This window comes from Neoasaia chiangmaiensis, from assembly GCF_002005465.1.
Taxonomy (GTDB): domain Bacteria; phylum Pseudomonadota; class Alphaproteobacteria; order Acetobacterales; family Acetobacteraceae; genus Neoasaia; species Neoasaia chiangmaiensis.
The window spans coordinates 2440172-2497842 of record NZ_CP014691.1; the positions used below are offsets into that span (position 1 = coordinate 2440172).

Consider the following 57671-nt stretch of genomic DNA (forward strand, 5'->3'; position numbering starts at 1 on the left):
CGAGGGCAAGACTGACTCGATCTATCTCCAGGCAGCGATAGAAAAGCTCATCGCCTATCATCCGCAGCTCGGCCGCATGGACAAAGGTAAGTTCAAGTCTGCACTCAAATTCATGAATTTTTCGAGTACAGTGCATGCCGTGCTTCAGCTCGGCAGCGGATCTGGAGATCTATTTCACTTCATAAGGAAGTATCATGAACTACTAAAGCATTACCATCATAGGCCTTTGCCCAACCCGGTGATCGTACTGATTGACAATGACGACGGTGCCAAGGAGATTTTCGGGGCTGCTAAGGGACTTGGCGCTATAGGGATTTCACTCACGTCCACAGATGCCTTCTATCGGCTCGGCCCCAATTTGTATCTCATCAAAACCCCGGAGACTGGCCCAAAGGGTAAGAGTTGTATCGAAGATCTATTCGATCCAACGCTCCTGAAAGCAGAAATCGACGGTAAGAAATTTGACGTCAATAAAAAGCATGGTGAACCTGGAAAATATGGGAAGCAGATATTTGCTGAGAAAGTTGTGCGACCGAAGAAGGATATTATAGACTTTTCAAAATTTTCCGGGTTGCTTGATCGCATTGTATCGGCTCTCGATGACTACACAGCAAGCCCACCGCCACCTTGAGCGGCCAGGCCGGTTTCCCCCCTGTACTGCCTATCCGCTCAAGGAATATGAAGCAGACAGGCGGGATACGCCGTCATGTCAGTCATTCAGGCGGTTGGGAGAGCTTCCCGAAAGCTGACATGAATCATCCGATGCTCTACCGGAAAAGGCGGATAGCGGACTTGTGCGCGCATTCTATCCAGTCGAGGTTCGAATCTCGGCGGACGGGCCGAGAACGGTGAAGATGGGCGGTATTCCTACGCCATAGCCACCTGAGGCACGCCAAGCCTCTCCTATGCTGTGGCCCTAATCGAACAGATACAATTGGTACGTTCTCGGTTCGGTTTTCCAAGATGAGGTTAAGCTCGGGCGTCGATCCAGCTTTGCGGCACCAGCCCTTGTCCTCTCCAACGAGCGACGACGGCATCGGCGAACCATTTGTCCCGCAGATCAGCATGATCGGTCACAATCACCTGGAAATTCGGCGCCAGTTCGACCGCCACCTCAAACATCAGCTTGAAAAGTTTGAACACGGCCTCGCGATCCGCGTCCGGAAGATCCGACAAGTCTCCGGCGCGATCCTGCTCCGCCGGATAATGAGCCTGCGAAGGCTGGTCGAAGAAGATGAAGCCGGGGACGGGACGATTCTTCTGCCGGAACCAGCGATGCAGCGCGAGATGTGCGAGCACGTGATAGCCTACCCAGTTCTCGCCGCTCCCCATGCGGAATAGCGGGACTGGGCCATCGAGCGTATCGGCGACGACCGCGAGCTGCCGGATATCCAGCCGCAGGCGGCTACCACTATGCTCCAAGTCTAGCTTTTCTGAATCCCGCGTCATGTAGTCGCCGATCAGATTGAGAGTCGAGGTCAATCGCTCAGCGGTATTCTCTGGGTCGACAAGCTTCTCGAGCGCTTCAACGCGTTTGCGCGCCGCGTCCAATTCGTCGACCGACGTCGTCGCGGCTGGCGGAGGCGGCAAGGTTTCTAGGAAATAGGCAATGCGGCCCATCGTCCGAGCGAGGCGAAGCTGGCTGTCCCGCTCCGTTCGAAAGGCGTCGTCCTGTTTGGCCAGCGCGTCGATCTGGCCTTGGTTATGCTTGAGTGCATCCTCGACGTCGTTCTGCTTCGCGACCAGTTCGCCCTGGGCTTCCTGCAGACGGGGTACCTCTCGCCGGACCTGGCTCAGTTGTTCGTCGATCCCGCTCAAGGTTTTATGCATCTCGGCTACCAATGGGACATGCAGATCGGTCGATCCGCACAAGGCGCAGGTCTCCACGTCACCCTTGGCGACCAACCCGAGGGTCGCCAGCCTGGCGCGCTGCTCATCAGCTTCGTGCGCAAAGCCTCCGGCCACATCTTCGACATGCCTGATCTGGCGAAGCCGTTCTTTCAGGACTCCAAGCTCACGCCGCAACGACGTTCGCTCGCGCCGAAGGATCGCGATCGGTTCGGTCGAGTCCGGTGGGACTGGGACTTCCTGGATCACCGGGTTGATGGCACGAAGGCCGCTGAGAGCTATGTCCTGCGCCGGTGGTTGTCCTGGAGGGATCAGACCAACGGATTGCGCCTCGCGGAACATTTCTTCCGTACGTGCGCCAGAGAGATTGGCGAGTTGCTCGCGCTCCCCAGCGAGCTTCTGCAGCTTCCTCAGCTCTTTCCGCTCAAGATCGAGCTGTACCTTCCGCCGTAGCAGATCCTCGTCGATCGCGCCGAGAAAGTAAGGGAGCACGTCCTTGATCGTTTGCGGCAGGAAGGGCTCGCTCTGACGGTGAAACAGTATCTTCCGACTATCGATCTCGTCTTGATCCTGGATACAGAACATCAAGGCGTGGCGGATGTTGGCTGCAATCGGCCATGCCATATCGGCATTCTGTATCTGGACGGATTTCATCTCGATATCCTTCGTTCTGCTTTGCAGGCTCGTTACGCCAGCTTGGCCTGAAAGAACGGCGCGAGCACGGAAACGGCTTCGGTCACGAAGGCTTTTCCATCGTAGAGATCCATGTGATTGGCGCCTTTCACGATATGGACCGACTTGTCCGCACTGGCAGCGCGGTCATACAGATCGTCACTCATCCATTTGCTGCCCGCGTCGCTGCCGACGACGATCTGGATCGGTTGCGTCAGATAGGTTTCGGCCATGTGATAGGCATCATAGGTGACAATCTGGTTCAGGCTCCGCAACGTAGCAAAGCCCGGCGCGGTCGCGCATTCGGCGCGGGGCGTGTGATAATACTCCCAGGCCTGACGCAGCTCCTCGTTCGGCGCATCTTTCTCCGTCAGCGGCGCGAGTGGCATGGTGGCGTAACCGTTGCCTGCGGCATCTGCGGTGCGGGCATTGGACCCGGCTTCGATCAGCGGAAGCGCGTCGATCGAACGCACCGAATTGTCCCAGCCATTGCGGAACATGGAGCCGATATTGACTGCGCTGACGGTGCCGATTGCCTTGATGCGACGGTCCTGAATGGCGGCATTGGCCGTATAGCCCGCGCCCGCACAGATGCCCATCGCGCCGATGCGGTTCTGGTCGATGTAGGGCAGCGTCGTCAGATGGTCGATAACGGCGCTGACGTCTTCCGTACTGACGTAGGGGTTTTCAAGCTGGCGTGGCTCACCGCCGCTTTCACCCTGACAGGACCGGTCGAACGCAATGGTGACAAAGCCCTGTTCCGCGAGTTTCTGCGCGTAGGTGCCAGCCGTCTGCTCCTTCACGCCGCCGCCAGGGTGGGAGACGACAATGGCAGGCCATTTTTTCGCCTCGTCGAAGCCATTGGGGAAATTGATTACGGCAGACATGGTGATTGTGGGGTTGTTCGAATTGGTAAAGCTGATCTTGCCCATGGCTTTGTCTCCTGTTGATGACATCAGGATAAGACAGGTGCATTGTGTGGATTAGAGAGATAATTTGTCATGGCCCTATCACTGGAGTGATCAATGAGGCGGGATGAAATCGCCGATCTGGCAGCTTTCGTCGTGGTGGCCGAGGAAGGCAGCTTCACCAAGGCGGCCCGTCGTCTTGGCATTGCACAGTCCGGTCTGAGCCAGATCGTGCGGCGGACGGAAGAACGGCTGGGCATGCGCCTGCTGTCACGCACCACCCGCAGCGTGGCACCGACGGAAGCGGGCGAGCGGCTGCTCGCGACACTTGGCCCCATGCTGCATGATCTGGACGCGGCGGTGGCCTCTCTGGGTGATTTGCGGGACCGTCCATCGGGCACCATCCGGGTGACGACCGTGGAACATGCGGCGAAAACCATTCTCCTTCCCGGCGTGAAGCAGCTTCTGCGAGACAATCCCGATATCCGCGTGGACGTGACCATCGATTACGGACTGGCGGATGTGGTGGCAGATCGCTTCGACGCTGGCATCCGGTTGGGCGGCGAGATTGCGAAAGACATGATCGCTGTACGGATCGGTCCGGATATGCCATGCTGGCCGTCAATGCGATTATTGGAGATACACCAGCCGAGGCGCAGCATGCAGCGACTTCACTGGAGCAACATTTTGTTGCGCTGCGTCGAGGGCGTCCGACGCAATTTCCAGCATCTCGCGCTGTTTCGTGGAGCGAACCGGAACAGGCTCTGATCGACAGAACCCTGCGTTATACGTTTACAGGAACGGCAGATGTCGTGGCTGCAGGCATTTCCGCTTTCATAAAACAGCATCAGCCTGACGAACTCATGATTGGTGCGCCTCTCTTCTCACAGGTCGCGAGGCGGGCAACTCTTGCCGGCATTGCGCAGAAGCTGATAAATCATCAGTCAGTGGAAGTTTCGTGACTTTACCACCAGATGTTCGGATCTGGAGTCCTGTAGTTCTAAACCAATGTCTTGCAAGGAGCGGTTCCCGACATCCGCCAGCAATCCCGATAGGTCCCTGATCTCCTTCGCCACCAGATGCACGACCTCGCCCTCCCTCTGCAGCATGCCTTTTACGGCCAGCATCTGTCCGCCCAATATCATCCGTCGGTTCGCATCGAATAGATCCGGCCAGATGATGACGTTCATGTTGGCCGTCTCATCCTCCAGCGTCATGAACACCACGCCTTCGGCTGAGCCGGGGCGTTGCCGAACCAGCACTAGCCCAGCGACAGTCAGGCGCTTTCCATCCTTTGCCGCCAGCGCCTGCCGACAGGTGACGATGCCCTGTGCCAGCAGATCACCCCGCAGAAAAGTCAGCGGATGATCCCGCAGGCTCAGGCCAAGCCGGTTGTAATCGCGCACCACTTCCGCCCCGTCGTGCATGGGCTGCAGCAGCACATCCGGCTCCTCCGCTTCCCGCGTTACCTGGGCTGCCGCGAACAGCGGCAGCGGTTCGTCCCGTAGCGCCTTGATTGCCCACTGCGCCTCGCGCCGTGGCAACCCGAGCGAAGGCCGGAACGCATCCGCTTCTGCCAGATGGGTCAGTGCTGTCGCCTTCACGCCAACCCGACGCCACAGATCATCGATCGAGGTAAACGTGCGCGAGGTCCGTGCGGCAACAATTCGGGCCGCATCGTCATTGGCCAGCCCCTTGACCAGACTCATACCCAGTCGCACGGCGAACATCCCGTCTGGTCTTTCCGGCCCTTCCAGTGTGCTGTCCCAGCGCGAGGCATTCACACAAACTGGCCGGATTTCCACGCCATGTTCCCGCGCATCGCGAACCAGTTGTGCTGGTGCATAAAATCCCATTGGTTGACTGTTCAGAAGCGAGGCCAGAAACACATCCGGATGGGTGCATTTCATCCAGGACGACGAATAGGCCAGAATGGCGAAACTGGCGGCATGGCTCTCGGGAAATCCGTAAGACCCGAACCCTTCGAGCTGCTGATAGATCCGTTCTGCAAATTCTTCCGGGTAACCGTTGGCCCGCATGCCTTCGATCAGACGTCTCTGGAACTGTGAGACAGTGCCGGTATTTTTGAACGTCGCCATGGCCCGACGCAACTGATCGGCCTCAGCGGCAGTAAACCCCGCACAGATCATGGCGACCTGCATCGCCTGCTCCTGAAATAAGGGAATACCCAGTGTTTTCCTCAGAACCTTTTCCAATTCCCGGGTGGGATAGTTTTCCGGTTCGATCCCTTCGCGCCTTCGGAGATACGGATGCACCATATCGCCCTGAATTGGTCCGGGCCTTACGATCGCCACTTCAATGACGAGATCGTAGAACACACGCGGTTTGAGCCGTGGTAGCATGGACATCTGGGCGCGGGATTCAATCTGGAAGACGCCAATGGTGTCAGCCTTCCTGATCATGGCGTAAGTGCGTGGATCCTCCGCCGGGATGGTCTGAAGGGTGAAGTGCTGATTCTTATGGTCCGCCAGCAGATCCAGCCCCTTTTTCATGCAAGTCAGCATGCCCATAGCGAGGATATCGACCTTCATGAATTTCAGGACGTCGATATCGTCCTTGTCCCACTCGATGATCTGGCGCTGCTCCATCGATGCAGGCTCAATGGGCACAAGCTCATCCAGCCGGTCATGCGTCAGCACAAATCCTCCGGGGTGCTGTGACAGGTGACGAGGTACACCAATCAGGCAGCGGGCCAGATCAAGGGTCAGACGGATGCGCCGGTCGGACAAATCAATGCTGCTGTCAGTCAGGGCGTCATCGTCCAGCTTGCGCCCCCAGCCCTGAATCTGGCCCGACAGTGTGCGGATCAGGTCTTCCGGCAAGCCCATGACCTTGCCGACATCGCGTAAGGCCCCCTTGGCGCGATAGCGGATCACCACGGCTGTCAGGGCTGCCCGGTCACGCCCGTAATGCTCATAGACCCACTGGATGACCTGCTCACGGCGTGCGTGTTCAAAATCCACATCGATATCCGGCGGTTCGCCGCGCTCTTCAGAGACGAAGCGTTCGAACAGCAGGGAGTTTCGGGCCGGATCAATGGCGGTAATGCCCAGCACATAACAGACGGCACTATTGGCAGCCGATCCACGTCCCTGACAGAGAATGTCCTGGCTGCGAGCATAGCGGACGATGCTGTTCACCGTCAGAAAATAGGGCGCGTATTCCATGCGCCCGATCAGACCCAGTTCATGGTGCAGACTTTTGCGAACCTCGCCCGGAGTCCCTTCGGGGTAGGTGCGGGCTGCGGCCTCCCATGTCAGGGTTTCCAGAGCCTGCTGGGGCGTCTGACCGGGCGCGGACACTTCATCGGGATACTGGTAGGCCAGATCATCGAGCGAGAAACGGCAGCGCTCCACGATATCCATGGTGCGGGCGACCGCTTCAGGGTAACGGCTGAACAGCCGGGCCATCTCCTGCGGTGGCTTGAGATAACGGTCGGCATGACGTTCGCGGACGAACCCGGCCTCGTCGATGGTCGTGTTGTGCCGGATGCAGGTGACGACATCCTGCAGGATACGCCGGTCATGGGTGTGGAACAGCACGTCATTGGTCACGACGGTTGGCACATGTGCCTGATGCGCCAGGTTGGCAAGATCATACAATCGCATCTGGTCATTGGGACGGCGTAGCAGGGTGAGCGCCATGTAGGCCCTGTCGGCAAAGATGTCCTTCAGCTTGCGCAGATGCAGCGCGCAGGCCTCGTCCGCCGTGTCCGGGATCATGACGACGATCAGGTCTTCACCCCAGGCGACCAGATCCTCCCAGAGCAGATGGCATTTTCCTTTCCCGGCACGGGCCTTGCCGAGGCTCAGCAGGCGGCAAAGACGGCCATAGGCGGCCCGGCCCGTAGGGTAGACCAGCACGGGAGGGAAATCCGCCAGATCGAGACGGCATCCCACAACAAGGCGGAGCCCGATCTCTTTTGCCGCGACATGGGCCTGCACCATCCCGGCCAGAGAGTTGCGGTCACAGATGCCCAGTGCCTCGATGCTAAGGGCCTTTGCCTGCGCAAACAGTTCGATCGGGGAAGACGCCCCGCGCAAAAACGAGAAATACGTCGTCACCTGCAGTTCGGCGTAATGCGGTGCCGAGGTGCTCATCCGAAAATCCCGTGCAGAAACCAGCCCTGCGAGCCGGTCTCGCCGTGCTCACCATCACCGGCACGGTAAAGCCAGAACCGCTCGCCGCTCGTGTCCTCCACCCGGAAGTAATCGCGGGCGATGGTCAGCTCGGCGTCATTTTTCCACCACTCGCCAAAGACCCGCTCAGGCCCGTCAGCGCATTTCACTTTCCGCCGCACGCCCCGCCAGATGAAGAACAAGGGCGGCTGGTCCGGCAGTTCCGCCATGGCCTGCACCGGCTCAGGTCGTGCCAGCAGGCGGGTGGGACGTGGCCAATGCTCCGGCCAGTCCTTTGTCTCTTCAGGTGCAAGGGCAGGCACACGGCAGAAAGAGCGTTCGGGCAGGTCGCTTTCCACTGGGGCAAAGCGATAGAGCGCCTGTGTACCGACACGGTTGGCCAGTGTGTCGATCAGGTCGGACACATCGGCTTCTTCTTCGGCGATGAGCGAGGAGACGGTCTGGCGCCGATCCATGGGCTCCGCCAGAGAGGCGATTAGCACCATGCGCTCGATGCCGAAGCCCGGATTGATCGTTTCGATTTTCTCGCACAGCAGCCGCGTCAGGCGCTTCACATCGCGTACCGGCATGGCGGTCGCCACGCGGATCGCCTCGGTGCGGTTGTCCACCCGATGCAGCAGCAGATCAAGACGGCGCACGCCCTGTCCGCGCTCGTCCAGTCCCTGGCAGAGCAGCGGCACCAGCTTGCCGATATATTTGGCGATGGTTTCGGCGGCCCCGATCGGCTCGGCAAAATTACGGCTGACCTCGACCGGATCCACCGGGCGGACTGGCATGATAGCTTCCCCCATACGCCCGAACGCCTGATCCAGCCTACGGGCGACATCCGGTCCGAAACGCAGCGCCAGCGGTGCACGTGGCATGGCGGCCAGTGGTCCGATGCGGGATACGCCCAGCGTGGGCAGACCCTCAATGATAGGTGAGGGCAGGCGGAGTGCTTCAACGGGCAGATCTGCCAGAGCAGAGGTCGTTTTATCTGAAGGGACAACCGCAATCGCTAACCGGCCATAGCGAGCCAGTGCATGGGCCGCCCCCCAGGTGTCCGCCACCACAGCTTTTGCCCGAAAACCTGCGCCCGCCATGCGATGAACCATGTCCTTGAGCATGGGAAGTTCACCGCCGTGCAGGTGATCCGCCCCCGTCGTGTCCAGAACCAGCCCGTCCGGTGCATCGACGGCCACGATGGGCGCGATCCGGTGCTGGAACCACAGCGCCAGCTTTTCCAGCCCCAGACGGTCTCCCTCGGGATCGGCGTCCATCAGCACCAGATCGGGATACAGCGCCTGGGCCTTGGCGATTGGTGTGCCGGGACGCAGTCCCAGCTTGCGGGCGGCCAGATCGACCGACAGGACAACTCGTCGTCGTCCTTCACGCCCGGCCAGTGCGAGCGGCGTTTCAGGCGCGGGCGCGTCTGGTCCAAGTCGTTTCCTGATCCGGTCGGTCGGCCAGAGCGGCAGGTAAAGAGAGACGACCCTTGCCATCACAAGCCTCCACTTCAAAATCGGCACATTCGCCTGCGCGGGCACGGATCAGTTCCAGCAGCCAGCGAGAACGGCCTACACCGGGCACCGGCAACGGTAGGGAAGGCAGGACGGAGACCCGCCAGCGTGTCACACTGGCAGTCGGCTGGCCAAAATCCGCCGCATCCGTCTGTCGTCGCCAGCGGCGGATCGCGATGCCAAGCGAACCAGACGTTTCAGCCGCCAGTTGCAGGCGACGCGAGGCCGTCATGGACAGGCGGGATACTTCCGCGACAACAGCTCCGAGGCCGCCATGCCGCAGCCCTTCCTCGAAGCAGGCCAGCACATCGACTTCCGAACTGGCCTCGACATAGATCGTCCGCCGCGCAGAAAGCCCCACCTGTTTCAGGGAAGGGGCGAACACGTCCTGACGGGTGACGATCCAGAGCACCTTACCGCGCGTACGGGCGGCAATCCCGGCGCAGAACTGACCGGCGGCGGCACTGTGCAGAGCATCATTCCCGCCTCCTGCCACTTCATGCAACGCACCTAGCGCCAGACCGCCACCGGGCAGGCGACTGTCGATCTCGCGCACGCCAAAAGGCAGCACCGTGCGGCGTCGGTCGCAGTGCCCTTCGAGACGGCTGATCGCAGCCCGCAGCGTCTCCAGACCGGGTTTTTTCGCGGTTTCAGCAGTCATGTCACGGTTCTATGTCCCTTGTGCAGGTGCATTTCATGATTATATGTTCCTGATTTGTTCTAATTATGCTACGCAAGTCAATGCAAATTCGCTCCGTATCCGGCATGCTGGTGTTCGATGTCGGTTCGGTATCGTTGATGAAAGTGCGCTAAGGAATTGAATCCAGAACCTTCTCCCGCTTCGGGCAGCGACGATTATCTGTCCCGTCTGAATGATGCGCAGCGGCAGGCCGTCACGCACGGGACCGGGGTCTCGCCGGGCAGGGCGGATTCATCCCCGCTGCTGGTCATCGCCGGCGCCGGTTCGGGCAAGACCAACACACTGGCGCACCGGGTCGCGCATCTGATCGCCTCGGGTGCCGATCCGCGCCGCATCCTGCTGCTGACCTTCTCGCGGCGGGCCAGTGTCGAGATGACGCGACGGGTAGAGCGGATCTGCAAAACGGCGCTCGGCGACAAGGCCGGTCCTCTGGCCGATGCGCTGGCCTGGGCCGGGACGTTTCATGCCATCGGCGCCCGGCTGCTGCGGGAGTATGCGCAGCAGATTGGCATGGACCCGGCCTTCTCGATCCATGATCGGGAGGATTCCGCCGATCTGATGAATCTGATCAGGCATGATCTGGGGTTTTCCAAAACCGAGAAGCGTTTTCCCGGCAAGGGCACGTGCCTTGCCATCTACTCCCGTGTGGTCAATTCCGGCGCACCGCTCGCCGACGTGTTGTTGAAGCATTATCCGTGGTGCGCGGGCTGGGACGCGCAGCTCAAACAGCTCTTTGCAGGTTATGTTACGGCCAAGCAGGAACAGGGTGTGCTGGATTACGACGATCTGCTGCTGTGCTGGGCGCAGATGGTGAGCGATCCGGTGCTGGCCGCCGATATCGGCGGCAAATGGGATCATATGCTGGTCGACGAGTATCAGGACACCAACCGGCTGCAGGCGGAGATCCTGCTGGGCATGAAGCCCGACGGACGCGGACTGACGGTGGTGGGCGACGACGCGCAGAGCATATACGCTTTTCGGGCGGCGACCGTGCGCAACATCCTTGATTTCCCGGCGTCCTTCGATCCCCCGGCATGCGTCGTGACGCTGGACCGGAATTATCGCTCGACAAAGCCCATTCTGGATGCGGCCAACGCCGTCATTGGCGAAGCTGCCGAGCGGTTCACCAAGGATCTGTGGACCGAGCGACAGTCCGACGAACTTCCCAGGCTCGTGACAATCTGGGACGACACCGCCCAGGCGAACTATATCGCGGATCGTGTGCTGGAAGAGCGGGAGGCCGGCACGCCGATGAAGCAGCAGGCGGTGTTGTTCCGGGCCTCGCACCATAGCAGCACGCTGGAGGTGGAACTGACAAGGCGCAACATCCCGTTCGTGAAGTTCGGCGGCCTGAAGTTTCTCGACAGCGCCCATGTGAAGGACGTGCTGGCTCTGCTGCGCTTTGCCCAGAACCCGCGCGACCGCATCGCGGGCTTCCGGGTCCTGCAGCTTCTGCCGGGCGTGGGGCCGACCTCAGCTCGGCGCGTGCTGGACACGATGGGTGAGAGTGCCCATCCCTTCGAGGCATTGAAGGATCTGAAAGCCCCACCGCGCAGTGGCGAGGCCTGGACGGGTTTCGTGAACCTGCTGACAGCCCTTGGCAGTCATCAGGTCGGCTGGCCGGGCGAGATCGCGGTTGTGCGGTACTGGTATGAGCCGCATCTGGAGCGGCTGCATGAGGACGCCTCCACCCGTCTGGCGGACCTGGTGCAACTGGAGCAGATCGCCGGCGGTTATCCCTCACGTGAGAAATTCCTCACCGAACTGACACTCGACCCGCCGGATGCAACGTCCGATCAGGCTGGCGTGCCGTTGCTGGATGAGGATTATCTGATCCTCTCGACGATCCATTCCGCCAAGGGGCAGGAATGGAAGAACGTGTTCGTGATGAACGCCGTCGACGGCTGCATTCCGTCCGATCTGGCTACCGGCGAGCAGGATGACATCGAGGAGGAACGCCGGCTGCTCTATGTGGCTATGACACGGGCGAAGGACAGTCTCGATATCATGGTGCCGCAGCGTTTTTACGTGCATGGCCAGCACAGCCGGGGCGACCGGCATGTCTATGCTTCACGGAGCCGCTTCATCGACCGCGATATGCTGCCCCTGTTTCAGTCTGTATCCTGGCCCGTTGTGAAGCCAGAGGAGCAGGCCCGGCAGGAGGCGGTGCAGTCCGTGCGGATCGACATGGCCGCCCGTCTGCGCGGCATGTGGTCGTAAGGGAGCAGACAGATGTGCAATCTCTATTCCATGACTTCCAACCCACAGGCGATCAAGGACGTTGCAAAAGTCCTCGAGGATCGCACGGGGAATCTCCAGCCATTGCCCGAGATTTACCCGAACACGATGGCGCCGATTGTGCGGAATGGCACGAACGGTCGTGAACTGGTCATGGGCCGCTGGGGCATGCCGACACCGCCGGGATACCTGAAAGGCCATAAGGTGGATCGTGGTGTCACCAACATCCGCAATCCGACCTCGACATGGTGGAAGCGATGGGAAGGTGTGGCACATCGCTGTCTGGTGCCGCTGACGGCGTTCTCGGAGCCGGAGCGTCTGCCTGACGGGAAATTGCAGCCTGTGTGGTTTGCCCGCAGCGACGGTGAGCAGGTGGCTTTCTTTGCCGGTATCTGGTGCCGATGGACATCCGTGCGGAAACTGGCTGATGGAGAGACAACGGATGACCTGTTTGGATTTCTGACCACCGAGGCGAACCGGGAAGTTGGAGCCATCTATCCGAAAGCCATGCCGGTTATTCTGACGCAGCCAGATGAACTGGATATATGGATGAATGCGCCTGTCACCGAGGCTCTATGTCTTCAGAAGCCTTTGTCGGATGCCATGCTTGCTTGTGTCGATTCTCCGCAGCCTTTGAAATGACAGTTATGGGGAGCGGGGGGACAGAATGTCGGCTCTGGGACGGCGTAGCTCAGAAGCGGTCATACATTGGAGGACTTCCTTCCCTTTCCTCGCAGCTTGGTCCGGAAAGTTCGTCTACAAGAGCGAGACCGTCAGCTTCGACTGGGGTAGAACGAAGGCGGCAACTACGGCTTCGCCGCCATTGATCACCGTTATCAGGTGCTGGCGGCACGCCGGTGCTGGTCGATGACGCCAAGAAATTCGACCTGTCCCGCATCCTCATCGATATTTACGGGGTCGCCTATATCGGCCACTCACGGCTCGAAAAGCTGATCGAGAAAAATGAGATACAGTCGCGCGATATGATGACAGGAGGCGAGGAAGACATAAGAACTGTTCGTGTTACTGCTTACCATCGTTTTTCTAGCAGAGTTTAGGCGATGTATCGTCTCGATTTCCGATTGAGATGAACATTTGTTATTGGGTATGAGTGCTGACTGGCAGTGAGCTAAATCTATCTTTGTTGGGGGCGATTTTGAAGAATCCGGCCGTGAGGCTATCTCAGTTGCACGCTTGGCGTCATGAAACTGAATTGCGCGGTTTACAACCTCGGCTCGATGCTTATTGGGCAGTCGATAGTAATAGGCCGGAGGGTACCGACGGAGAGCGGGAAAACTATTACCGACAGGTGGTGGCGCCTCACGAAGACGCCATTCTCGCCGATTTCCCTCAAGGTGTGCCGGAGAGAACCGCCTGGGAGGTTATCCTGCGTGAAGAGAATTGGCGCTCGGTGCTCCGAAATTGGCGCCACGATGGTCAACAAATATTCGAGTTTGCGCCAGACCTGTTGGCAATGCTGGCCGATACGGACGTGGATGAATTGCCCATCCAGAACCTGCGGATGCCATACGACACATTCTATGTTGCTCTTGCGCCGGGACATTTTTTGCCTAACTACAAGCGCGACTGGGTAGTCGATGGGTTCTATGTCACGGCTGAAATTTGCCTGGTTGACTCTCTCCGGATGAGGCCCCGTCCTCCGAACGAACTGATCGCTGAGCAGAGGGAGCAATGGGCGGATCTTGAGCGAATACCAGGTGCTCTGGAGAATCTATGTAAGGACGGATCCGAAAGTTTTGCAAGCTTTGACAGTTATATTGCGAAGCTATTGGCCGAAAATACGGCTGCCCAACAGCTTTACGATCGATACCTACTAGATCCCGATGCGGTGATGGATGAAATCACAGAAAAGATGGATATCCGCGGTTTGGGCGAGTGGCGCTCATACATGATGTTCACGGTGGATTTCACGTTCCGTCGGCGTGATCATGCTACGGCGTCACTTTCATTGACCGATCTTTTGGACCAGCCAACGCTCCGTGCGCACTACAATTTTGTCTCGCACCGCAATACGGTTGGAGATGGCATCGAACGCGGTCGCCGATCGGCAATTCCAATGGATACCTTTCGAGAAGAAGACGGGCATCCTGACGATCTTCGCAACGTGATTTCCGACCCGACGGTTCTGGAGGAGGTTACGCGATTGGTGTTCAACCTCGTCTGCTACTTGAATTATCCCAAGCGCGATCAGGAAAAACGACTAAACGATCCACGTGTCCATGAAAAAGTCGGGCGGGCCAAGGGCAAAGCCAGAAAAATGGCAGAAGCGCGAGCACGTCAGGATGGTTGCCGCTGGATCAATTTCTGCGGCTATCGAACGTCATTCCAGCCGCGAAAGACGCTCGGCGGGACGGCCGTTGGTCACTGGCGCCGAGGACACTGGCGGAATCAACGGTTTGGGAAGGCGCTTGCAGAAAGCAGGTTGCTGTGGATTCGGCCAACGATGGTTGGAGCCGACAAAGATATCATTGACAGCCGTCCGACGCTTTACGGAACGTCCTAGATGATGCTTGGGAGGCCATGATAATGGCCGGGATAGCAAGGCATCCGGCATGAAAGAAGGATTTCTTTTTCAATATTATGAATGGCTGCTTGACTTTCTCTGCGTGATTTTGGTGCTCTTGGCTATAATCCGTAAAGAGTTCGCCAACAGAGTAAACCGTACCTGGATTGTTAGATAGGTCTTCAACTGGTTACAGTGCCCCTAAAGTAGACCGCCCCCTATACCTCATAGATGTTCACAGATGGCCATTTAGCATGAACATTTACAGTGTGCTTCGCTACATGAAATGCCTTTTCAAGATCGAGAGACTTTTGATGAATGCCCGTACGTGAGAATATTTCCTAGAATTGTCCCCTTAGGGAAAGGGGACAATTCTTTTTCGTCATACAAAAATGTATCTTTTGTAGAGATTTTGTAGAGATTTTCGAATGTTTTTGGCGTCTTCTTCTCTATTCTCTTGCACGGCATCCAGCATTTCTTTTTCTTTCCTGGTAATACGCGTGCAGAGCTCGGTTAGATCAGCGCAAAATGCCTCGTCATGAACACTTGGCTCCCGGTTTTCGTTTTCAGATGGTGCTCCCTTTTCGTTGGTAGAGGAGGGCGTAATGCCGTTTTTCTCATTGAACTGAATCTGTAACGTTCGACGTGCCTCTGTTTCGCTTATCGCCCCGCGCATTGCCGGTGTTATTGTATCGGCATACAAAATGGCTGTTCCGTTAGGATTACGCGCAACCCTTCCAATCATCTGTATTAACGCGTCTGTTGACCGGAGAAAGCCCGCCCGATCTGCATCCAGAATTGCGATGAGCGAGGCTTCCGGAATATCGAGTCCTTCTCTAAGAAGGCTGATTCCAATGAGAACGTCGAATTCACCAGCCCGCAAACCGTCGATGATTTCAGTACGCTCTTCTGTTTTGATATCTGAATGAAGATAGCTGGCTCGAACCCCCTTGCTTTCCAAAAGAGCGTGTAGATCCTCAGCGGCCGCCTTCGTCAGGGTTGTAACCAGTACGCGCTCTTTCCGATGCTTACGCACTTCAATTTCATCGCAGAGGTTATCAATTGCTCCAGCAGACGGCCGCAATTCAATTACGGGGTCAAGCAGTCCCGTCGGCCGCACAACCTGAAGCGCAACATGTTCTTTGGAAACTTTCAGCTCATAAGCACCAGGGGTCGCAGAGACGAAAATGGTCTGTGGTTTTACCTCTTCAAACTGCTTGAAATTTAATGGGTGATTGTCTTTTGAAGACGGTAGGCGAAAGCCATAATCGATCAGCGTGTCTTTACGGCTTTGATCTCCACGATACATCGCTGAGATTTGCGGGATCATGACGTGAGACTCATCCACGAACAGCAGCCCGTCCTTAGGAAGATAATCAAGTAGCGTAATGGGAGGAAGAGCTGGGTCACGTCCGTTCAGGTAAGAACTGTAGTTTTCCATTCCCGAGCAATATCCGGACTGTCTGATCAGGATCTGTCGCTCGGTTAAGCGTATCGTCCGAAGGCTACGTCCCTTTCTTCATTCATACTCAACGGCACCCGATGCCGTTTTTTCTCATCGCATGGGGTGGGGCGGACGCCCTGCGTCATGGGTGCATTCAGGATACTCTCATGTCATCAACGTCTTCCTTGTTACACTCTTCGCGTGCCTCTCAAACGCCGGGAAGGAACGCTTTTTTTCCAGATAACAAAGATCTGGAAATCTATCATGACTTCGCCGTGGAACTGGGGGCACCCCCTAACCATCAGATGTGTCGCTACCGGGGTATTCGTGCCCAGCATCTCGTGTTTCTGGGCGAAAGCGGTACGTATGCCTGGGCGCGGATGGATGCCATGGCGCGGCAGCGCTGGCCGGAGCTGCCGGTTGCAGGCAAGGTCGCTGCGGACGAAACCGTTCTGGCATCGCTGCCAGAGCGGATCATCTATCAGTTTTTGGCAGGTGGTCGGTCTCCAGGTGTGGCAGTCGATCTACACCAGCCCATTGACGACACATCGGATGATTTTCGTGCCGACATCGCCCTTCGATGCCGTGATGCAGCACATTTCATTGAGGTGGTAGGGTGTTGTGCCCGTGACCGGGTCGTGCGGAATGCGGTTGAAAAGCGCGGTCTGATCAGAACGGAGCAGCGTGAGCGGTTTTATGAAGGTCATGGCATTCAGCCGACAATGATTTTTGTCGACGATTTTGCGCGGCCACAAGAGTTGAAGGCCCAGTGTAAGGCGTTGATCGAGCGTGTCCTCCGTGACGCTGAAGGCCGAAAAAAGCCCTAGGCATCGCAAGAGGGCCGAACTGAAAAGCCTGGGGTGGACGACAGCAGGCTGCGTTGGGCGCCCCACCCGGCTTGTCGAATCGTTTGGATGTCAGTGCGGCCTGTGTGTGAGCACATCAGACCGATTCTGGCCTTTAAAATTCGAAATTAGGGCTGTCAAAAATAACGAAATTAGCGACTTGCTTTTTCAGCGAATCGCATTTTTCAAGACCCTTCTTAATTTTCTTTTTCATTTAAAAATTCTCTAAAATTTTCTCTAAAAATATTGAATGACAAATTTTGGATACCGGTTCTTTTCTGACTGTGACGATGCAAATTTCACGGAGGCCGGCAATGACCCCTGAAGGTTCAAAACCAGAAATCGCTAACGATAACGGCTCAGCGGGTGCGGAATTAACTCAATTGGTCACCGTTCTGGCTCGGGCCGTGGGGCGATCAGTCGCGCAGCAGCAGTTTGAGGCGTGGCTCAAAACAACGGTCGTGGTGGCCAATGATAACCAACCCAAAGAGCAGCGAGAACAGAAGAGCTAGACAAAACAAGTCGAGTGTTTCCTGCACACCGTGCTGTCACTTTGGATATACTGGAGAAGAGTAATGAAAACTAATAGACACAATCTTCGGATTGCTCTTTATGGTCGTTTTTCGACATCCCGCCAAAATGCAGCGTCCTCGGCCGACCAACTCCATGCGGGCGAGAAATATGCCACGCAACACGGTTGGACGGTGGTGGCACGTTTTACGGACGATGCAATATCCGGAGCGTACGAGCATGGCCGAGCAGGTCTGCAAGAGTTAAAACAGCAAGCCATGCTAGGACAATTTGATGTTGTAGTTGTCGAATCTGTTGATCGCCTTGGCCGGAATGTTTCTGAAGTCACTGCTCTGTATCGGCGGTTGAAATTTCATGGGATTGAAGTTCATACATACACCTCTGGAAAACAGACAGACCTTGTGATCGCGATCATGAGTAGTGTTGCGGAAGCGCAGCTGGAGGAAATTGCCCATAAGACACGTCGAGGGGCCAAAGCCAACATCTTGAAAAAACGGAGTGCAGGCGGTCGAGCGTATGGGTATGTGTCTGATCCAAAACTTACTGCTGACGGAAAGCTCGACAAAGGACATCAGAAGATATGTCCGGCTGAAGCGAAAATCGTGCGTAGAATTTTTGATGAATATGCTTTCGGTAAAAGCCCAATAGAGATAGCGAGAAAATTGAATCTGGAAGGTATTCCGGGTCCGCGCCGCCCTCGTAAAAAAGGGGAGACTCAAGTTCCTGGATGCTCGCAGTGGCAAGTAAGTACGATTTTGGGTCATGCGTCGCGCGGCACAGGAATAATTCATAACGAGCTGTATCGCGGATGGAGGGTATGGAACCAGCGCATGTATTTGAAGAATCCAGACACGGGTAAGCGTGTGGCGCGTCAGAATCCTGAAGAAGATATTGAACGCATCGAGGATCAGGATTTGCGCCTCGTCACCGAGGAGCAGTGGAATGCGATTCGAAAGCGGGAGGCGGTGATCCGGGCGAACATGAAGAAACGTGCATGTGGGCAGGAGCATAATTTTCGCGACGCACGGCGGCCCACGTCATTTTTGAGTGGAATCATTAAATGCGCTGCATGTGGAGGTAATGTCGGACTTGTTCTGCGCGATCGCTGGGGATGTCTGGGGCACCACCGGGGCACAAACTGCACGAACAATCGTACGAAAAAACGGGATGTCGTGGAGCAACGTATCCTGTCGGGGCTAGCCGGCCCTCTTGTGACAGGCGAATCAATAGAGATTGCTTTGCAGGCGTACAATGAAGAATGTCAGGCGCTCTATGCGCAATGGCTTCGGCAATCCGATGCTGGCCGTGAAAAACTTGCGTCGATTGATGCTCAAATAAATAACATAATGAAAGCTATTGAATTTGCACCGGACGTTTCTGTGCTCGCCAACCGGCTCACCGAGCTTTCAAAAGAGCGGAAGGCGTTAGCCGAGGCGATAAAGCCCGTGCCTGCACCAATGCCCAACTTGCAGCGTGACTTTTCGGCGCTCTTTCATGAGCGCGTGAAAAATCTGGGTGCTGTTATCGGGGATCCGAATCATGGCCGCGAGGCTTCCGATAAGCTACGCAGCCTGATTCAGTCCGTTGAATTCCGACCCGGACAAGCGCGAGGAGAAGTCGGTTTGACGTTGGTAGGGGATATGGCTGGTATTCTGGCGCTGGCGGCAGGTAATGATAATCTTGAAGTTACGACCGAAGCGGTTGTATGCCCCCGCAACCAGAAACAAGTCCTTGATTGGACAAGATAAACCCGCCCCTCAAAGGCGGGTTTTTTTGTCCAAAATCCATCGCAGGAAACACATAGGAAACAGATGAAAAGGTAGTCCGGCGAGTTTTTGTCCAATGTCACAAGTGTGTGAGTGTGGCTTGGGACGTCTCCTGACTGAGCCGAAAGGTTCTCTGACGCACATAGAGCGGCCGACATTTGGATGACAGGTTCCGATTAGATTTTTCTGGAGAGCCGGCGCAGATACGCTTCGAATATATCGGCTATGGCATCGGCATAGGTTGCAATTTCCAGGTTGCTTCGAGGTGTCTCCGAACCTTGCAAAGTACAAGGCGAAGCTCGCCAATCGCTATAACAAGCAGCTGGAGCGCCTCAACGGGGAGGACATTGCGACCTCCAGCATCGAGGTAGCCGTCGATGGTGCGATCCAGAACCTGACGACCGCAGCCAATGGCGCGCTGGTCATCTATGGCGACCCGCATCGCCATGGCGCTCATGCAGCCAGCGAAGATACGCCGCGCCTGCGACGATATTGTCGTGCGGATCATAGGGATCGCTCCCCAGATTCAATGCCGTGCGAAGCTCCCGCCATGTGTCTGGCATGATCTGAATGAGACCCATCGCACCCTTCGGTGATACCGCTGAGGCAGACGCCTATGGAACGCGGCTCGTTCCAACGCGTTATAAAAGACTCAGCAATAAATTATTTCGATTTTCGAAGCGAATTTCATCAGTCTATAAAATATTTTTTTTAAAATATTAACTTAATGAGAAGCTAAAAAACGAACAAATAAATAATCTTCTGAATCAGAGGTGTATTTACTTAAAATACAACATGGACGTCGAAAAATGGACAAAAGCGCTTCATTACCTCCGATGGCGGGTCGTGCGTTTCGACGTTCATGGGTGTCGCAAATTTTCAGACAGGCCCCGCACCTGGACTGGCAGAATGACTCCACTTCGGTCAGAAGTGAAATTTTCGGCGTAGAGCGTTTGGAGGCCCATGCGCGGACCCTTGCGCTCGCTCAGGCTCTCGCTCCTCACACTGTTGGTCGTCATCATCCTCTATCAAAGCGGCTTAAAGAAAATGGGACTTTTCTTCGCTCGGCCGACGTGGAAATTTCAGATGCAATACTGGCAGGGCGATCTCAAACGCCCGCAGCCCAGTGGTTGGTAGACAACTACGCGCTAATCGATATGCAGATCCGTGAAACAATTTTGGATCTGCCAGCACGTTATTACGCACGCCTCCCCAAGCTGGCCGGCGGACCTTTTGCCGGATTGCCGCGGGTTTTCGGCGTTGCGTGGGCATATGTGGCCCATACAGACAGTCGTATCCAGACAGAAATTCTCTATGATTATCTGGAGGCCTACCAGAGCGTCGTTCCGCTCATGATTAGAGAACTCTGGGCTGTTCCGATTACCCTGCGCATCGTCTTGATCGAGAATCTGCGTCGAATTGTCGTGGCAATCATGCGGAGCAATGCCAATCGGCAAGACGCCGATCATCTGGCCGAAAGGCTCGATGCATGTCGTAAGACGGCACTCGGTTCCATGCCCGCAATTCTCGCCTCGGTCGATCCGAGCAGCCTGACGCCTGCGTTTGTCGCGCAATTTGCCCGTCGTTCTCGAGGATTGGATCCCGAGAAGGATCCGGCGCTTCTTTGGCTCGAGCAGCGTTGTGCAGACCGCGGCATGACCATCGATGACGCTGTGCGCGAAGATTTGCACGAGCAGGGCGCTTTTACCGCCACGATTCGCAACATCATCACGAGCCTTAAATTTATCGCCAGCTTCGACTGGGCAGAAGCTTTTGACCGGGTTTGCCTCATCAACCGGATTTTCGCTGATTATGCGAGCTTCACGCAGGCTGATTTCGCAAGTCGCGACCTCTACCACAAAGCCATTGAGGAACTTGCATACAATAGCGAATACAGCGAAATGGCCGTTGCGGAACGGGCGCTCACGATGGCGCGTGACGCCAACGCAAGCGACCCATCCGATATGCGTCGAGGTGATCCTGGCTATTATCTCATTATGTCGGGACGCCTCAGCCTGGAGGCAGCGATCGGGTTTCGCCCTTCGTTGCCACGCCTGCTGGCACGCCGTTTCTGTGAGCGTGGGATTGCGTCTTATAGTCTTGTCGTCAGCTTTCTGACCCTGTTTTTTCTGGCTTTTCCACTCTGGTTCACGAACTTGCCCAGGGATGGCTGGGTCGTGGCTGTGCTGGCCGCCATTCCGGTCTCAGAAGCGGCGGTGGCTTCGGCAAACCGGTTGGCGCTCAGGGCAATCCGCGCGACAACGTTGCCGGGGATGGAGTTTCTAAGTGGTATCCCACTAGATCTGCGTACAATGGTGGTCGTGCCCGCATTATTGACGACGCAGCAGACTGTCGACAGCCTGCTTGCACGCCTTGAGATACATTATCTCGCCACCCGAGATAAGGCCGTCTATTTCGCACTCCTAACCGATTGGATCGATCACGATACGGCCCATGCGCAGGATGATGAGTCTTTGCTATCGCGCGCGCAGGAGGGAATGGACAAACTCAATCGCAAATATGGGGCCACACCCGGCGACACGCGCTTCTACCTGCTGCATCGGCAGCGCGTGTGGTCCGAGAGCGAACAGGTTTGGATGGGATGGGAGCGCAAACGCGGCAAGCTACATGAACTCAATCGACTTCTGCGGGGAGCAAACGATACGACCTTCCTGACTCCGTCTCACGAACTGCCTCATGACGTCCGATATGTTGTGACGCTCGATGCCGATACGCGCCTGCCGTTGGATACAATCCGCCGTCTCGTGGGTAAAATGGCCCATCCGCTCAATTCCCCCATCTACGATCCGGTTTCGGGCCGAGTGCTTGAGGGTTATGCCATTTTGCAGCCTCGGATAACGCCATCCTTGCCCGTGGGTCACCAGAGTACGTTGTTCGAGCGTATTTTTGCCAGCACCAGCGGCATCGATGCCTATTCGGCCGCCGTGTCTGATCTGTATCAGGATATGTTCGGCGAAGGCTCTTATGCTGGAAAAGGTATCTATAACATAGATGCCTTTGAAGCGGCTCTCTCCCAGCGTGTGCCGGATTCCACACTGCTTAGCCATGATCTCTTTGAGGGGATATTTGCGCGCGCCGGATTGGTGACTGATGTGGAGGTGGTCGAAGAATTTCCCACAGATTATCTTGTCGCCGCCCAGAGACTGCACCGCTGGACCCGAGGGGACTGGCAACTTCTCCCGTGGCTAACGTCTGGTGTGACCGGCCGCACTTTATCGGCGCGCGAGCGCTTCTCCGGCATCGCACGTTGGAAAATGCTGGATAACCTGCGTCGTACGCTCTGTGCACCCCTGCTGTTGCTGGCTCTGGCCGTGTGCTGGCTTCTGCCTTTTCACACAGCGCTTGTATGGACCGTCTTTCTTTTATTCGCGATGGGTATTCCGGCATTTCTGCCCGTGCTGCCGGCACTCGTCCCGCGACGCGAATGGATCACCTGGCACAGCTATCTGAGCGTTATTGATTCGGCGGCATCCGAGGCCGCGGTTACGATATTCCTCAACATTACATTTTTGGCGCACCATGCCTTTCTCATGGCCGACGCCATATCGCGCACACTGATACGCGTTTTCGTCACACGTCGGCATATGCTTCAATGGGTGCCCGCCGCTCAGCTCGTCGCTCAGAAGCATGCAGGGGTTTCCGATTATTATGCCCGGATGCTTCCTGCACCGTTTCTGTCCGGCTGCCTGACTTTGGCGGTGGCTCTCTGGGCACCGTGGAGCCTGTTCCTGACGGTTCCCCTGGCAGCTCTCTGGGCGCTTTCGCCAGCCGTTGCGATGTGGGCCAGTCGTACTCCGGCCATCGCGGCTCGCTCTCGGCCGTCCCGCACCGATATTCGGATGCTTCGTATGACGGCAAGGCGCACATGGCGGTATTTCGAGACGTTTACCACCTCAGATGACCATATGCTTCCTCCCGATAATTTTCAGGAGGATCCGGCGCCCGTGCTAGCCAGGCGCACATCGCCGACCAATATCGGGCTTTACCTGCTCTGCACGATCAGCGCGCGGGATTTTGGCTGGACTGGATTGATCGATACCGTCTCTCGACTGGAAGCGACCTTTGCAACACTCGACAAACTGCCGCGATATCGCGGTCATTTCTACAATTGGTATGCAACGAACGATCTTACGCCGCTGGCACCGATCTATGTTTCGAGCGTCGATAGCGGCAACCTTGCAGGACATCTGATCGCGTTGGCCAGTGCCTGCCAGTCCTGGTCGGAAACGAGACCGGAGACGAGATCATGGTCCGACGGCATGGTCGACACGATCAACATTGCTGTGACGGATCTCACACTCCACATGGGCACTCGACGGGCCAATACGACCGCGGAACGTCAGCTTCTTCGACGTCTGACCGGGCTGAAAAATGCGATTTTAGGGGCACCGGCCGAACCGTCCGCAGCGGTGCTGACCGAACTGCACCGCCAGACGTCGCAGATAGTGGGGCATGTTGAGCAGATGGAGGCGGTTACCGCTACAAACAACAAGGAAGAGCAAGCCGATCGTCTGTTCTGGACCTCCGCACTGCTTCGGACGCTGGAAAGTCACCTGCTTGATCTTGATGATGCGCTCTATCCAGCACTCGCGTCCCGCCTGGCATCAATTGCCGATAGGGCAAGGACGTTGGCGCTGGAGATGGATTTCCGCTTTCTCTGCAACACTTCGCGTAAGCTCCTTTCCATCGGCTATCAGGTCGCTGAAGAAAAGCAGGACGCCAGTTGTTATGACCTGCTGGCTTCTGAAGCACGCCTCGGCGTATTTTTCGCCATCGCCAAAGGTGATATGGCCGCGCATGACTGGTTTCGGCTGGGGCGTTCGCTGACCTCAGTCGGCAACGGCGCGGCACTGGTTTCCTGGTCAGGATCCATGTTCGAATACCTCATGCCCTCGCTCGTCATGAGAGCGCCGATGGGCAGTCTGATGGAGCAAACCAATATCCTGATCGTGCAGCGGCAGATGGCTTACGGTCAGTTTCGCAACATTCCGTGGGGGATCTCTGAATCTGCCTATAATGCACGCGATATCGACTATACTTATCAATATTCGAATTTCGGCGTCCCGGGCCTTGGACTTAAACGAGGACTTGGTCTTGATACGGTCGTTGCCCCTTACGCGACTTTGCTGGCGGCTATGGTCGATCCCCAGAAAGCGGTGGCCAATTTATCCGTTCTGGATAGGATAGGTGCCCTCGGCCGCTATGGATTCCATGAAGCCCTGGATTACACGCCTGATCGTGTCCCTAATCCTGGCGATGTCGTCATCGTTCGTGCCTATATGGCGCATCATCAAGGCATGTCGATCCTAGCCGTGGCCGATACGGTTTTGAACGGTATCATGCGTAGCCGCTTCCATAATGATCCGCTCATCGCATCGGCCGAAATACTGTTGCAGGAGCGCGCACCGCATACCGGCGCAGTTGCCAGGCCGCTGCCGTCCGAGGATGATACCAAGACTGGCGTTCACGCTGTCAGCGCAATATCCGGTCGCTATTTGACCCGTTCGGACACGGCTGAACCCACAACGCATCTACTCTCCAATGGGCGTTACACGGTTATGCTGACGGCGGCGGGATCTGGTTACAGTCGCTGGAATGGTCAGGCCGTCACACGTTGGCGGGAAGATGCGACCTGCGATAATTACGGCACCTACTTTTATATAAAAAATCGCAAAACAGGTAATGTCTGGTCCGCCTGCGCGCAGCCTTTGGGCAGGAAGCCAGACGATTACGCCGTCGGCTTTCATGAAGATCGGGCCGAGTTCTCCCGGCGGGACGACCGCTTGACCACAACGGTGGAAATACGCGTTTCCACCGAAGAGGATGCGGAGGTGCGACAGATTTCGATATTGAACAATAGCGGAGAGACTGTCGAAATCGACATTACTTCCTACGCCGAATTGGCACTTCTGGCACAGAATGCCGACCTTGCGCATCCGGCTTTTACCAAACTCTTTGTCCAGACCGAATATCTGCCCGGTCTCCGTGCCCTGATTGCAACGCGTCGACGGCGGGCGCCCGAAGAGCCGGAAATCTGGGTGGCGCATCTTGCTGCGAATGCGACGGAAGTAGAGATTGAAACCGACCGCGCTCAGTTTGTTGGACGCAACCAGGATGTGCGCCGGCCGTCGGCCATAAGGGAGACGAGACCACTCTCCGGCACAACCGGCACGGTGCTCGATCCTGCTTTTTCCATACGGGTGCCGATTTCCATCCGGCCGGGAAATATAGCCCGTATCGCCTTCTGGACGATGGCGGCTCCCAGTCGTTCGGCCCTGCTGGCTATGATCGATACCCATAGGGATCAAGCCGCTTTTGAGCGTGTCCGGACTTTGGCCTGGACACAGGCGCAGGTGCAATTGCGGCATCTCGACATCGCGCCGGCCACGGCAGATCTTTTCCAGAAGCTGGCAGGGCATATTCTATTCGCGGGCCCAGCCATGCGTGCGTCTTCGGCCATTATCGCCAAAGGCGCCGGTGCCCAGCCTCTGCTTTGGGAACAAGGAATATCGGGCGATCTTCCCCTTCTCGTGCTGCGCATAAAGTATGACGTGAATGCGGATGTCGTGCGTACTCTCCTGCTGGCCCATGAATATTTGCGGCTCAAGCAACTGGCGGTAGATTTTGTCATTCTTAACGAACATCCGCCTTCCTATCTTCAGGAGTTGCAGACATCACTCGACCAGATCGTGCATGCGACGTCGCGTGGTAGCAGCGAGGTAGGCTCGATACAAATACTACGTGCCGATCTGCTTAGTCCGGCGACACGAAATCTGATCCTTTCCAGCGCACGCGTCGTGCTGCAGGCTGATCGGGAAATTTCTGAACAGCTCGACAATGCGGAACCAGCTCTCGCACGCCTTCTTCCTGCGACACAATCTGTTCGCGGTTCTTCATCATCCACTTTCTCCGCACCGGATATCCCTGAACTGGAGTTTTTCAACGGCCACGGCGGCTTCGCTGACAACGGAAAGGAATATGTGATCGTTCTGGGTCCGCGACAAACAACACCGGCACCATGGATCAATGTGATCGCCAACGATACATTTGGTTTCCAGGTTTCGGCGGAGGGAAGCGGATACACATGGTCCGGCAATAGTCGGGAGCATCAGATCACGCCCTGGTCGAACGATCCCGTCAGTGACCACGCGGGCGAGATTTTCTACTTGCGAGACGAGAATACAGGCACCTTGTGGTGTCCGACCGCTGCTGTCCTCCGTGATCGGGCTGCGACCTATATAACGCGCCATGGTCGCGGCCATACCCAGATCGAGCGTATCGCGCATGGTATCTCCAGCCGGTTGATTCAGTTCGTGCCGATCGCCGACCCGGTCAAGATTACGCGTATCCAGCTTCATAATCTGTCGGATCAGCCGCGCACCTTATCGGTCACCGCTTATGTGGAATGGGTTCTGGGCGCCAATCGCAGCACGTCGGCGCCATTTGTTACAACTGAACTCGACAGTGAAACAGGGACATTATTCGCCCGCAACCGATGGAACGCCACATACGGTCAGCGTGTCGCCTTTGCCGATATCGGCGGTTATCTGACAGCCAGTTCGGGTGATCGACGTGCATTTATCGGACGCAACGGCAGCCTGGAACATCCTATCGCTTTTGCTGCGCCCGATGGCGTGCAGGGGGCGGTCGGCGCTGGGCTCGACCCCTGTGGCGTGGTGCAGACCGTTGTGACGCTGCCCGCTGGCGGGAAAGCCGAGATCGTGTTTTTGCTGGGCGATGCCGAAAGCGAGGACGAAGCACATCGTCTGGTTGCTCATTATCGAACGATAAACCTTGACGATATGCTGGAGGCGGTACGGCAACATTGGGACAGCGTGACCAACGCCATACAGGTCCGCACCCCGGACCGCAGCATGGATATCATGCTCAATGGATGGTTGCTCTATCAGACGTTGGCCAGCCGTGTGCAAGCGCGTGGCGGTTTTTACCAGGCCAGTGGCGCTTACGGCTTTCGCGACCAGTTGCAGGACGGGATGGCTCTGGCCACGGCGTCTCCGCATCTCGTGCGTGCGCATCTGCTACGGGCCGCGTCGCGCCAGTTCGTGGAAGGTGACGTGCAGCATTGGTGGCTACCGCAAACCGGGGCGGGCGTGCGCACCCATATTTCCGACGATCGTGCATGGCTTGCCTACACGGTTGCTCATTACGTCACGACCACGGGCGATGAGAACGTCTTGAATGAGAGCGTCTCATTTCTCCAGGCACCGCCTTTACCGCTTGGCGAGCATGACAGCTTCACCGTGCCTGATCTTTCGCCGAAAAATGCCTCGTTGTTCGAGCATTGTGCACGCGCGCTGGATCACAGCCTACCTGTTGGCGCGCACGGTCTGCCACTCATGGGAACGGGAGACTGGAACGATGGCATGAACCGGGTGGGAGAGAAGGGGCGGGGCGAAAGCGTATGGCTCGGGTGGTTCTTGCACGCCGCACTCACGGCCTTCATTCCGCTGGCTAAAGCGCGAGGAGAACACCGCCGTGCCCAGATCTGGGAAGATCACACACATGCCTTGGCTTCGGCGCTGGAAGCGGCATGGGATGGCGACTGGTATCTGCGCGCCTGGTACGATGATGGAACCCCACTTGGTTCGCACCTCAATGCAGAATGCCAAATAGACGCCATTGCCCAATCATGGGGCGTGCTATCCGGCGTTGCATCATTGGAGCGCGCAGAACACGCCATGCGCTCGGTTCTCACCCGCCTCATTCGCCAGAACGCAGGGTTGGTTCTCGTGCTTGCGCCTCCTTTTGATACGACAGGGCCCGATCCAGGCTATATTCGGGGTTACCCGCCGGGTATCCGCGAAAATGGCGGGCAGTATACGCATGCTGCTCTCTGGACGGTCATGGCTATGGCTAAACTTGGCGACGGTGACCGCGCCCATTCGTTGTTCCACACATTGAACCCGATCAATCATGCCCGCACGCCTGAAGAGGTGAACCGCTATAAACTGGAGCCGTATGTCGTGGCGGCCGACATATATTCCGGCGAACCGCATGCAGGGCGTGGCGGCTGGTCATGGTATACCGGCTCAGCGGGATGGATGCAGCGCGTCGGCATGGAAAGCATCCTCGGCATCCAGATCCAGGGTACGAGGCTGACGATCAATCCATGTATTCCACACGACTGGCCACAATTCGCAGTGACGATGCGTTGGCGAAGCGCCACCTATCATGTGACCGTCAGCAATCCTGAGCATGTTTGTCATGGCGTGAGACAGATCGTCCTAGATAACGTTTCTGCCCCGGTTGCTGACTCGATTGATTTGGTGGACGATGGAAGTGTGCATGTTGTGTCAGTACTTTTAGGGAGTATTATTTGAGCGACGCTCATATACGCTGTAATTTTGTCCACGTTTGAGAATCTGAATCAGAAAGCGGTTTGGCGGTCATCAACCAGACGGGGGATGGCGGGATTGTTGCCTCGACATCCCTCGTGAGGCGGCGGCAGCGTCCGAGCCATGCGAAGGTTACGCTCCACGATCCAGCGATTGGGCAGGGCGACGAAGCCTTCGGCTCGATCGCCGCGCTTGACGATCTCGATCGTCCATCGGCCGAGTTCAGTCGTAAGCTCCCGGCGAAGGGCGCCTTGCTGAATTTTTCTGGCGTGGTTCAGCTTATGAGACAGGAGCGACACAAGATATCAGGATTGCCTTTCGTCGCGTCGGCCAGGAAATCACCGTCCAGAATGTTGTCGGTGAAACCGAGAGCGTGCCCCCCGCAACCAACGACATCAAGAAACGCCGCGTCATTCGCGTCCAGAAAAGCTCATATCTGCATCGGGAGATTTTTCGGCACTTTCTCGATTGCATGCCTCTATGAGGCTGTTCGTCGTTGCCGCGTGAGACCCGATTGGACCAATACGGCCAGAAGCAGGAAGATACCGCTGGTCAGCCCCTGAAAGGCTGCACTTAGCGAACCAATCTGGTTGATGATATTCTCGATCATCCCAAGCAGCACGACACCGGAGGCAGCGCCCAGGACGGTCCCGACGCCTCCGGTCAGGAGCACGCCGCCGATCACCGCCGCCGCAATGGATTGCAGTTCATAGCCCGTGCCCGCCGATGAAAGGCCGGACGACAGATGGGCTGCAAGAAGGGCGCCACTCAAGCCCGCCATGCCGCCGGAGAGGATATATGTTACGATCTTGGTTCTATCCACAGGAACGCCGAGCATGCGCGCGGCTTCCTCATTCCCGCCAATGGCAAAAACCCAACTCCCGAAAGATGTGCGGTTCAACACAATGGCTGCGAGGCCGCAGACAGCCGCAAAAATGACGATCAGATTACCGATCCCCAGAATTGTGCCATTGGCGATATGTCCGAATACGCCGGGTTGCGCGATAATCAGACTCTCGCCCGCCAGCACAATGGCCAGGCCTTTCAATGCCAGAAGCGCGGCAAGCGTGACGATAAAGGGTGCCATGCGCGCCTTGACGATCAACAGACCATTGAGCAGCCCCACCAGAAGCCCAGCGACAAGTGGCGTTGCGAATGCGATCGCGGCACCGTAGGGCGCGGCATAGGCTGCCAGAACCGTCCCCAGTCCCACCATGGATCCGACGGACAGGTCGAAGCCGCCGAGGATGATGACGAAGGTCTGGCCCAACGTCACCAAACCCAGAAAACTCGAGGCAGTCAGAAGGTCAGCAAGATTTTGAGCATGCAGGAAGTTCGGAAATATGCCTCCTGCGGCAAGTGTGGCGAGTATGACAACCACAATGGCCCCTCTTGCCTGCATGATCGCGAAAAGGCGTTGTCGCCGTTCCGAATGGGGCGATGATATGTGAGTCATCGTCGTGACGTTCATGCGCGGCCACGCTGAAGATAAAGGGCGCCGATAATGAAGGCGGCTTTGAGAATTTGCGCGAAGTTGGCGTTGACGTTGTTCATGATGAACGTCGCATCCAGAATGGTCAGTAAAAGAACGCCGGCAATCGTGCCAGGCACTGAGACCTTGCCGCCCGAGAGAGGCGTTCCGCCGATAACAGCTGCGGCGATCGTATCGAGTTCGAACTGGACGCCGATATAGTTGGCGTCTGCCGCACCCAGGCGCGCTGTCGCGAAAACACCGGCAATCCCGGCCAGAATGCCTGAAAGACCATAAACGAACATGAACGTGGTGCGCACGGGAATGCCGGCCAGCATAGCGGCCTGAGAACTGGCACCGACAAAAATGGCGAACCGTCCGGGTAACGTCCGCCGCACGAGGAACGCGAAACACAGTGCAGCGATGATCGCCACGAACGCGACAATGGGAAAGCCAAGCAAGGTCGTCTGACCAATACCGGCAAGCACGCCGTCAAAGGGCAAATCAATACGCGCGCCGCCCAACATCGCCTGCGCCAACCCACGCGTGGCGACAAGCAATGCCAGAGAGGAGATCATAGGCGCGATGCGAAACACCGAGATCAGAAAGCCGTTGAAAAGGCCGCAGGCCAGGCCGGCCACGATGCCCAGCGCCATGCCGCTCGTCTGTCCCCAACCCAATGTACAGCCGATCACGGCACTTGATAGCGCCATGACGGAGCCGACGGACAGGTCGATGCCACGCGTGCCAATCGCCAGCGCTTCGCCCAGCGCGATCAGAACGATCGGCGATGCTTCGAACAGGAGCGAGCGTACCACGAACGGATTTCGAAAGCCCGGGGTGAAGACCAGGTCGAAGACGATCAGCAGGCCGAGCGCCACATAAACGCTTGCGGCACGGATGGCCGAAAGCCGTAGGGTCATTCTCCTATTGGGGCCGGTCATCAACGGAGTACGGCGAAGTGATTGGTCGTCAACCCCAACGGCGTGCATGCCAGAAACGAGTTTCATGTCGTTTCCTTCTCCGGCACCATGACGGCCTCGGACGCACGGGCATTTTGCCCGTGGGCAATTTTCGCGAGAATATCTTCGGCCGTATGACCGCTGGTCGTCATTTCACCGATGACATGCCCCTCATCGAGAAGCACGATCCGATCGGTCAGTTCGACAAGCTCGGGCAATTCGGACGATGTGACGAGAACACCAAGACCCTGTGCAGCCAGTTCGCGGATCGTACGATGAATTTCCGCCTTGGCGCCAACATCGATGCCACGCGTAGGATCGTCGAGCATGACAATGGACGGTTCCGTACTCAGGGCACGCCCGATCAATACCTTCTGCTGATTGCCGCCAGAGAGGGATTCGATTGGCGCGCCACTGCCGCTGCTCTTGATGCCAAGACGCAGCAGATATCGGTCCACCATCTCATTCTGGCTCTTTCGGGAAATGACGCCCCATCGGGCGATGCGCGATAACATCGATGCGGAAAGGTTTTCGCTCAGTGACAGGTGAGGAAATATGCCTTCCGAACGTCTGTCTTCGGAAAGGAATGTCAGGCCGCTGCCAAGACTGCTGGCGGGTGTCGAATGCGGCAATGTGTGCCCCCTAACGGCAACCTGCCCGCGATCCGGCGGTGAAGCACCATATATTGCTTTCATGGTTTCCGTCCGACCGGAGCCCAGCAATCCGGCCAGCCCGACAATTTCGCCACGGCCCACAGTCAGGGAAACGTCCACGACCCTGCCGCGCCATGACAGACCCCGCACCGTGAGGGCGGCATCTTGTGGCGCGCTGGTTGAAACGGATATGCCAGTCTCAGCGTGCTCGTCGGCGGCAAGTTCGCGACCCAGCATGGCGGCAACGAGTTTTGCCCGCGGCAGGTCTCTGGTCGGCGCGGTTACCGCCATGACGCCGTCCCTTAATACAGTCATTCGGTCGCATAGCGCGTAACATTCGGAGAGGCGGTGACTGACATAGATGATGCCGATTCCTTCCTCCCGTAATTTTCGGACGATCCCATACAGAAGTTCGACCTCGTTGCCGGAGAGCGCGGATGTCGGCTCATCGAGAATGACAACGCGTGCGCCCAGCGAAACGACGCGGATGATGGAGATGAGTTGCTGCGTGCCGAGGCCGAGGGTTCGCAACGTTCGTCCGGGATCGATACTCAATCCATAACGCCCAAGCAGCGTCCGTGCGTCCCGGAGCATGGCTTTTCGATCGATGAAATAACGTGCGCGCTTCGGTGCGCGGTTCAGAAAGAGATTTTCGGCGACGCTCCGTTCCGGAATGAGGTTTATTTCCTGATAGACAGCCGCAATGCCATTTTCCTGTGCCTGTCTCGGGTTGGCGAAACGTACAAGACGGCCATCCAGGCGAATGTCCCCGGCATCGTGTGTATCCAGCCCCGTCAGTATCTTGATGAGCGTGGACTTGCCGGCGCCGTTTTCGCCCAGCAAGCCAAGCACTTCGCCGGCATTCAGTTCCAGCGACACGTCACGCAGCGCAGCGACGGCACCGAATGATTTCGCAACATGATGAACGTGCAGCTGCATGCGGTTTGTTCCGCTTTTCTGGCGTCAGATCAGTATGGGGCGCCGCTTTTCAGCGCTTCTGCCGCGTTGGCCTTGGTATAGAGCGCATCCGTCATCGTAATGGTTTGCGGCACTTTCTCTCCGTTGAACCAGGCTTTCAGAGCATCGAACGCCTTGGGTCCGAAGCGCGGGTTCGTTTCGATGTCGGCTTGCACCTGACCTTTTGCGATCATCTCGACAATGGCGCGCGTACCGTCGATGGAAACGATCCGGACGTCGTGCCCAGGTTGACGACCGCTTTGTTGAATGGCGCGAATGGCACCCAGCGCCATGACGTCGGCATGTGTGTAAAGCGCGTTCACGTCTGGATGGGCCAATAATAACTGCTCCATCACACGCTGCGCATCTGTGGCAGACCAATTACCGGTTTGTGCGGCAAGCAACGTCAGTCCGGCATGTTTTTTCAGACCGGTTGCAAAGCCGTCCGTGCGCTGTGTTTCAACCGAATTGCCGTAGGCGCCCTGAATTTCGACAATCTTGGCCTTGCCGCCCGTCGCATCGGCCATGGCCTGCGCCGCGCGCTGCCCCTGCTTGACGAAGTCGGAACCCAGAAACGAAATGAAGTGCTGGCACGGCGTGCCGGCGGTCGCGCGGTCGATCGTCACCACCGGAATATGGCGGCTGGCGGCTTGCTCCAGCGCGGGTTGCAGCCCCGTTGCGTTCAGGGGTGCGACGATGATGGCTTTCGCACCCTGGGCGATCATGCTCTGAATATCGGCGACCTGCTTGGCCTGGCTGTCATTTGCATTCGTGTAAAGCAGGCGTGAGACACCAGCCGCTTTTGCGGCTTCCTTGACGGAAGCGGTTTCGGCAGCGCGAAACGGGTTCTGTTCGTTTTCGGATTGCGAGAAACCAACCAGCATCCCCGACAGCGATTCATGTTGCGGATGCGGGTTGACGCATGTCGCCTGTGAACCGACTCCGTTTTGCGCACCGGACGATGTTGATTGTGCGCTTGCCATCGGTATGCCGATCGTTCCGATCAGAAAGCCTGCGACGCCGTTCAGTATAATTCTGCGAAAACTGCCGCGACAGGCAAATCCAGTAACAGACATGGATGACGACTCCGCGTCGTGCCGGGAAGCATGAACCGAAAATCGCCAGGCGTTTTCAGAGTTTCAGTCGATATCTGGCGCGGTGGAAAACAAAAGGCGAGGGCCTGTTCCGGCTTATGACGTAACTTCCATGTAATCATACATTAATAAAACCGCAATAAGCTTTAATCTGGCGTCTCATGCCCTGAAGTCATTCTCTCGCGTTCGATCGGCTGTTTTCGGCATGTGGGGATAATGAATCTGCAAGCATCGAACCGCTATGGCGCGCATCAAGATATTGTGATTTTATGATCGGTAGATTGCATAAAGTTAACCGATCGGCTAGTTGTTCGCTCCGAAAGTATTTTCTTTCGCGACGAAAGAATGCCCAGTGGCCATTGGCGCTCGAAGCACTGTTTTGCAACGCCGTCTGCAAATTGCCGACAGGATACGGCAAGGAAGTTTCGTGCGTGTCGAAGACCTCGCAGAGCAGATCGGCGTCTCGACGGTAACGATACGCAGCGACCTGGCCTATCTTGAGGAGCAGGGCCTTATCATGCGCGCCAATGGCGGTGCGCGGGCTGTCAGGCAATTTCATGCCGTCCGGCGCGATCAGCATGCGCCGCTCGCGGCATCGCAGAGGCGCGACATGATATCCGCCATCGTTCCCCTCGTCGGGTCGTCGATGACGGTGCTCCTGGGTTCCGGGATATTACCGGCCCTCCTGCCGCCTTATTTGCCAGCCTCTTCTCAGCTTCGCCTCATCATCACGTCGCTGGAGGCCTTGCCCGCCGCGCGACAATACAGCCTCGGCCCTGTTTATCTACTTGGCGGGCAGTGTCATTCCGGACGAGCGGAAATTGACGGCCCGACGGCTGTGCAGGCTCTTGCCGCCTACGACATCGATCTTTTCGTGATGGAAATCGCGGGCATCTCCACGCCGGATGCAGCCCTTCGGACACTGTTCTCACAAGCCCTTCACGCCGAAGCGATACGTGCCGCGCGCCGGACAATCGCTCTTCTCAATCCGGACGGGGCGAGTGAGGCGGAAGTGCCGGAATTACCTGTATTTCTGCACGATATCGACTACCTCATCACGCCGGAGAATCCCGGGCCGGCGATATCGCGGACGCTGCATCAAGCCGGCTTCAGCCACAACGCGGAAGCCGATCAAGCGCGCCTTTATCGTAAACATATCCTGGATCAGAAGAACCATCATGATGCCATTTCGGCTTAGAAAAATCCTCGCGGCCGGTGCCGCACTGACGTTGCTGGCAGGTGCGCATCAGGCCGCGGCCGCCGGGACGATCGGCGCCTCCCTCCTGACGCAGCAACATCCGTTCTATATCGAACTCGCCAAAGCCATGCAGTGAAAGCCGATCTGCATACGCGCAAAGGATACGCGTCGTGATACAGCATATACGAAAGAAAATCGTGACGATCGGCGAAATCGTCGTGGAAATCATGGCGGAGCAGCCAGGTTTCGGATTTATGGAGCCGTTTGCGTTGCGCGGGCCGTTTCCCTCCGGCGCGCCGGCGATCTTCATCGATCAGGTGGCGCGGCTGGGCCAGGAATGCGGATTGATCTCCTGCGTCGGGCGCGATGATTTCGGCACCATGAACATCGAGCGTCTGAGACAGGACGGCGTGGACGTCTCCGCCATTCAGGTTTCCGCCGATCATGCGACGGGGAGCGCCTTCGTACGCTACCGGCCGGATGGCGAGCGCGATTTCGTCTACAATATCCGCAATGCCGCCTGCGGCCAGACCCAATTGACGGATGACGCCTTCCGCCTGCTGGACGATGCGCGACATTTTCACGTCATGGGATCATCCCTCTTTTCGTTCCGCATCATCCATGCGGCCACGACGGCACTGCGTCGCGTCAAGGAAAATGGCGGCACGATCTCGTTCGATCCGAATATCCGCAAGGAGATGCTCGATATCCCCGAAATGCGGGCTGCCATGGAGATGATGCTGCAATACTGCGACATTTTCCTTCCCAGCGGTCCCGAACTGATGATGCTGACCGAAGCGAACACGGAAGATGACGCCGTTCGCGAAATTCTGGGTCTCGGCGTCAAGGAAATCGTCGTCAAGCGGGGAAGCCGGGGCGCCAGTTATTACAGCGCGGACCAGACACTGCACCTGCCGCCCTTCATGGCGGAGGAAATCGACCCGACCGGCGCGGGGGACTGTTTCGGCGCAACCTTCGTGACATGTCGTCTGCAAGGCCATATGCCCGAGCAGAGCCTGCGTTACGCCAATGCCAGCGGCGCCCTCGCGGTATCGGTGCGGGGGCCGATGGAGGGGGTTTCCACATTCCAGCAGCTTGACGCCGTCATCGCGCAAGCCGTGGGAGTCGCCTGATGAGCGATGCCATTCTGTCGTCTTTGCGTCCCTGGCTGGATCAGGGCGTTCCTCGCGGCATCACGTCGGTATGTTCGGCCCATGAGCTGGTGATCGAAGCGGCGCTTCGCCGGTCCCTGGAGACCAACAGCCCCGTTCTCATCGAAGCGACCTGCAACCAGGTCAATCAGGATGGTGGCTACACAGGCATGACGCCGTCGGGCTTCCGCGATTTTGTCTTCGGTATCGCGGACCGTGTGGGTGTGGGCGCCTCGGCCATTATTCTGGGGGGCGATCATCTCGGACCCAATCCCTGGAAACACCTCCCCGCCGCGGAGGCGATGGCCAAGGCTTCCGACATGATCGCTGCCTATGCCGAGGCTGGCTTCGAGAAGCTTCATCTCGATGCGAGCATGGGCTGTCAGGGCGAACCCGCTCATCTGCCGGATGAGATCGTCGCCGAACGGGCGGCGCAACTCGCCCTGCGTGCGGAACAAGGCAGCCGTGGAAAGCCCGTTTATATCATCGGCACGGAAATTCCCACGCCCGGCGGTGCCACCGAAGCATTGGACCATCTGGCTCCGACCACGCCGGAGGCCGTCATGACGACCTATCGCGTTCATGAACGGGCCTTTGAATCGATTGCGCCAGCCGCCTGGGCACGCGTGCTGGGCATCGTTGTTCAGCCTGGTGTCGAGTTCGGTCATGAAGCCATTGCCGTCTACCGGCCGGAACGCGCCCGAGGTTTGTCCCGCAGCCTCCGGGACATGCCCGAACTGGTGTTCGAAGCCCATTCGACCGATTATCAACCGGAAATTGCGCTGGCGCAGTTGGTGGCCGATGGTTTTCCGATCCTGAAAGTTGGGCCGGAACTGACCTTCGCCCTGCGCGAGGTGCTCTATGGCCTTGATGCCATTAGCAATTTCCTCGACCCGCAAGCCGCATCGCTGCGCGATGTGATGGAAGAGGTCCTGCTGGCCCAGCCGTCAAACTGGGCTACCCATTATCACGGGACGGCGGACGAGCAACGTCTGCTGCGCCATTTCAGTTACAGTGATCGTATTCGCTATTACTGGCCTGTCCCGGCAGCCCGGGATGCCGTCGAAGCCCTTCTGGCGCGCCTGTCGGCGTCTCCGATCCCGCCGACCCTAATCAGCCAGTATCTGCCGCGTTTCTACGATCGCGTCCTATCCGGCGTGTTGCCGGCCGAACCGCGTATCCTGCTGTTGCAGGCCATACGCGATGTCCTTGATCGCTACGGTCGCGCCGCAGGCGATCGTCATTCCTGAAAGCAACGAACATGGCCAATCCCACCCCACTGGCCGGGAAAGTCGCCCTTATTACCGGTGCCGCGCGCGGCATCGGAAAAGCCATCGCCGAGCGATACGCCAAGGAAGGCGCGCATGTCGTGATCGGCGATCTGAACGAAGCAGGCGCGATCGCGACCGCGGAGGCACTTGGCGCGGAACATACCGGCATCGCGCTGGATGTCACGCGTCAGGAATCGATCGATCAGGCCATGGCGACGATCGTCAGGCGATATGGCCGGATCGATATTCTGGTCAACAACGCCGGTATCTTCGATCTCGCGCCGACAGTCGAGATCACGCACGAACGCTACCGGCGCGTGTTCGCGGTCAATGTCGAAGGCCTTCTTTTCACCTTGCAGGCCGCTGCCAAACAGATGATTGCGCAGGGCAAGGGCGGCAAGATCATCAACTTCGCGTCCCAGGCCGGTCGGCGTGGGGAAGCGTTGGTGGCGCTCTACTGCGCCTCGAAAGCGGCAGTGATTTCAATCACGCAAAGCACCGGTCTCGACCTCATCAAATACGGCATCAACGTCAACGCGATCGCACCGGGCGTTGTCGATAACGAACACTGGGATGATGTGGACCGCCGTTTCGCGGAATACGAACATCTGCAACCCGGCGAGAAAAAGCGGACCGTCGGCGCCTCGGTGCCGTTCGGCCGAATGGCGCGTCCTGAAGAGATCGGCGGCCTGGCCGTGTTCCTCGCATCAAGCGATGCGGACTACATCGTGTCCCAAACCTACAACATCGATGGCGGTAACTGGATGAGCTGAGCCCTGCCTACATGTTTTTCCTTTCATGAAAGCAACGACAATGAGAAAATCATTTTTGCTCGCGACTATTGCCACAAGCCTTTTCGGTGCGGGTATCGCGCATGCCGATACGACCGTGACGATCGCCACGGTCAACAACGTGCAGATGATTGAGATGCGCAAGCTCTCGCATGTCTTCGAGGCCGCGCATCCTGACATTCATTTGCAATGGGTCACGCTGGAAGAAAACGTGCTGCGCCAGCGCGTGACGACCGATATCGCCACCCGTGCCGGGCAGTTCGATATCCTTACGATCGGCAATTACGAGGTGCCTCTCTGGGCCAAGCAGGGCTGGCTTTACAAATTCGATAAATTCTCGCCGTCTTACGATATTGATGACATCATCGGCACGGTGCGTGAGAGTATCAGCTATCAAGGCAGCATTTACGCCCTGCCATTCTATGCTGAAAGTGCCATGACGCTGTATCGCAAGGACCTGTTGCAAAAAGCCGGTCTTACGATGTCTGCCGCGCCGACCTACGATCAGATCCGCGAAATCGCGTCCAAGACGACCGATAAAAATGCGGGCGTTTACGGCATCTGTTTGCGCGGCAAACCCGGCTGGGGCGAAAACATGGCCTATGTCTCGACGCTGGTGACGGCGTTCGGTGGCCAGTGGTTCGACAAGAACTGGAAAGCCACGATCGACACGCCTGCCTGGCGGAATGCGATCACATATTACACGGATCTGATGAAGCAATACGGACCACCCGGCGCAACGGCGAATGGCTTTAACGAAAACCTGTCGCTTTTCACGACCGGTCATTGCGCCGTGTGGATCGACGCGACCAGTGCCGCCGGAACGGTTTTCGACAAGAAACAAAGCACGGTAGCGGATCAGGTCGGCTTCGCGGCTCTTCCCACCGGCAGTTTCAAGGGCGGACCCACCTGGTTGTGGTCCTGGAATCTGGCGATCCCGGCATCATCCAGTCATGCGGAGGCTGCGCGAAAATTTATCGAGTGGGCGACGTCGAAGGACTATATCCAGCTCGTCGCGAAAACCGATGGCTGGGTGAATATTCCGCCGGGAACACGTACGTCTTCCTATAAAGCCCCGGAATACAAGCAGGTCGCACCTTTTGCAGACTTCGTATTGCAGGCCATCGAGAACTCCAATCCGTCTGGGGCCACTGCGCAGCCGCGTCCCTATATCGGCGCGCAGTTCGTCGATATAGCGCCATTCCAGGGGATCGGCACGCAGGTTGGACAGACAATTGCCGCAATCCTTTCCGGTTCGGTGACAGTCGATGCCGGTCTGGCGGCTGCCAATGCTGCTGCGAATCGTGCCATCCGGCAGGCGGGATATCAAAAATAGTGTGCAATCCGGCAACTGACATGCGGCGGAAAATTTCGACGCATGTCTGAAAGGAGAAAAGGCAGTTCAGTTTTGGGGGGCGGAGTTGTGCAATTCGATGAAGAGTCTACCCGCCCTCCGGCAATTCCGTCCTGTGTTTATGTTCCGCTGGAAAAGGGCGACCTCAATAATCCAGATCACGGTTCATTCCAGCTTTCGATACGGGCGATATGCTGGGAGGAAGACGATACTGGGGAGCGTTCTGAAGTCCGTGTGACGGTGCTCATGGTGCGTTGCCGAATGGGCCAGATGCGGGATGCTCGCCTGAGGGGTGGTGATGTCCATTATCCCTGGGCAGACGCGTAACGATTGAAAGCATTGGCCCAGGCCATTTTTCCATTGCGGGTCGTGCTTTCAACTGTGATTTCATGGCCGTTTTTCCGCATCCCGGCCATCAAGGGAAACGGGCGCAGGCTTGCGCTGTGGTCTGTCCGTCAACGGATGGTCGCTTTCTGCCCCGCCGCAACATCGTGACATTTTTCACTCAAATCATGATTACTCTACCCATAGAGCATCATAAAAAAGATCAAAAGATATCATATAGAGGTGATAATCGGTCATTCGAACTATGATGTGATTGACCGCAATCTGTATCTATCATTAACATACGTTCATATCGGGCGGCTGATGGCAGATGTCCGAAGCGACTATTGTCGGAGAGATCGATCGTGAAAAAAACTGTTTCGGCCAGAAAGTGCGTTCTTGCTGCGCAAGTGGCGGCTCTTGCGCTTCTCGCCATGACGCCGTTCCAGGCGAAAGCGGATGATGCGCGGATCGCTTTCGTGCCGAAGCTGGTGGGTATTCCGTATTTCAGCGCCATGCAAAAAGGTTTCGAGAAAGGTGGCGCGGCTTTTGGCGCGAAAATCATCTATCAGGGCCCCACGACGAGTTCCGTGGCGGCTCAGGCGCAGATTATCCAGGGCCTTATCAATCGCAAGCTGGATGCCGTGGCGGTAGCTGCCAATAGCCCGACCGCCCTGCAGGCGCAGGCCGTGCATGCGAAGGAACATGGCGTCGTCTTCGCCTCGACGGACAGCCAGGTCGATGGGGACGCGGTGTCCTTACGCGTGATGCAGGCGACGGATGCCGATATCGCGCATACTCTGGTCGATCAACTGACGATGCAGATCGGAACGGAAGGGCAGATTGCTTTCGTGTCCGGCGGACCGACGGCTACCAATCTGAATATCTGGATTTTGCTGATGAAATCCTACCTTGCATCGAAATATCCGAAAATCGAGCTGGTCAGCGTGCAATATGCCGGCGAGGATATCAGCAAGGCGACGGAAATCACCTCGCAGATCCTTTCCGCCTACCCGAAAATCAAGGGCTTCATCGGTGTCAACACAACGGCGACGCCGGGCATCGCGCAGGCCGTTCTTCAGGGCGGGTTGAGCGGCAAGATCGCCATTTCCGGCATCGACGATCCGAACACGATCCGTTCCTATGTGCTCAACGGGACCGTCAAGAGCGCCACGCTGTGGAATCCGATCGATCTCGGTTATCTGACGGTCTGGGGCATCAAGCAGATTCTGGATCACAAGGAGATCAAGGCGCAGAACGACGTGCCGGGCCTCGGATCCGTTTCATACGATGCGAAAACCAGAACGCTTCTGCTCGGGAAACCGATGGTTTTCACGAAAGAGAATATTTCCCTCGATTTCTGAGGTGCGCGATGCGTCGTCTCGAACTACGCGGAATCGTCAAATCCTTTGGTGGCGTTCACGCGCTCAAAGGCGTGGATGCTGTCGTCGAAGCCGGAAAAACCCTTGTTCTCCTCGGGGAAAACGGCGCAGGCAAATCCACGCTCATCAAAACGCTGACCGGCGCCATCCAGCCGGATCGGGGTGATATAGAAATCGATGGCGAGCGGGTCGTGTTGCGCGATCCGCTGCATGCGCGTGCACTGGGTATCACGGCGGTCTATCAGGAGCCGATGATTTTTCCGCATCTGACGGTGCTGGAAAACATTTTCGCGGGATGTGAAATCGTCGACGGGATGCGGCGTATCCGACGCCAGAGCATGGTCGATATCGCGCGTCCGCACCTGCAGTCGCTCGATCTGCCTGAGACGGTCCTGTTTCGACCGATGGGTGAATTGGGGCTGGGTCACCAGCAGCTCGTGCTGATTGGCCAGGCACTGGTGCAGGATGCGCGGGTCATCGTTTTCGACGAGCCGACATCCATCCTCTCGCGGGCGGAGACCGATCGGCTCGTCTCCATTATCCATCGGCTCCGGCTCGACGAGCGCGCCATCGTCTATATCACGCATCGTATCGAGGAGATCCATCGCGTCGGCGACCATGTCACGGTGCTGACGGATGGACGCGTAACGGGGAATTATCCGGTCAGTGAGGTTTCCGAAGGAAAACTCCTGCAATTGATGATGGGCAAGAACCGATCTGCCCAGGCACAGGAAAATAATCTCACGCACGCGGCTCCACCGCATGACGACGATGTCGTGCTCTCCATCAGGGGACTCTCGCACCCGCGCTATTTTCGCGATGTGGACTGGACGATACCGGCCGGGACCGTAACCGGCATCTACGGACTTGTCGGCGCGGGCCGTTCCGAAGTGGCCATGACGGCATTCGGGGCCTTAAAATCCAGCGGTGGCGAGATTTTTCTGAAAGGAAAAAGAATTTCGCCCAGAACACCGGCCGAGGCCATGGCACTCGGTATCGGCTACCTGCCTGAAGATCGGAAACGGCAAGGAATTTTCGCGCCGCTGGGCGTGGAGAACAATCTGACCTGCGTGGAGCTTGCCCGTTTCTCGGGTTTTGGCGGCGCGCTCGATTTTCGTGCGCTTCTGACGCGGACGCAACGCGTCATGGCGCGTTTCGCGATCAAGGCGAACGCGCCGACGACCCCGATCGCAACGCTTTCGGGTGGCAACCAGCAAAAAGCATTGTTTGCGCGATGGGCGGGACAGAATCTCCAGGTTCTCATTCTGGACGAACCGACGCGCGGCATCGATCTGGCCACGAAAGAGGAGATTCACGGCTATATCCGTGAACTGGCGAATAACGGTCTGGCCGTTGTGGTCATCTCATCCGATCTGGCGGAGCTCATGGCGGTCAGCCAGCGCGTGATCGTCATGCGGCATGGCCAGGTGGTGGATCGTTGCGAAGGCGACGCATTGCGGGCAGAGCGCATTCTTGCCGCCGCCATCGGCGCGGGCAGCCAGTCCGAGGAGCATGCGGCATGAGCATTCATACGTTGTCGGCGCCCGCCGTATCGCGGCCGCCGCCCTTGAATTATCATCCCCGTCTCGACTGGCGTGAGATTGTCCTGCGACGGGAGACAATGTTGATTGTCGTTCTGGCGACGGTGGTGGTTGCGGTGAGTATCGTGTCGCATGGCGGTTTCTGGAACCGTGTGAACATCGACAGCTTCCTGGTTTCATCGGCGATTACGGCTGTGCCGGCTGCCGGGATGACGCTGGTCATTCTCAATGGCGGCATCGATGTGTCAATCGGGTCGATGCTGGGGCTGATTTCGGCGACCGGTGGCCTGATGTTCGCCGCCGGATGGTCGGCGGCGCTGGTCGTGCCGGTTTTCCTGCTGACCGGACTGGCACTGGGCTGGATCAACGGGCTGCTGGTGCTTGCCGGGCGCATCCCACCGGTCGTGGCGACGCTTGGGACATTGAGCGTCTTCCGGATGGGCGTTTTCCTGATGATGGGCAGTAGCTGGATCACGGCCATTCCGCCGGGGCTGACGCGTTTCTTCGTGTCGACGCATGTCGGCCCGTTGCCCGTCGCCAGTGTTCTGGCGCTGGCCGTGACGGGCGCGATGGCCGTTTTCCTGCGCTATCATCGCGAGGGGCGGCGTTTGTATGCCATCGGCAATAATGACGAGGCCGCCCGGCTGGTGGGTATTCCCGTGCGCCGCCTACGCTGGGCAACCTACATGGTGTTGGGCGTGTGCGTTGGGTTGGGCGCGCTGATGCAACTGGGGCAGACGCCTATCGTCCAGACGACGAGCGGCACGGGCTTCGAACTGAACGTGATCGCCGCCGTCGTGCTCGGCGGCACGGAGCTGTCGGGTGGGCGGGGCGGCATGCTGGGGACGGTCCTTGGTACGCTGGTTGTCGCGCTCATCAACGATGCGATCGTCCTGATGCATATCCAGCCGTTCTGGAGCGGCGTCGTGCTCGGTTTCGTCATTCTCGTGGCCATCGGTGTCAATGAGTCCCGTCGGGCCGGAAAGGCGATGTCATGAGCGGTTTTCATATCGGGCGCGTCCTGCTGCTTCTGGTCTTCGCGCTGATTGTCCTGGGCGGCTTCGCCATCGGCAGCCCGAGCATTCTTTCGGTGGACAATCTGTCCAGCATGGCTGTTTTCGCCGTCGAGGTCGGCATTATCGCCTTTGGACAGGCACTGGTCATCGAAGGTGGCGACGGGGCGATCGACCTCAGCGTGGGCGCGGTATCGGGCCTGGCGCAGATCCTCGCGGCGCAATGGCTCGCGCGTGGATTGCCCTGGCCTGTCGGGGTCGGCATTGCCGTCGTCTCCGGTGCGCTCATGGGGATGGTGAATGCCGTCGCCATCACGCGTTTTCGTATTCCCGCCATCATCGCGACGCTGGGTTCCATGTTCGCGATTTCGGGTCTGGCGCTGGTCGTCTCGGAGGGGAACACGATCGATCTGACAGCCGCGCCAGCAGCATTCCTTGCCATCGGGCAGGGCAGCGTCGGCGGCGTGCCGTTTCAGATCCTGTGCATCTACCTGCCGTTGCTGGCGCTGCTGGCCTTCATGCAGCATCGCTCGCGTCTTGGGCGGGCACTTTATCTGACCGGGACCAACGCGACGGCGGCCTATCTGGCGGGATTGCCGGTCGTGCGCCTGCGCGCGGCCACCTATGTCCTTTCCGGGGCCCTGGCCGGACTGGCCGGTGTGATCGCGGCCAGTCGGCTGGGGACCGCGACGCCGGATGGCGTGCCGGAAGCCAACCTCATCAGCATCGCAATCGTCGTTTTGGGCGGGGCCAGTATTTTCGGCGGAGACGGTTCGCCCATCGGCACGGCGATTGCGACCGCCACCATCGCCATCGCCAATTACGGCCTGAACTACAACGATTTCAACCCGACGCTCCAGGCAGGATTGTTGGGCCTGATCCTCATCAGCGTCGTGCTGATCGAGAATCTGCTGCGCGGCCGGATGCCGCATTTTCTTTCCACTCTGCGGATCAAAGGAAAAGCAACGTCATGAACAGGATCGGCATTCACGGCTCCGTCTGGAGTGGTCGCTGGGACGGTGAGGAAGGCGTTCGCGCGGTCCACCGGACGGCGGAGGCGGGGTATGATTTTCTGGAACTGCCGCTTTCGGATCCCAAGGGGATTGCGGTCGAAAATCTTCGGCATGCGCTGGAGAAAAGCCATGTCGGCGTGACCGCCTCACTGGGGCTGACGGCGGAGACGGATATATCGTCACCCGACGAGAGCATCGTCCAGCGTGGTATTGCGCATCTGGAAGAGGCGATCGGCGTCTTGCGCGATCTGGGTGGGCAGGACCTGGCCGGCGTGATTTTTTCGGCGATGCGCAAATATACCGCGCCTGCCGATCCGCGTGGTATCGCACACGCGAAGGAAGCGTTGCGTGTGCTGGCCGGTCAGGCGCATCGCGCGGGTATCCGGCTGCATCTGGAGGTCGTCAACCGCTACGAAAGCAATGTGATCAACACAGGCGATCAGGCCGTCGCGTTTCTTCAGGACGTTGCATCTCCCGTGCCGTTGGGTGTGCATCTGGACACGTATCATATGAATATCGAGGAAGGCATTCCCGGTCGCGCCATCGAGCGCTGCGGCGGGAATATCGGCTATTTTCATGTCGGGGAGAGCCATCGCGGCTATCTGGGCACCGGCACGGTGAACTGGGGCGAGATTTTTCGCGCTCTCCGGCGGATCGATTACCGGGGACCGATAGCCTTCGAGTCCTTTTCCTCCGCCGTCGTGGATGCCAATCTTTCCAATACGTTGGGCGTATGGCGCAATCTCTGGAGCGAAGGAGAAAATCTGGCGCGGCACGCACGCGGCTTCATTGCCGCGCAAATGGAGGCGGCCGCACGCGCGGAAGTGAACTGAAGTGCTACCAGATCAGGCCGGGGAGGACGAAATCCGGCCTGACACCATAGCGTTCATATAATCCGGCACGCTCCCCATCCGTTATCGTGTCGAGTATGCCGGTACGCACCAGGGCACTATCGGCGCCGAAATTGCGCGCGCCCGCGATATCGTGCTCGATGCTGTCGCCGACGCAAAGAACACGGTCCGGTCGCACATCTGCGCGCCGTGCGGCGTAGTCATACATGGCCGGATAAGGTTTGCCGATCCACAATACCTTACCACCGAGATCCTGGTAGATTTCCGCGATCCGTCCGGCACCGAAGGCCGTTCCGCCTGCCGTCAGCATGTGCTTGTCCGGATTGGTGCACACGGCGTTGACCGCCCGCTCGGCAAGAGGGGCGAGAATGGCGGCGTAGTCCGCCTCCGTCATCGTGCCGCCCCGGCTGCCGGCAATCAGGAGCAGTTCGGCGCGCGCAGGATCGGCTTCCGGAAGAAGACCCAGCGCGTCGCAGAAACCCGGATGACCGCTGCCACTGTCGATGATGAAGCAGTGCGTTCCCGGTGCAGCGGCAAATCGTTTCTCCTGCGCCAGAGCCAGTGCCGTATCGCCGGAGGTGATGAACAGGTCGTATAGCGTTTCCGGCACGCCGATGGCTGCCAGTCGCCGTGCGTTGAACGCGCCCGATTGCCCGGAATTGCTGAGCAGCACGATCTGGCGACCGGCTGCCTTCAATTTCGTCAGGGTCTCGACAACACTTGGATACAGCACTTTCCCATTATGCAGCACGCCGTACTGATCGAGGAAAAAGCTGTCGTAACGGTGTGCGATCCCGGCAAGGCCTGAAATGTCGGTGACGGTCATCGGGTGCTTCCATTCGCTGCGACGGGATCGTGTGCGCGTGTTTCGATGGTGCGGTCAGCCTGGCGCAGGGCCAGACCGGCGACGCCCACGCAGGCATCCGCCGACCGGCTTGGCAGAAAAGGAACGTTCAGGCGCTGCTGTCTTATGGCGGTCCATGCATGATTGGTGGCCCCGCCGCCCACGCTGCGCAGCGAGCGCAATGGGGTGGCGCCGAGGTCGCCGAGGCGTGCGTAACCGGCTGCCTCGATGGTGGCGATGCCTTCGAGAACGCCCTGAAAAAACAGGGCATCGTCGGTTGGGCGTGGTTCAAGACGCGGCGGGAGGGCGGGGTCGCTGATCGGGAAGCGTTCGCCGGGGTGCAGGAGAGGATAGTAATCCAGACCGGAAGGTCGATCGGGATGCAGTGCCGCGCTCAATGCCGCCAGCCTGTCCGCGCCGAACAGGCCAAGAAGAACCTCACCGCCGGTATTGGATGCGCCGCCTACCAGATAATGGTCGTCGATACGATGGCTATAAATGCCGTATTGCGGCGCATCGACACGCACGGCGGAGAGAAGTTTGACGACCAGGGTCGATCCGAGGGCCGTAACAGCGTCTCCCGGCTGGTCCGCGCCGGTGGCGAGGAAAGACGCGCAGCCGTCCGTCGTGCCGGCATGAACCCGTGCTGTGCGTGGTAGTCCGAGCGCCACGCCGTCGTCACCGACGAACCCGAGCGGCGCGCCCGGCGCATGAATGCGCGGCAACAGGCGCCGGTCGAGACCCAGCCTTTCGATCCAGTCCGGCCAGCAAAGACGATCGGGGTCTCCGCCGGTTTTCAGCGCATTGTTTGCGTCCGTCGCATCGAACACGCCGCGCAGACGACCGGCGATCCAGTCGGCCTGATGCAGGATCGTCGCCACATCTGCGCCGCGTGCCAGGACAATCGCGCGGCCGAGTGGCGATGATGCGCCGCGCGCCGCGCTTTCAGGCGGTGCGATCTCGTCCAGACGGGTGTGCAGTGCCGGATCGTGGACGACATCGCGATACATCGACGGCGCGCCGAGCGGCTGGCCGTTCGCATCGACCGCCAGCATCGTGCCGGAGGTGCCGTCGACGCCGATTGAAGCGATATCGTGCAGGGAGATCGTCTTGCGCAAGGCCGCAATCGCTTCGCCCACCAGTTGCCACCACGTTGCCGGATCCGTGGCGGCAAGGGCGTCCACGAAGCGGCGACCGGCCATGCCGACCGGATTACCGTTCCGGTCGATGGCGGCGACGCGCACACCGGATGTGCCGATATCGATGCCGAGCGCCACGGCATGCCACGGATCAGGCATGTGTCGCCGCCTTGTGGAGGGATTGGCGGTAGGTTTCGGCCTCCCAATGGGTCAGGGCATAAATTTCGTCGGCCGTCAGCCGTCGTAACGGATCGGATATGTCCAGACGCCGCGCGACATCCGCCAGGCAGCGCGCCATGACGTCTGTCCCCGCATCCGACGCCGCTCCGCGCACCAGCACCCCGCAGCCCGGCACGATCACGAGCATCGGCGCATCCGCTGCCTGGGCATCGAGCGATTGTCCCGCTTGCAGGACACCGATGCGATCGCCGAGGAAGATGACCTGATCGGGATACATCGGCGCGCCCTGCGCCACGGCCTGCGTTTTGGGATCGGTGCCGGTAGCGTGGGCATGCGGATCGCTCGGCAGGCGGTATCCCGACGCTGCCGCCAGTTCCTCGAGGCGGGCAAGATCGGCTTGGGGTGCCGGTCGTGGTGTTATGGCAAGTGCCGCGCATACCATGTTCAGCCGCGTCTCTACTTCAGCCACCGTATCGCCCGAGACGATCAGGCCGTGATTGGCCAGGATATGAACATTGGCATCAGGAACCGCGGATTGTGCGGTTTCGATGGCGCGGGCCAGGGGCACGCCGGGACGATGATAAGCGACGAATGCCCATGCCACGCCTGCCAGCGGGTCCAGCAAGGCCTTCAGGCGCTCGCGTGCATCCTTGCGAACAGCATGAGCGATTGTCTCCACGCAATGGATATGCACCACCACGCGGTAGGGAATGACGGCATGCACGGCCGTTTCGATCGACGGCCGAAGCGTCACGCCCGATGGGAGCCCGTCGGGTTGCGATAAAATGAAGGCCTTGGCTGTTTCGGCCTCCGGCTCACGTCGATGATAAGCGGCGATCAGGGGCGGCAAGGCCACGCGGATCATGATGGAGCGATCCTGCGCCTGCGCCAGCCATGTGCCGGAGGCCTTGATCCACATCGAGTCGCCATCCTTGATCGACGTGTTGCCCCCCGCGCCCTGGGTTCGCAACGGGTTGGCGCCGAGCCGCGCGGAGAGGCTCATCAGCGCGGCGAGCTGATCCGGCTCCGTTTCACGGGCGATATCGTGCGCCTCGGTAAATGGCAGGATCGACATGCGTGACCTCCTTCATGAATAATCGTCATATGACGGAAATTATTCGGGCTCTCAACGATATTCGCATGGATCACGATGTATGTGATCGTGGACGATCATATTATGCTTGACGACGATCAAAGCGGACGTCAGAACCAAACATGACAAAAAGGAAAGGATCGATTGTCCGTGACAGAGGCCGAACGCCACCAGCAGATTGTTTCCATGCTCGAAACGCGCCCGTTTGCAACGGTGCGTGAGTTGATCGACGCACTTTCGGTATCCCCCGCGACGGTTCGGCGTGACATTGAGAAACTTCATGACGCCGGTGAGGCGCGGAAGGTCTTCGGCGGCGTGGCGTCCATTTCTCATGCGGCCCGCGCGCATGCCTTGCCCTTCGAGCAGAGCAGCGATCTCGCCGTCGATGCCAAGCGCGCCATCGCGGCGCGCGCCGAAATGCTATGCCGCGACGGGGACATGATCATGATCGGCGGCGGATCGACCTGCCACCAGCTGGGCCTGCGCCTCGCCGCGCGCCCCTTGTCGATCTACACCAATTCCATGCCTTTGGCGGCGGCGCTGGGAACGTATGGTGCGTGCCAGATCACGCTGGCCGGGGGCACCCTGCATCGTGAACCCGGCATTTTGCATGATGCCCATATCCCGGCACCTGACTTCTTTGCGTCGCGCCTGTTTCTCGGCGCGCAGGGCGTCGGCGCCGAGGGCGTGATGGAATCGCATCCGCTGTTGCCGAAAGCGACGCGGCCGATGCTCGAACGGGCGGATGACGTGATCGTGCTGGCCGACAGCCGGAAACTGTCGGTTCGCGCGCGCTTCGTGAACTGTCCTATCGAACGCATTTCAACCCTTATCACGGACGATGCCGTAGCGGAGGAAGACGTGCGCATACTTGAGGACGCTGGCGTGGAGGTGCTGATCGCCTCCGCGTCCGGCGAGAAAACATGACACGCGCCGTCGCCGCTGAAGAAGGTTCTCCCGCGAATATCCGTCGCAATCTGGCGGTGTTCGATTTCGGGAAAACCAACGCCAAGATGCTGGTATTCAATGCCGATGGCGCAATTCTTCGGGAACGGCGAACGCATGCGACATGGCCGGTCGATGACGGCCTGCGCGTGCTGGATGATGTCGCACTTCTGCGGTGGATGCAGGAGATGCTGGTCGAGGCGGTAATCGCCTTCGATATTTGCGGCGTGATGATTACGACGCATGGCTGCACTTTCGCCATGCTGGGCGAGACCGAACTTGCCGTGCCGATCCTCGATTATGAGGAACCGGTCCCAGCCGATATCGAGGCGGCATTCGATGCCATCCGACCGCCATTTTCGGAAACGGCCACACCTGCGATGGACCGGGGTTTCGCTTTCGGCAAACATATCGTCTGGCGTGAAATGCGCGATCCCGGACTGGCCGCGCGGACGCGCGATATTGTCGCCTACCCGCAATTCTGGGTCTGGCGGCTTTGCGGCGCGCGCGTTTCGGAGATTTCTTCCCTCGGTTGCCACACGCATTTGTGGTCGCCGGCACGTAACGATTTTTCATCACTCGTCGATCGGCGTGGATGGCGTGGGAAAATGCCGCCGTTCCAGCCCGCGGGCGCGATTGTCGGGCAAATGGCGATTCCGATCGACGGCCAGGCGCCCGCGACGATCAACGTCCATAACGGCGTGCACGACAGCAATGCCGCCCTGTATCATTATCGCCAGATCGTTCGCGGTCGCATGACGCTGGTTTCGACCGGCACGTGGGTCATCGTCATGAATCCCGTGTGTCCCCTGACGGCCCTGCAGCCCGAACGCGACATGCTGGCCAATGTATCCGTCGGGCGGGACCCAGTGCCAACCGCGCGCTTCATGGGCGGACGGGAGTTCGACATCATTCGGGCGGATCACCCTGTGACCATCGAACCCGCCGATATCGCGGCGGTAATCGGCGCGCAGATATACGCCGTGCCGTCTTTTGCGAGTGGCGGCCCGTTTCCCCATCAGGAAGGAGCGTTCGTCGATGCGGCGGGGCAGCCATGCGCCGTGCCGGATGCGCTGAGAACGGCGCTGGCGGCTGTCTATGTCGCGGCGATGATCGATTTCAGTCTGGATCTGCTGCAAAGTACGGATGCCGTCGTGCTTGACGGGGGGCTGGCAAAAGTATCGGTCATCCCCGCCTTACTGGCCGCGTTGCGGCCTCAACAGGACATCCTGCTGGGCGCCAATACCGAGGGCACGGCCTGCGGTGCGGCGGCGCTTGCCTATGCCACATATGGCGTCATGCCCTTCCAGCAGGAAAAGCCAGCACGGGTCCCGCCATTCGATCCCGCGGGCTGGCGCGACTACGTGCAGCGATGGCGCTCCCTTTCGCAAGTTCACCAACCCAACGACAATCATGCAGCCGCCCATCCGGCGCCAGTTGGAGACAGTCACGATGCGTCAAAAATCAAAACTGCCCCCGTTATTCCGGCGTAAATTACGGAAGCGATTTGTTCTGGGTGCCCTGACCGCCACCATGGGGCTCGCCGGGCTTGCCCACGCTGCCGATGATTCATCGGTTCATAAAATCGGCATCACGGTCGGGAGCATGGGCAATCCATTTTTTCTCGCGACCATCAGGGGCATCACGCAGCAGGCGTCGAGCCAGGCGCCGAATGCGTCAGTCCAGAGTGTCTCGGCTGACTACGATATTGGCAAACAGGCATCTCAGGTCGATTCATTCATCGCCGCCGGTGTGGATCTCGTGATGTTCAATGCCGTCGATCATGCTGCGGCCGGGCCGCTCGTCAAACGCATGCACGATAACAGGATGACGGTCATTGCGTTCGATGTCGGCGCACCCGGTGCGGACGGCACCGTTACGACGAATAACGTCAAAGCGGGCGAATTGTCGTGCCAGTATATTGTCGATCGCCTGAAGGGGAAGGGAGACGTCGTCATCGTCAATGGACCGCCGGTGACGGCCCTGATCGACCGCGTCACCGGATGCATGGGCGTTTTTGCAAAGGCCCCGGGCATCCATGTCCTGTCGTCGAATCAGGACGGTCACGGTTCGCGTGAAGGCGGTCTGGCGGTGGCGCAAAGCACCTTCGTGCGTTTTCCGAAAATCGATGCGATTTTTGCGGTGAACGACCCTACGGCTGTGGGCGTGGAACTTGCGGCAAGGCAGGCCGGACGGAAGGATTTTTTCATCACGGCGGTCGATGGGTCGCCGGAGGTTGAGCAGTCCCTGCGCCAGGGCGGTGGACTGATCGCGGCCACGGCTTCGCAGGACCCGTTCAGGATCGCGACGACCGCAACGCAACTCGGCATCGATATCCGTGCAGGTCGCGCCAAGACCGGTACGGTGCAACTGCTGGATCCCCACCTCATCACGGCGGACAATATTGCTTCGTACCGAGGGTGGAACGCTTCCAGATCGTAACTTACTTCATTGAATAAACAGAGGATAATCGTCATGGCCACACCACGTTGCACGCTGACAGCCACCCTGCATGCCAGGCCCGAAAAACGGGAGGAGCTGCAAGCACTTCTGGAGACGTTCATCGACAAGTCCAGAAGCGAGCCAGGTTGTCTGGAATATCATCTGCAAGTCAGCAGCGATGACCCCCTGGTCTTCATGTTTTACGAGAACTGGGTCGAACGCGGCGATCTCGATCGGCACATGGCGCTCGACTACCAGCAGGCCTGGTTCAAGCGGCAGCCTGAACTACTGGCCAAGCCGGCCGAGATGAGGTTTTTCGACATGGTCAGCCAATACGATCGGTAATTATTTTCGCGCTTTTTCAGAAGAGAATTTCGACAATGGAATATCGCACACTGGGGCGTTCCGGTCTCAAGGTTTCGGTGTTGACGCTCGGAACGATGACGTTCGGCGGGAGCGGCGCGTTTGCAAAAGTAGGCGCGATCGGTCTGGACGTCGCGCGCAGGCAGATCGACTTATGCATCGATGCGGGGGTCAATCTTTTCGACACGGCCGATATTTATTCGGACGGTCTTTCCGAGGAAATTCTGGGACAGGCGCTGGGTGACAAGCGCAAGAACGTTCTTGTGACGACCAAGGCCCGTTTCCCGACCGGTGACGGGCCGAACGATCGTGGTTCCTCCCGTCATCATCTCATTGCCGCATGCGAGGCAAGTTTGCGGCGTCTCGGCACGGATTACGTCGATCTTTACCAGCTTCATGAATGGGATGGCCTGACGCCGCTTGAAGAGACAATGGCGGCGATGGATACGCTCGTGCGCGACGGAAAGGTGCGTTACGTCGGTATCTCGAATTTCTCCGGCTGGCAGACGATGAAAACCATGAATGTGTGTCGGGAAGGGGGACTCACACGGCCGATCAGCCATCAGATTCATTACACGCTTCAGGCGCGGGAAGCCGAATACGAATTACTGCCCAGCGCGGTCGATCAAGGGCTTGGCCTGATGATCTGGAGCCCGCTGGCTGGCGGGCTTCTGTCGGGGAAACATCGTCGTGGGCATGCGACGCCTGAGGGCACGCGCCAACTGGCGCAATGGACCGAACCGCCGATCTACGACACGGAAGCACTCTTCGATCTTGTCGAGGTGATCGTCTCTGTTGCGGAACGGAACAGCATCACGCCGGCTCAGGTGGCGCTGGCATGGTTGCTCACCCGCGACGCCGTCAGCACGGTTGTCGTCGGCGCGCGTACGGAAGCGCAACTGACGGATAACCTGAAGGCGGCTTCCGTCACATTGACACCGGAGGATCGGGCCGAGCTGGAACGGGCCAGCCAGAAACCGTTGCCTTATCCGTTCTGGCATCAGCGGGATACGGCATCCGACCGGCTTGGCGCGGCGGATCTGGCTCTTTTGCGACCGTTTCTTTCGTAAGGAGGGTCTTTCTGCGGCAGGATAGATTCATGCTCGATACCCCGCCCGATAATTTCAGGCGGGAGTTCTGATGCATCCGCAGAATAAGACCTTTTCGCGGAAGGATCGCGGAATGGTTTCTTCATTACAGAGTATGCATGGAAGTAATAAATCAGTTGCCGACGTCGGCTGGCGTTTTGAGAGGGGAGTCGGGCAAGGCGCGAAAATTCCTCGATCAGTATTATGATTGAAGAATATACGCCCTTATCGCTATCTGCATGGGCACTGGTCTAATGCTTCTCTGGCGCTTCCATGAAGCGTGGCATGATGGATTTCCGACGACAACATTTCTCAAGAATGTTGTCTTTTCTTTAATGTATCGTGTGCGCATATTCCAAAAAAAACAAAAATATTAGTTGATAATGTCGTGAAGGCGGAATGATGGGCAACCTATTCGCGAAACGATGCCGGCGTAAAAGCCACGTGTATACCTTATGAAGGCAGTCGATTTTTCCTAAAAACGCATTCGGTATTTGTATAATTTTTATTTGTAGCGTGGATATTATCAAAGGCAACTTATTTTAACGGTTATAAACGTTCTTATAACATAATGCTGGACTAAATTGACGATGTGTGGTGAATGATGAAGCGTGTAAACCACACAGCCACTCTTACTTAAAAGTTCCGGACGGGCAGCTATGAAGATGACGCGGCGGAGCATGGCCGCCGGTTTGGCAGTCAGTGGCGCATCGTCGCTGATTACGCTGCCGGCTCAAGGTGCCGATATCGCCGACGAGTGGAGGGGCTTTCGCCACCGCTATGTCAGCGATGACGGGCGTGTGATCGATACCGGGAACGGTAATATTTCACATAGCGAAGGGCAGGGCTATGGGATGTTGTTCGCGCAAAGTGCCGGCGACCGCTCGAATTTCGACCTGATATGGGGCTGGACCAGGGCCAATCTGACCCGTGAGAATGATTCCCTCCATGCCTGGAAGTGGCAACCCGCCGCGCCACATGTGACCGATACCAATACGGCAACCGACGGCGATCTGCTGATCGCATGGGCGTTGTCGCGTGCCGGTCTATCCTGGTCGGAGCCTGACTACACCCGGCAGGCGCGCATGATCTTCGATGCGTTGTCGCAACGGGCGACCCAATCCACCGCTGAATATAAGCTGCTGTTGCCGGGCCTGCATGGTTTTACCCATGCGCATCGCACCGTGGTCAATCCGTCCTATTATATCTTCCCGGCACTTAAGGCCGCGGCAGCGCAGGCTCCCACGGGAATTTGGCCGACCGTTCTGCGCGACGGGGTGAGGCTCATTGAGCGCGGCGTCTTTGGAAAATACAACCTGCCCCCGGATTGGCTTGCCGTGCCGATCGCCGGCGGCGCGCCGCGGCTCGCCAAAAACTGGCCGCCGCGTTTCTCCTACGACGCGATACGCATCCCTCTTTATATGGCGTGGGGCGGTGTTCTTGCTGACCCCTTGCGGGCGGCCCTGGATCGTTTCTGGGGGGTGTGGGGATTGCAGGCGCTGCCGGGGTGGGTCGACCTCACCACGGGAGAGCGTTCGTCCTATAATGCGCCCCCGGGTTTCCAGGCGGTCGCTATTGTTTCCGATCCGGATCGCTGGGGGCAGCACCCGCTTCCCGGCGTGCGGGAGAGTGGGGATTATTACTCTGCGGCCCTTACATTGCTGGCCCATATAGCTGCCACGGAGATCGCACGATGAACGAGTTTGCGAATTTTCCGCTGATGCGCGATGCCCTTGTAACCGCCCAGCCAGATCAGCCAGCGCCCGTGGCTGCTCCTGGAGAAGGCGTCAACCCGGGCTATCAAAGCTTCGATATGTTGGCGCGGCTTGAGGAGATCGAGCGGGCCGGCGCGGGGCAGGCATCCACACATGGACGGATGCCAGGGGACGATTCCTTCGGTGTTCTGCAGGCGAGTGATCCGGCGCCTGCCGCAGCGGTCGAACCTTCGATGCGGGCAGGGCAGGCGGCATCGCCTCCTGTTCGAGTGCCTTCAAACAGCGTGAAGGACAGCGTTGGTGATGGGCAGCACGCGAACAGGGATATCCCGGATGTCTGGCGCCGCCGACCGTTATCTGCCCTGTTTGCGTATCTGCGGGGGGAGGCTGTCGAGGCAGCCGCTTCCGAGCGCAGCCTGCGCGACATCTTCGGCTGAAATGGGCTTTGCGCGGCACAGCGGCGCGGCACCGGTTCGATCGTTAATTTCACTGCTAGGTTATTTCGCATGCCTCTAATTTGCTTTGCCTCGCCGAAAGGCGGCGTGGGCAAAACAATGCTGGCCGCCAATGTCGCCGGGCAACTGGTGCGTGCCGGTGCACGCCAGGTGATTGCGCTCGATCTGGACCCGCAGAACACGTTGCGGCTGCATTTCGGCGTGCCGCTGGGGCAGCGTGACGGGATGATGTTGCGGCTGGAGCAGCCGGCGGAATGGCGGAACGTCGTCGTCAACAGCCGAAGCGGCGTGTTGATGATGCCGTATGGAGCTGCATCCTTCGACACCGTGTTGCAGCATAATGCGAAACTTGCGGCGCATCCGGAGCTTCTGACCCAGCCGCTTCGGCAATTGGCGGCAGACCCCTCGACAACCGTCATCGTCGATACGGTGCCGGGCCCGTCCTCATCGCTGGCTGCGGTCCTGCCGGCGACGGATATGCTGATCAGCGTGCTCGCGGCCGATGCGGCATCGCTGGCGCTGCTGGCCGATGTTAGGTCGGCGGCCTGCTACGGGTCGACGACCGCATCGGCACTCGATGGCCAGCGGATTCAGCATCGTGTCGTCATCAATCAGTTCGATCCGCTCAGCCGCCTGTCCACGTCCCTGATGAAGGGCGTCAGCGGCGTGCTCTCCCAGGATCTGCTGGGCATGGTGTTTCGTGACGAACACGTGGCGGAGGCCCTGGTCGCGCAGCAGCTGGTGAGCGATTACGCGCCATATTCACGTGCCGCGGCTGATCTGAGCGCCGCCACACAACGTATCGTTTCGAGCCTGAAAGTCGCTCGATGAGGATCGGGAATGCCCTGCGGCAATGGCTTTTTCGCATGCTTCGCCGTCTCGATCTCTGGATTTCATCGACGTTATCGGGGCGCCATCGTTATCTGCTCGGCGGGCTGATGGGGATTGGTGGCTTTTCCCTGCTGGTTCTGGGCGCGTCGGCCTATCTGGACGTTCAGGAACAAAGTGTCGTCGCCGTGGCCGGCATCGTGCTCTTCTTCCTCATCAATCGTTCGCCAAGCCCGCGTGCGTCGCTGATGTTGAAGTTCCTGTCGCTGCTGGTGTCGATGCGCTATCTCTCCTGGCGCCTCACCGAGACCCTGGTGTTCCAGACATGGACGCAGGCGATCCTCGGCTTCACGCTCGGACTGGCCGAACTCTACGCGCTGGTGATGCTGCTGCTGAGTTATTTCCAGACCCTTCATCCGCTCGGTCGTAAAATCGTGGCCATGCCGGAGAATATCGACGATTGGCCGAGCGTCGATGTTTACGTGCCGACCTATAACGAGGACCTCAGGATTGTCCGCCTTTCGGTGCTGGCGGCCCTGACGATGGACTGGCCGGCCGACCGGCTGAATGTCTACATCCTGGACGACGGGCATCGACCGGAATTCATGGAATTCGCGCAGTCATGCGGCGCGGGATACATCACGCGCGCGAACAACAGCCATGCCAAGGCCGGTAATCTCAACCACGCCATGGCGGAAACGAATGGCGACCTCATCGCCATCTTCGACTGCGATCATGTGCCGACGCGTTCGTTTCTGCAGAATATCGTCGGCTGGTTCACCAAGGATCCGAATCTCGCGCTGCTCCAGACGCCGCATCATTTCTATTCTCCCGACCCCTTTCAACGAAACCTTTCGCCCGGCGAAGTCGTGCCACCGGAAGGCAACCTGTTCTACGGCCTGATCCAGGACGGCAACGACTTCTGGAATGCCACCTTCTTCTGCGGTTCCTGTGCCGTGCTGCGCCGGACAGCCCTTGAGGAAGTCGGCGGCATCGCAACGGAGACGGTGACCGAGGACATGCACACGGCGCTGAAGCTTC

At 58.4% G+C, this 57671-nt stretch carries 43 protein-coding genes and 2 pseudogenes (2 of these 45 running past the window's edge); 30 read left to right on the forward strand and 15 right to left on the reverse strand.

All coding sequences use genetic code 11. The features are described from left to right. Positions 1-631, forward strand: partial view of a retron Ec67 family RNA-directed DNA polymerase/endonuclease gene (locus tag A0U93_RS11745; protein WP_077807503.1) — the 3' portion only. The gene continues 1112 nt to the left of window position 1, outside the view; only the last 631 of its 1743 coding nucleotides appear in the window; the start codon falls outside the window, past its left edge; its stop codon occupies positions 629-631. A 338-nt stretch (positions 632-969) separates the two neighbouring features. On the opposite strand, the gene A0U93_RS11750 is transcribed toward A0U93_RS11745, so the two are convergent. Both A0U93_RS11750 and A0U93_RS11755 read right to left on the reverse strand, forming a co-directional pair. Next, positions 970-2502, reverse strand: coding sequence for a DUF3732 domain-containing protein (locus tag A0U93_RS11750; RefSeq protein WP_077807504.1), 1533 nt, complete (start codon positions 2500-2502; stop codon positions 970-972). 32 nt (positions 2503-2534) lie between these two features. Further along, complete coding sequence (locus tag A0U93_RS11755; RefSeq protein ID WP_077807505.1) at positions 2535-3452, reverse strand: alpha/beta hydrolase; 918 nt, start codon at positions 3450-3452, stop codon at positions 2535-2537. Positions 3453-3545: 93 nt separating this feature from the next. On the opposite strand from A0U93_RS11755, the gene A0U93_RS11760 reads away from it, so the two are divergent. Then, a complete protein-coding gene (locus A0U93_RS11760; RefSeq protein WP_281251198.1) occupies positions 3546-4196 on the forward strand; it encodes a LysR family transcriptional regulator in 651 nt (216 codons plus the stop codon). A 176-nt stretch (positions 4197-4372) separates the two neighbouring features. Here the strand turns inward: A0U93_RS11760 and A0U93_RS11765 are convergent, their stop codons facing one another. Genes A0U93_RS11765 through A0U93_RS11775 form a run of 3 tightly spaced genes read right to left on the reverse strand, consistent with a single transcriptional unit; the run spans position 4373 to position 9748 of the window. Beyond that, positions 4373-7549: an error-prone DNA polymerase gene (locus A0U93_RS11765; RefSeq protein ID WP_077807506.1), complete on the reverse strand. Its 3177-nt coding sequence runs from the start codon at positions 7547-7549 to the stop codon at positions 4373-4375. Beyond that, positions 7546-9069, reverse strand: coding sequence for a DUF6504 family protein (locus tag A0U93_RS11770; RefSeq protein ID WP_169852758.1), 1524 nt, complete (start codon positions 9067-9069; stop codon positions 7546-7548). The genes A0U93_RS11765 and A0U93_RS11770 overlap by 4 nt, the downstream gene beginning before the upstream one ends. Then, positions 8984-9748, reverse strand: a complete 765-nt coding sequence (locus A0U93_RS11775) for an ImuA family protein (protein WP_077807507.1) — start codon at positions 9746-9748, stop codon at positions 8984-8986. The genes A0U93_RS11770 and A0U93_RS11775 overlap by 86 nt, the downstream gene beginning before the upstream one ends. A gap of 156 nt (positions 9749-9904) precedes the next feature. Here A0U93_RS11775 and A0U93_RS11780 point away from each other — a divergent pair, with 156 nt between their 5' ends. The 4 genes from A0U93_RS11780 (at position 9905) to A0U93_RS16250 (ending at position 14549) form a co-directional block, all read left to right on the forward strand. Further along, positions 9905-12007 (forward strand): ATP-dependent helicase, encoded by a 2103-nt coding sequence (locus A0U93_RS11780; protein ID WP_077807508.1) that lies wholly within the window; start codon positions 9905-9907, stop codon positions 12005-12007. Between the two features lie 12 nt (positions 12008-12019). Further along, the gene (locus A0U93_RS11785) at positions 12020-12667 is read left to right on the forward strand and encodes an SOS response-associated peptidase (RefSeq protein WP_077807509.1); all 648 of its coding nucleotides are present in this window, start codon (positions 12020-12022) and stop codon (positions 12665-12667) included. 215 nt (positions 12668-12882) lie between these two features. Further along, positions 12883-13083, forward strand: a complete 201-nt coding sequence (locus tag A0U93_RS16245; RefSeq protein WP_149026881.1) for a hypothetical protein — start codon at positions 12883-12885, stop codon at positions 13081-13083. Between the two features lie 113 nt (positions 13084-13196). Continuing rightward, complete coding sequence (locus tag A0U93_RS16250) at positions 13197-14549, forward strand: hypothetical protein (RefSeq protein WP_147150960.1); 1353 nt, start codon at positions 13197-13199, stop codon at positions 14547-14549. 382 nt (positions 14550-14931) lie between these two features. Here the strand turns inward: A0U93_RS16250 and A0U93_RS11800 are convergent, their stop codons facing one another. Further along, positions 14932-15990: a helicase-related protein gene (locus A0U93_RS11800; RefSeq protein WP_077807512.1), complete on the reverse strand. Its 1059-nt coding sequence runs from the start codon at positions 15988-15990 to the stop codon at positions 14932-14934. Positions 15991-16160: 170 nt separating this feature from the next. Between A0U93_RS11800 and A0U93_RS11805 the strand changes: the two genes are divergently transcribed. The 3 genes from A0U93_RS11805 (at position 16161) to A0U93_RS11810 (ending at position 19117) form a co-directional block, all read left to right on the forward strand. After that, complete coding sequence (locus A0U93_RS11805; protein ID WP_077807513.1) at positions 16161-16820, forward strand: hypothetical protein; 660 nt, start codon at positions 16161-16163, stop codon at positions 16818-16820. A gap of 332 nt (positions 16821-17152) precedes the next feature. After that, positions 17153-17350, forward strand: a complete 198-nt coding sequence (locus A0U93_RS16255; protein ID WP_147150962.1) for a hypothetical protein — start codon at positions 17153-17155, stop codon at positions 17348-17350. Positions 17351-17413: 63 nt separating this feature from the next. Then, positions 17414-19117 carry a recombinase family protein gene (locus A0U93_RS11810; RefSeq protein WP_077807514.1) on the forward strand — a complete coding sequence of 568 codons (1704 nt, stop codon included), beginning with the start codon at positions 17414-17416 and terminating at the stop codon, positions 19115-19117. 452 nt (positions 19118-19569) lie between these two features. On the opposite strand, the pseudogene A0U93_RS11820 reads toward A0U93_RS11810, so the two are convergent. Then, positions 19570-19737, reverse strand: a pseudogene (locus A0U93_RS11820) (lytic transglycosylase domain-containing protein); the annotation flags it as partial. 207 nt (positions 19738-19944) lie between these two features. Between A0U93_RS11820 and A0U93_RS11825 the strand changes: the two are divergent. Beyond that, the gene (locus tag A0U93_RS11825) at positions 19945-28497 is read left to right on the forward strand and encodes a GH36-type glycosyl hydrolase domain-containing protein (protein ID WP_077807517.1); all 8553 of its coding nucleotides are present in this window, start codon (positions 19945-19947) and stop codon (positions 28495-28497) included. Between the two features lie 7 nt (positions 28498-28504). On the opposite strand, the pseudogene A0U93_RS11830 reads toward A0U93_RS11825, so the two are convergent. The 5 genes and pseudogenes from A0U93_RS11830 to A0U93_RS11850 all read right to left on the reverse strand — a co-directional run. Continuing rightward, positions 28505-28742: pseudogene (locus A0U93_RS11830) on the reverse strand (transposase); the annotation flags it as partial. 248 nt (positions 28743-28990) lie between these two features. Next, positions 28991-29968 carry an ABC transporter permease gene (locus tag A0U93_RS11835; RefSeq protein WP_245824860.1) on the reverse strand — a complete coding sequence of 326 codons (978 nt, stop codon included), beginning with the start codon at positions 29966-29968 and terminating at the stop codon, positions 28991-28993. A gap of 11 nt (positions 29969-29979) precedes the next feature. Next, positions 29980-30993: an ABC transporter permease gene (locus A0U93_RS11840; protein ID WP_211274008.1), complete on the reverse strand. Its 1014-nt coding sequence runs from the start codon at positions 30991-30993 to the stop codon at positions 29980-29982. Next, positions 30990-32537, reverse strand: a complete 1548-nt coding sequence (locus A0U93_RS11845) for a sugar ABC transporter ATP-binding protein (protein WP_077807520.1) — start codon at positions 32535-32537, stop codon at positions 30990-30992. The genes A0U93_RS11840 and A0U93_RS11845 overlap by 4 nt, the downstream gene beginning before the upstream one ends. 29 nt (positions 32538-32566) lie before the next feature. Next, positions 32567-33631 (reverse strand): ABC transporter substrate-binding protein, encoded by a 1065-nt coding sequence (locus A0U93_RS11850; RefSeq protein WP_077807521.1) that lies wholly within the window; start codon positions 33629-33631, stop codon positions 32567-32569. 370 nt (positions 33632-34001) lie between these two features. Here A0U93_RS11850 and A0U93_RS11855 point away from each other — a divergent pair, with 370 nt between their 5' ends. The 11 genes from A0U93_RS11855 to A0U93_RS11900 all read left to right on the forward strand — a co-directional run bounded on the left by A0U93_RS11855 (position 34002) and on the right by A0U93_RS11900 (position 45520). Continuing rightward, positions 34002-34847: a DeoR family transcriptional regulator gene (locus tag A0U93_RS11855; RefSeq protein ID WP_211274009.1), complete on the forward strand. Its 846-nt coding sequence runs from the start codon at positions 34002-34004 to the stop codon at positions 34845-34847. After that, positions 34828-34983, forward strand: coding sequence for a hypothetical protein (locus tag A0U93_RS16265; protein ID WP_211274010.1), 156 nt, complete (start codon positions 34828-34830; stop codon positions 34981-34983). Before A0U93_RS11855 ends, A0U93_RS16265 begins: the two co-directional genes overlap by 20 nt. Positions 34984-35017: 34 nt before the next feature. Then, positions 35018-35980, forward strand: a complete 963-nt coding sequence (locus A0U93_RS11860; RefSeq protein WP_245824864.1) for a tagatose kinase — start codon at positions 35018-35020, stop codon at positions 35978-35980. Then, entirely contained in the window at positions 35980-37248 is a 1269-nt protein-coding gene (locus tag A0U93_RS11865; RefSeq protein WP_077807523.1) for a D-tagatose-bisphosphate aldolase, class II, non-catalytic subunit, read from the forward strand. Before A0U93_RS11860 ends, A0U93_RS11865 begins: the two co-directional genes overlap by 1 nt. Before the next feature lie 11 nt (positions 37249-37259). After that, a complete protein-coding gene (locus tag A0U93_RS11870) occupies positions 37260-38042 on the forward strand; it encodes an L-iditol 2-dehydrogenase (protein WP_077807524.1) in 783 nt (260 codons plus the stop codon). Positions 38043-38097: 55 nt separating this feature from the next. Further along, entirely contained in the window at positions 38098-39396 is a 1299-nt protein-coding gene (locus tag A0U93_RS11875) for an ABC transporter substrate-binding protein (RefSeq protein WP_306345217.1), read from the forward strand. A 707-nt stretch (positions 39397-40103) separates the two neighbouring features. Then, positions 40104-41102: an autoinducer 2 ABC transporter substrate-binding protein gene (locus tag A0U93_RS11880; protein ID WP_245824866.1), complete on the forward strand. Its 999-nt coding sequence runs from the start codon at positions 40104-40106 to the stop codon at positions 41100-41102. Positions 41103-41110: 8 nt separating this feature from the next. Continuing rightward, the gene (locus A0U93_RS11885) at positions 41111-42643 is read left to right on the forward strand and encodes a sugar ABC transporter ATP-binding protein (RefSeq protein WP_077807526.1); all 1533 of its coding nucleotides are present in this window, start codon (positions 41111-41113) and stop codon (positions 42641-42643) included. After that, positions 42640-43659, forward strand: coding sequence for an ABC transporter permease (locus A0U93_RS11890; protein ID WP_077807527.1), 1020 nt, complete (start codon positions 42640-42642; stop codon positions 43657-43659). Before A0U93_RS11885 ends, A0U93_RS11890 begins: the two co-directional genes overlap by 4 nt. Next, positions 43656-44648, forward strand: coding sequence for an ABC transporter permease (locus A0U93_RS11895; RefSeq protein ID WP_077807528.1), 993 nt, complete (start codon positions 43656-43658; stop codon positions 44646-44648). Before A0U93_RS11890 ends, A0U93_RS11895 begins: the two co-directional genes overlap by 4 nt. Then, the gene (locus A0U93_RS11900; RefSeq protein ID WP_077807529.1) at positions 44645-45520 is read left to right on the forward strand and encodes a sugar phosphate isomerase/epimerase family protein; all 876 of its coding nucleotides are present in this window, start codon (positions 44645-44647) and stop codon (positions 45518-45520) included. Before A0U93_RS11895 ends, A0U93_RS11900 begins: the two co-directional genes overlap by 4 nt. Positions 45521-45524: 4 nt before the next feature. Here the strand turns inward: A0U93_RS11900 and A0U93_RS11905 are convergent, their stop codons facing one another. From A0U93_RS11905 to A0U93_RS11915, 3 genes are read right to left on the reverse strand one after another with little or no spacing between them, the layout of a single operon-like run. Then, positions 45525-46364: a TIGR01459 family HAD-type hydrolase gene (locus A0U93_RS11905; protein ID WP_077807530.1), complete on the reverse strand. Its 840-nt coding sequence runs from the start codon at positions 46362-46364 to the stop codon at positions 45525-45527. After that, positions 46361-47680 carry an FGGY-family carbohydrate kinase gene (locus A0U93_RS11910; RefSeq protein WP_077807531.1) on the reverse strand — a complete coding sequence of 440 codons (1320 nt, stop codon included), beginning with the start codon at positions 47678-47680 and terminating at the stop codon, positions 46361-46363. Before A0U93_RS11910 ends, A0U93_RS11905 begins: the two co-directional genes overlap by 4 nt. Next, positions 47673-48776, reverse strand: a complete 1104-nt coding sequence (locus tag A0U93_RS11915; RefSeq protein ID WP_077807532.1) for a class II aldolase/adducin family protein — start codon at positions 48774-48776, stop codon at positions 47673-47675. Before A0U93_RS11915 ends, A0U93_RS11910 begins: the two co-directional genes overlap by 8 nt. 168 nt (positions 48777-48944) lie before the next feature. Between A0U93_RS11915 and A0U93_RS11920 the strand changes: the two genes are divergently transcribed. The 9 genes from A0U93_RS11920 to bcsA form a co-directional block, all read left to right on the forward strand. Beyond that, a complete protein-coding gene (locus tag A0U93_RS11920; protein WP_077808498.1) occupies positions 48945-49721 on the forward strand; it encodes a DeoR/GlpR family DNA-binding transcription regulator in 777 nt (258 codons plus the stop codon). Then, positions 49718-51232, forward strand: a complete 1515-nt coding sequence (locus A0U93_RS11925) for an acetate and sugar kinases/Hsc70/actin family protein (RefSeq protein ID WP_077807533.1) — start codon at positions 49718-49720, stop codon at positions 51230-51232. Before A0U93_RS11920 ends, A0U93_RS11925 begins: the two co-directional genes overlap by 4 nt. After that, a complete protein-coding gene (locus A0U93_RS11930; RefSeq protein WP_077807534.1) occupies positions 51192-52181 on the forward strand; it encodes an ABC transporter substrate-binding protein in 990 nt (329 codons plus the stop codon). Before A0U93_RS11925 ends, A0U93_RS11930 begins: the two co-directional genes overlap by 41 nt. A gap of 33 nt (positions 52182-52214) precedes the next feature. Then, a complete protein-coding gene (locus A0U93_RS11935; RefSeq protein ID WP_077807535.1) occupies positions 52215-52526 on the forward strand; it encodes a putative quinol monooxygenase in 312 nt (103 codons plus the stop codon). Positions 52527-52561: 35 nt separating this feature from the next. Beyond that, positions 52562-53614 carry an aldo/keto reductase gene (locus A0U93_RS11940; RefSeq protein WP_077807536.1) on the forward strand — a complete coding sequence of 351 codons (1053 nt, stop codon included), beginning with the start codon at positions 52562-52564 and terminating at the stop codon, positions 53612-53614. Positions 53615-54312: 698 nt separating this feature from the next. Further along, positions 54313-55329 (forward strand): glycosyl hydrolase family 8, encoded by a 1017-nt coding sequence (locus A0U93_RS11945; RefSeq protein ID WP_170233448.1) that lies wholly within the window; start codon positions 54313-54315, stop codon positions 55327-55329. Continuing rightward, complete coding sequence (locus A0U93_RS11950; protein WP_077807538.1) at positions 55326-55784, forward strand: hypothetical protein; 459 nt, start codon at positions 55326-55328, stop codon at positions 55782-55784. The genes A0U93_RS11945 and A0U93_RS11950 overlap by 4 nt, the downstream gene beginning before the upstream one ends. 69 nt (positions 55785-55853) lie before the next feature. Then, positions 55854-56633 (forward strand): cellulose biosynthesis protein BcsQ, encoded by a 780-nt coding sequence (gene bcsQ / locus A0U93_RS11955; RefSeq protein WP_077807539.1) that lies wholly within the window; start codon positions 55854-55856, stop codon positions 56631-56633. Further along, positions 56630-57671 carry the beginning of a UDP-forming cellulose synthase catalytic subunit gene (bcsA, locus tag A0U93_RS11960; RefSeq protein ID WP_077807540.1) on the forward strand. The gene runs 3518 nt beyond the window's last position, so only the first 1042 of its 4560 coding nucleotides appear in the window; the start codon lies at positions 56630-56632; its stop codon lies off the right edge, out of view. The genes bcsQ and bcsA overlap by 4 nt, the downstream gene beginning before the upstream one ends.

Excerpts from the sequence above, each read along its gene's own strand:
- A0U93_RS11750 (WP_077807504.1), bottom strand. The coding sequence starts at position 2,502 with ATGAAATCCGTCCAGATACAGAATGCCGATATGGCATGGCCGATTGCA.
- A0U93_RS11755 (WP_077807505.1), bottom strand. The coding sequence starts at position 3,452 with ATGGGCAAGATCAGCTTTACCAATTCGAACAACCCCACAATCACCATG.
- A0U93_RS11760 (WP_281251198.1), top strand. The coding sequence starts at position 3,546 with ATGAGGCGGGATGAAATCGCCGATCTGGCAGCTTTCGTCGTGGTGGCC.
- A0U93_RS11765 (WP_077807506.1), bottom strand. The coding sequence starts at position 7,549 with ATGAGCACCTCGGCACCGCATTACGCCGAACTGCAGGTGACGACGTAT.
- A0U93_RS11770 (WP_169852758.1), bottom strand. The coding sequence starts at position 9,069 with ATGGCAAGGGTCGTCTCTCTTTACCTGCCGCTCTGGCCGACCGACCGG.
- A0U93_RS11775 (WP_077807507.1), bottom strand. The coding sequence starts at position 9,748 with ATGACTGCTGAAACCGCGAAAAAACCCGGTCTGGAGACGCTGCGGGCT.
- A0U93_RS11785 (WP_077807509.1), top strand. The coding sequence starts at position 12,020 with ATGTGCAATCTCTATTCCATGACTTCCAACCCACAGGCGATCAAGGAC.
- A0U93_RS11800 (WP_077807512.1), bottom strand. The coding sequence starts at position 15,990 with ATGGAAAACTACAGTTCTTACCTGAACGGACGTGACCCAGCTCTTCCT.
- A0U93_RS11805 (WP_077807513.1), top strand. The coding sequence starts at position 16,161 with ATGTCATCAACGTCTTCCTTGTTACACTCTTCGCGTGCCTCTCAAACG.
- A0U93_RS16255 (WP_147150962.1), top strand. The coding sequence starts at position 17,153 with ATGACCCCTGAAGGTTCAAAACCAGAAATCGCTAACGATAACGGCTCA.
- A0U93_RS11810 (WP_077807514.1), top strand. The coding sequence starts at position 17,414 with ATGAAAACTAATAGACACAATCTTCGGATTGCTCTTTATGGTCGTTTT.
- A0U93_RS11825 (WP_077807517.1), top strand. The coding sequence starts at position 19,945 with ATGGACAAAAGCGCTTCATTACCTCCGATGGCGGGTCGTGCGTTTCGA.
- A0U93_RS11835 (WP_245824860.1), bottom strand. The coding sequence starts at position 29,968 with ATGACTCACATATCATCGCCCCATTCGGAACGGCGACAACGCCTTTTC.
- A0U93_RS11840 (WP_211274008.1), bottom strand. The coding sequence starts at position 30,993 with ATGAAACTCGTTTCTGGCATGCACGCCGTTGGGGTTGACGACCAATCA.
- A0U93_RS11845 (WP_077807520.1), bottom strand. The coding sequence starts at position 32,537 with ATGCAGCTGCACGTTCATCATGTTGCGAAATCATTCGGTGCCGTCGCT.
- A0U93_RS11850 (WP_077807521.1), bottom strand. The coding sequence starts at position 33,631 with ATGTCTGTTACTGGATTTGCCTGTCGCGGCAGTTTTCGCAGAATTATA.
- A0U93_RS16265 (WP_211274010.1), top strand. The coding sequence starts at position 34,828 with ATGATGCCATTTCGGCTTAGAAAAATCCTCGCGGCCGGTGCCGCACTG.
- A0U93_RS11865 (WP_077807523.1), top strand. The coding sequence starts at position 35,980 with ATGAGCGATGCCATTCTGTCGTCTTTGCGTCCCTGGCTGGATCAGGGC.
- A0U93_RS11870 (WP_077807524.1), top strand. The coding sequence starts at position 37,260 with ATGGCCAATCCCACCCCACTGGCCGGGAAAGTCGCCCTTATTACCGGT.
- A0U93_RS11885 (WP_077807526.1), top strand. The coding sequence starts at position 41,111 with ATGCGTCGTCTCGAACTACGCGGAATCGTCAAATCCTTTGGTGGCGTT.
- A0U93_RS11890 (WP_077807527.1), top strand. The coding sequence starts at position 42,640 with ATGAGCATTCATACGTTGTCGGCGCCCGCCGTATCGCGGCCGCCGCCC.
- A0U93_RS11895 (WP_077807528.1), top strand. The coding sequence starts at position 43,656 with ATGAGCGGTTTTCATATCGGGCGCGTCCTGCTGCTTCTGGTCTTCGCG.
- A0U93_RS11900 (WP_077807529.1), top strand. The coding sequence starts at position 44,645 with ATGAACAGGATCGGCATTCACGGCTCCGTCTGGAGTGGTCGCTGGGAC.
- A0U93_RS11905 (WP_077807530.1), bottom strand. The coding sequence starts at position 46,364 with ATGACCGTCACCGACATTTCAGGCCTTGCCGGGATCGCACACCGTTAC.
- A0U93_RS11910 (WP_077807531.1), bottom strand. The coding sequence starts at position 47,680 with ATGCCTGATCCGTGGCATGCCGTGGCGCTCGGCATCGATATCGGCACA.
- A0U93_RS11915 (WP_077807532.1), bottom strand. The coding sequence starts at position 48,776 with ATGTCGATCCTGCCATTTACCGAGGCGCACGATATCGCCCGTGAAACG.
- A0U93_RS11925 (WP_077807533.1), top strand. The coding sequence starts at position 49,718 with ATGACACGCGCCGTCGCCGCTGAAGAAGGTTCTCCCGCGAATATCCGT.
- A0U93_RS11930 (WP_077807534.1), top strand. The coding sequence starts at position 51,192 with ATGCGTCAAAAATCAAAACTGCCCCCGTTATTCCGGCGTAAATTACGG.
- A0U93_RS11935 (WP_077807535.1), top strand. The coding sequence starts at position 52,215 with ATGGCCACACCACGTTGCACGCTGACAGCCACCCTGCATGCCAGGCCC.
- A0U93_RS11940 (WP_077807536.1), top strand. The coding sequence starts at position 52,562 with ATGGAATATCGCACACTGGGGCGTTCCGGTCTCAAGGTTTCGGTGTTG.
- A0U93_RS11945 (WP_170233448.1), top strand. The coding sequence starts at position 54,313 with ATGGCCGCCGGTTTGGCAGTCAGTGGCGCATCGTCGCTGATTACGCTG.
- A0U93_RS11950 (WP_077807538.1), top strand. The coding sequence starts at position 55,326 with ATGAACGAGTTTGCGAATTTTCCGCTGATGCGCGATGCCCTTGTAACC.
- bcsQ (WP_077807539.1), top strand. The coding sequence starts at position 55,854 with ATGCCTCTAATTTGCTTTGCCTCGCCGAAAGGCGGCGTGGGCAAAACA.